At 48.0% G+C, this 57,671-nt stretch carries 55 protein-coding genes, 1 tRNA gene, 1 pseudogene and 1 riboswitch; of the genes and pseudogenes, 33 read left to right on the forward strand and 24 right to left on the reverse strand.

Annotated elements, in window-relative coordinates:
* From KO512_RS11545 to KO512_RS11560, 4 genes and pseudogenes are all read left to right on the forward strand, one after another.
* Nucleotides 1-457: pseudogene (locus tag KO512_RS11545) on the forward strand (polyphosphate kinase 2); the annotation flags it as partial.
* A gap of 161 nt (nt 458-618) precedes the next feature.
* Nucleotides 619-844: riboswitch (cobalamin riboswitch) on the forward strand.
* Between the two features lie 36 nt (nt 845-880).
* On the forward strand, nt 881-2,725 hold the full coding sequence (locus KO512_RS11550) for a TonB-dependent receptor domain-containing protein (protein ID WP_215952510.1): 1,845 nt from the start codon (nt 881-883) through the stop codon (nt 2,723-2,725).
* A 69-nt stretch (nt 2,726-2,794) separates the two neighbouring features.
* Nucleotides 2,795-3,358, forward strand: a complete 564-nt coding sequence (locus KO512_RS11555) for a cob(I)yrinic acid a,c-diamide adenosyltransferase (protein WP_215952511.1) — start codon at nt 2,795-2,797, stop codon at nt 3,356-3,358.
* Nucleotides 3,359-3,427: 69 nt separating this feature from the next.
* The gene (locus KO512_RS11560) at nt 3,428-3,700 is read left to right on the forward strand and encodes a hypothetical protein (protein WP_215952512.1); all 273 of its coding nucleotides are present in this window, start codon (nt 3,428-3,430) and stop codon (nt 3,698-3,700) included.
* Nucleotides 3,701-3,815: 115 nt separating this feature from the next.
* Here the strand turns inward: KO512_RS11560 and KO512_RS11565 are convergent, their stop codons facing one another.
* Entirely contained in the window at nt 3,816-4,625 is an 810-nt protein-coding gene (locus tag KO512_RS11565; protein ID WP_215952513.1) for a cobalamin-binding protein, read from the reverse strand.
* 222 nt (nt 4,626-4,847) lie between these two features.
* Between KO512_RS11565 and KO512_RS11570 the strand changes: the two genes are divergently transcribed.
* Nucleotides 4,848-6,035: an NnrS family protein gene (locus KO512_RS11570; RefSeq protein WP_215952514.1), complete on the forward strand. Its 1,188-nt coding sequence runs from the start codon at nt 4,848-4,850 to the stop codon at nt 6,033-6,035.
* Nucleotides 6,036-6,310: 275 nt separating this feature from the next.
* Nucleotides 6,311-8,167: a methyl-accepting chemotaxis protein gene (locus tag KO512_RS11575; RefSeq protein ID WP_215952515.1), complete on the forward strand. Its 1,857-nt coding sequence runs from the start codon at nt 6,311-6,313 to the stop codon at nt 8,165-8,167.
* Nucleotides 8,168-8,377: 210 nt separating this feature from the next.
* On the opposite strand, the gene acuI is transcribed toward KO512_RS11575, so the two are convergent.
* Entirely contained in the window at nt 8,378-9,361 is a 984-nt protein-coding gene (gene acuI, locus KO512_RS11580; RefSeq protein ID WP_215952516.1) for an acrylyl-CoA reductase (NADPH), read from the reverse strand.
* Nucleotides 9,362-9,740: 379 nt separating this feature from the next.
* Between acuI and KO512_RS11585 the strand changes: the two genes are divergently transcribed.
* The 4 genes from KO512_RS11585 to KO512_RS11600 all read left to right on the forward strand — a co-directional run bounded on the left by KO512_RS11585 (nt 9,741) and on the right by KO512_RS11600 (nt 13,113).
* A complete protein-coding gene (locus tag KO512_RS11585; RefSeq protein WP_215952517.1) occupies nt 9,741-10,385 on the forward strand; it encodes a c-type cytochrome in 645 nt (214 codons plus the stop codon).
* An 18-nt stretch (nt 10,386-10,403) separates the two neighbouring features.
* The gene (locus tag KO512_RS11590; protein WP_215952518.1) at nt 10,404-11,357 is read left to right on the forward strand and encodes a c-type cytochrome; all 954 of its coding nucleotides are present in this window, start codon (nt 10,404-10,406) and stop codon (nt 11,355-11,357) included.
* Nucleotides 11,358-11,703: 346 nt separating this feature from the next.
* Nucleotides 11,704-12,432, forward strand: coding sequence for a FadR/GntR family transcriptional regulator (locus KO512_RS20490; RefSeq protein WP_215952519.1), 729 nt, complete (start codon nt 11,704-11,706; stop codon nt 12,430-12,432).
* Nucleotides 12,433-12,522: 90 nt separating this feature from the next.
* Nucleotides 12,523-13,113 carry a YhcB family protein gene (locus KO512_RS11600; RefSeq protein ID WP_215952520.1) on the forward strand — a complete coding sequence of 197 codons (591 nt, stop codon included), beginning with the start codon at nt 12,523-12,525 and terminating at the stop codon, nt 13,111-13,113.
* A 173-nt stretch (nt 13,114-13,286) separates the two neighbouring features.
* Here KO512_RS11600 and KO512_RS11605 read toward each other — a convergent pair whose 3' ends face one another.
* Nucleotides 13,287-14,048: a Nif3-like dinuclear metal center hexameric protein gene (locus KO512_RS11605; RefSeq protein ID WP_215952521.1), complete on the reverse strand. Its 762-nt coding sequence runs from the start codon at nt 14,046-14,048 to the stop codon at nt 13,287-13,289.
* Between the two features lie 96 nt (nt 14,049-14,144).
* Between KO512_RS11605 and KO512_RS11610 the strand changes: the two genes are divergently transcribed.
* Nucleotides 14,145-15,347: a S1C family serine protease gene (locus KO512_RS11610; RefSeq protein ID WP_215952589.1), complete on the forward strand. Its 1,203-nt coding sequence runs from the start codon at nt 14,145-14,147 to the stop codon at nt 15,345-15,347.
* A 66-nt stretch (nt 15,348-15,413) separates the two neighbouring features.
* On the opposite strand, the gene hisD is transcribed toward KO512_RS11610, so the two are convergent.
* From hisD to KO512_RS11655, 9 genes are all read right to left on the reverse strand, one after another.
* Nucleotides 15,414-16,721: a histidinol dehydrogenase gene (gene hisD / locus KO512_RS11615; protein WP_215952590.1), complete on the reverse strand. Its 1,308-nt coding sequence runs from the start codon at nt 16,719-16,721 to the stop codon at nt 15,414-15,416.
* A 2-nt stretch (nt 16,722-16,723) separates the two neighbouring features.
* Nucleotides 16,724-17,374, reverse strand: a complete 651-nt coding sequence (hisG, locus tag KO512_RS11620; RefSeq protein WP_215952522.1) for an ATP phosphoribosyltransferase — start codon at nt 17,372-17,374, stop codon at nt 16,724-16,726.
* Between the two features lie 76 nt (nt 17,375-17,450).
* On the reverse strand, nt 17,451-18,740 hold the full coding sequence (murA, locus tag KO512_RS11625; RefSeq protein ID WP_215952523.1) for a UDP-N-acetylglucosamine 1-carboxyvinyltransferase: 1,290 nt from the start codon (nt 18,738-18,740) through the stop codon (nt 17,451-17,453).
* Between the two features lie 22 nt (nt 18,741-18,762).
* Entirely contained in the window at nt 18,763-19,002 is a 240-nt protein-coding gene (locus tag KO512_RS11630) for a BolA family protein (RefSeq protein WP_215952524.1), read from the reverse strand.
* Nucleotides 19,003-19,123: 121 nt separating this feature from the next.
* A complete protein-coding gene (locus tag KO512_RS11635; RefSeq protein WP_215952525.1) occupies nt 19,124-19,420 on the reverse strand; it encodes an STAS domain-containing protein in 297 nt (98 codons plus the stop codon).
* Nucleotides 19,420-20,049, reverse strand: a complete 630-nt coding sequence (locus KO512_RS11640; RefSeq protein WP_252734990.1) for an MlaC/ttg2D family ABC transporter substrate-binding protein — start codon at nt 20,047-20,049, stop codon at nt 19,420-19,422. The genes KO512_RS11635 and KO512_RS11640 overlap by 1 nt, the downstream gene beginning before the upstream one ends.
* Nucleotides 20,050-20,090: 41 nt before the next feature.
* On the reverse strand, nt 20,091-20,552 hold the full coding sequence (gene mlaD, locus KO512_RS11645; protein WP_215952527.1) for an outer membrane lipid asymmetry maintenance protein MlaD: 462 nt from the start codon (nt 20,550-20,552) through the stop codon (nt 20,091-20,093).
* A gap of 3 nt (nt 20,553-20,555) precedes the next feature.
* On the reverse strand, nt 20,556-21,347 hold the full coding sequence (mlaE, locus tag KO512_RS11650; RefSeq protein WP_215952528.1) for a lipid asymmetry maintenance ABC transporter permease subunit MlaE: 792 nt from the start codon (nt 21,345-21,347) through the stop codon (nt 20,556-20,558).
* Nucleotides 21,347-22,156: an ATP-binding cassette domain-containing protein gene (locus KO512_RS11655; RefSeq protein ID WP_215952529.1), complete on the reverse strand. Its 810-nt coding sequence runs from the start codon at nt 22,154-22,156 to the stop codon at nt 21,347-21,349. Before KO512_RS11655 ends, mlaE begins: the two co-directional genes overlap by 1 nt.
* A 267-nt stretch (nt 22,157-22,423) precedes the next feature.
* On the opposite strand from KO512_RS11655, the gene KO512_RS11660 reads away from it, so the two are divergent.
* The 13 genes from KO512_RS11660 to yjgA all read left to right on the forward strand — a co-directional run bounded on the left by KO512_RS11660 (nt 22,424) and on the right by yjgA (nt 32,357).
* A complete protein-coding gene (locus tag KO512_RS11660; RefSeq protein WP_215952530.1) occupies nt 22,424-23,377 on the forward strand; it encodes a calcium/sodium antiporter in 954 nt (317 codons plus the stop codon).
* A 54-nt stretch (nt 23,378-23,431) separates the two neighbouring features.
* The gene (locus KO512_RS11665; RefSeq protein ID WP_215952531.1) at nt 23,432-24,409 is read left to right on the forward strand and encodes a KpsF/GutQ family sugar-phosphate isomerase; all 978 of its coding nucleotides are present in this window, start codon (nt 23,432-23,434) and stop codon (nt 24,407-24,409) included.
* Complete coding sequence (locus KO512_RS11670) at nt 24,409-24,969, forward strand: KdsC family phosphatase (RefSeq protein ID WP_215952532.1); 561 nt, start codon at nt 24,409-24,411, stop codon at nt 24,967-24,969. Before KO512_RS11665 ends, KO512_RS11670 begins: the two co-directional genes overlap by 1 nt.
* On the forward strand, nt 24,970-25,539 hold the full coding sequence (gene lptC, locus KO512_RS11675; RefSeq protein WP_215952533.1) for an LPS export ABC transporter periplasmic protein LptC: 570 nt from the start codon (nt 24,970-24,972) through the stop codon (nt 25,537-25,539).
* Entirely contained in the window at nt 25,529-26,104 is a 576-nt protein-coding gene (lptA, locus tag KO512_RS11680) for a lipopolysaccharide transport periplasmic protein LptA (RefSeq protein WP_215952534.1), read from the forward strand. Before lptC ends, lptA begins: the two co-directional genes overlap by 11 nt.
* Nucleotides 26,101-26,826, forward strand: coding sequence for an LPS export ABC transporter ATP-binding protein (gene lptB / locus KO512_RS11685; protein ID WP_215952535.1), 726 nt, complete (start codon nt 26,101-26,103; stop codon nt 26,824-26,826). Before lptA ends, lptB begins: the two co-directional genes overlap by 4 nt.
* A 21-nt stretch (nt 26,827-26,847) precedes the next feature.
* A complete protein-coding gene (locus KO512_RS11690) occupies nt 26,848-28,359 on the forward strand; it encodes an RNA polymerase factor sigma-54 (protein WP_215952536.1) in 1,512 nt (503 codons plus the stop codon).
* A gap of 60 nt (nt 28,360-28,419) precedes the next feature.
* Nucleotides 28,420-28,710: a ribosome hibernation-promoting factor, HPF/YfiA family gene (gene hpf / locus KO512_RS11695; RefSeq protein ID WP_215952537.1), complete on the forward strand. Its 291-nt coding sequence runs from the start codon at nt 28,420-28,422 to the stop codon at nt 28,708-28,710.
* 10 nt (nt 28,711-28,720) lie between these two features.
* A complete protein-coding gene (gene ptsN / locus KO512_RS11700; protein WP_215952538.1) occupies nt 28,721-29,179 on the forward strand; it encodes a PTS IIA-like nitrogen regulatory protein PtsN in 459 nt (152 codons plus the stop codon).
* Between the two features lie 4 nt (nt 29,180-29,183).
* Nucleotides 29,184-30,041: an RNase adapter RapZ gene (rapZ, locus tag KO512_RS11705; protein ID WP_215952539.1), complete on the forward strand. Its 858-nt coding sequence runs from the start codon at nt 29,184-29,186 to the stop codon at nt 30,039-30,041.
* 15 nt (nt 30,042-30,056) lie between these two features.
* A complete protein-coding gene (locus KO512_RS11710; RefSeq protein ID WP_215952540.1) occupies nt 30,057-30,326 on the forward strand; it encodes an HPr family phosphocarrier protein in 270 nt (89 codons plus the stop codon).
* A gap of 127 nt (nt 30,327-30,453) precedes the next feature.
* The gene (gene mgtE, locus KO512_RS11715) at nt 30,454-31,803 is read left to right on the forward strand and encodes a magnesium transporter (RefSeq protein WP_215952541.1); all 1,350 of its coding nucleotides are present in this window, start codon (nt 30,454-30,456) and stop codon (nt 31,801-31,803) included.
* Nucleotides 31,804-31,826: 23 nt separating this feature from the next.
* Complete coding sequence (yjgA, locus tag KO512_RS11720; protein ID WP_215952542.1) at nt 31,827-32,357, forward strand: ribosome biogenesis factor YjgA; 531 nt, start codon at nt 31,827-31,829, stop codon at nt 32,355-32,357.
* A 53-nt stretch (nt 32,358-32,410) separates the two neighbouring features.
* On the opposite strand, the gene KO512_RS20495 is transcribed toward yjgA, so the two are convergent.
* The 6 genes from KO512_RS20495 to KO512_RS11750 all read right to left on the reverse strand — a co-directional run bounded on the left by KO512_RS20495 (nt 32,411) and on the right by KO512_RS11750 (nt 41,417).
* Nucleotides 32,411-36,562 carry a YhdP family phospholipid transporter gene (locus tag KO512_RS20495; RefSeq protein ID WP_215952543.1) on the reverse strand — a complete coding sequence of 1,384 codons (4,152 nt, stop codon included), beginning with the start codon at nt 36,560-36,562 and terminating at the stop codon, nt 32,411-32,413.
* A gap of 2 nt (nt 36,563-36,564) precedes the next feature.
* Complete coding sequence (rng, locus tag KO512_RS11730; protein WP_215952544.1) at nt 36,565-38,043, reverse strand: ribonuclease G; 1,479 nt, start codon at nt 38,041-38,043, stop codon at nt 36,565-36,567.
* A gap of 189 nt (nt 38,044-38,232) precedes the next feature.
* Nucleotides 38,233-38,856 (reverse strand): Maf family protein, encoded by a 624-nt coding sequence (locus tag KO512_RS11735; RefSeq protein ID WP_215952545.1) that lies wholly within the window; start codon nt 38,854-38,856, stop codon nt 38,233-38,235.
* Nucleotides 38,857-38,916: 60 nt separating this feature from the next.
* On the reverse strand, nt 38,917-39,402 hold the full coding sequence (gene mreD / locus KO512_RS11740; protein WP_215952546.1) for a rod shape-determining protein MreD: 486 nt from the start codon (nt 39,400-39,402) through the stop codon (nt 38,917-38,919).
* Nucleotides 39,395-40,309: a rod shape-determining protein MreC gene (gene mreC, locus KO512_RS11745; RefSeq protein ID WP_354667744.1), complete on the reverse strand. Its 915-nt coding sequence runs from the start codon at nt 40,307-40,309 to the stop codon at nt 39,395-39,397. The genes mreD and mreC overlap by 8 nt, the downstream gene beginning before the upstream one ends.
* 64 nt (nt 40,310-40,373) lie before the next feature.
* On the reverse strand, nt 40,374-41,417 hold the full coding sequence (locus KO512_RS11750; protein WP_126158414.1) for a rod shape-determining protein: 1,044 nt from the start codon (nt 41,415-41,417) through the stop codon (nt 40,374-40,376).
* Nucleotides 41,418-41,573: 156 nt separating this feature from the next.
* Here KO512_RS11750 and gatC point away from each other — a divergent pair, with 156 nt between their 5' ends.
* The 3 genes from gatC (at nt 41,574) to gatB (ending at nt 44,891) form a co-directional block, all read left to right on the forward strand.
* Nucleotides 41,574-41,861, forward strand: a complete 288-nt coding sequence (gene gatC / locus KO512_RS11755; RefSeq protein ID WP_215952548.1) for an Asp-tRNA(Asn)/Glu-tRNA(Gln) amidotransferase subunit GatC — start codon at nt 41,574-41,576, stop codon at nt 41,859-41,861.
* Between the two features lie 39 nt (nt 41,862-41,900).
* A complete protein-coding gene (gene gatA / locus KO512_RS11760) occupies nt 41,901-43,349 on the forward strand; it encodes an Asp-tRNA(Asn)/Glu-tRNA(Gln) amidotransferase subunit GatA (protein WP_215952549.1) in 1,449 nt (482 codons plus the stop codon).
* A gap of 84 nt (nt 43,350-43,433) precedes the next feature.
* Complete coding sequence (gatB, locus tag KO512_RS11765) at nt 43,434-44,891, forward strand: Asp-tRNA(Asn)/Glu-tRNA(Gln) amidotransferase subunit GatB (protein WP_215952550.1); 1,458 nt, start codon at nt 43,434-43,436, stop codon at nt 44,889-44,891.
* Nucleotides 44,892-44,974: 83 nt separating this feature from the next.
* On the opposite strand, the gene KO512_RS11770 is transcribed toward gatB, so the two are convergent.
* Nucleotides 44,975-45,889, reverse strand: coding sequence for a LysR family transcriptional regulator (locus KO512_RS11770; RefSeq protein ID WP_215952551.1), 915 nt, complete (start codon nt 45,887-45,889; stop codon nt 44,975-44,977).
* A gap of 113 nt (nt 45,890-46,002) precedes the next feature.
* On the opposite strand from KO512_RS11770, the gene KO512_RS11775 reads away from it, so the two are divergent.
* On the forward strand, nt 46,003-46,728 hold the full coding sequence (locus KO512_RS11775) for an SDR family oxidoreductase (RefSeq protein ID WP_215952552.1): 726 nt from the start codon (nt 46,003-46,005) through the stop codon (nt 46,726-46,728).
* Between the two features lie 133 nt (nt 46,729-46,861).
* Here KO512_RS11775 and KO512_RS11780 read toward each other — a convergent pair whose 3' ends face one another.
* Nucleotides 46,862-47,512 carry a TorF family putative porin gene (locus tag KO512_RS11780; RefSeq protein ID WP_215952553.1) on the reverse strand — a complete coding sequence of 217 codons (651 nt, stop codon included), beginning with the start codon at nt 47,510-47,512 and terminating at the stop codon, nt 46,862-46,864.
* A gap of 305 nt (nt 47,513-47,817) precedes the next feature.
* Between KO512_RS11780 and msrA the strand changes: the two genes are divergently transcribed.
* Nucleotides 47,818-48,288, forward strand: coding sequence for a peptide-methionine (S)-S-oxide reductase MsrA (msrA, locus tag KO512_RS11785; RefSeq protein ID WP_215952554.1), 471 nt, complete (start codon nt 47,818-47,820; stop codon nt 48,286-48,288).
* Between the two features lie 136 nt (nt 48,289-48,424).
* Here msrA and KO512_RS11790 read toward each other — a convergent pair whose 3' ends face one another.
* A complete protein-coding gene (locus KO512_RS11790) occupies nt 48,425-50,452 on the reverse strand; it encodes an NADPH-dependent 2,4-dienoyl-CoA reductase (protein WP_215952555.1) in 2,028 nt (675 codons plus the stop codon).
* 150 nt (nt 50,453-50,602) lie between these two features.
* On the opposite strand from KO512_RS11790, the gene KO512_RS11795 reads away from it, so the two are divergent.
* Complete coding sequence (locus KO512_RS11795) at nt 50,603-51,223, forward strand: TetR/AcrR family transcriptional regulator (protein WP_215952556.1); 621 nt, start codon at nt 50,603-50,605, stop codon at nt 51,221-51,223.
* 74 nt (nt 51,224-51,297) lie between these two features.
* Here KO512_RS11795 and KO512_RS11800 read toward each other — a convergent pair whose 3' ends face one another.
* Nucleotides 51,298-52,254, reverse strand: a complete 957-nt coding sequence (locus tag KO512_RS11800; protein WP_215952557.1) for a LysR family transcriptional regulator — start codon at nt 52,252-52,254, stop codon at nt 51,298-51,300.
* Between the two features lie 119 nt (nt 52,255-52,373).
* Between KO512_RS11800 and KO512_RS11805 the strand changes: the two genes are divergently transcribed.
* Nucleotides 52,374-53,144, forward strand: a complete 771-nt coding sequence (locus KO512_RS11805) for a class II aldolase/adducin family protein (RefSeq protein ID WP_215952558.1) — start codon at nt 52,374-52,376, stop codon at nt 53,142-53,144.
* A gap of 18 nt (nt 53,145-53,162) precedes the next feature.
* Nucleotides 53,163-54,140 (forward strand): 2-dehydropantoate 2-reductase, encoded by a 978-nt coding sequence (locus KO512_RS11810; protein ID WP_215952559.1) that lies wholly within the window; start codon nt 53,163-53,165, stop codon nt 54,138-54,140.
* Between the two features lie 318 nt (nt 54,141-54,458).
* Here the strand turns inward: KO512_RS11810 and KO512_RS11815 are convergent, their stop codons facing one another.
* Nucleotides 54,459-55,472, reverse strand: coding sequence for a TRAP transporter substrate-binding protein (locus KO512_RS11815; RefSeq protein ID WP_215952560.1), 1,014 nt, complete (start codon nt 55,470-55,472; stop codon nt 54,459-54,461).
* Between the two features lie 550 nt (nt 55,473-56,022).
* Nucleotides 56,023-56,949 carry a 3,4-dihydroxyphenylacetate 2,3-dioxygenase gene (hpaD, locus tag KO512_RS11820; RefSeq protein ID WP_215952561.1) on the reverse strand — a complete coding sequence of 309 codons (927 nt, stop codon included), beginning with the start codon at nt 56,947-56,949 and terminating at the stop codon, nt 56,023-56,025.
* Between the two features lie 453 nt (nt 56,950-57,402).
* On the opposite strand from hpaD, the gene KO512_RS11825 reads away from it, so the two are divergent.
* Nucleotides 57,403-57,479, forward strand: a tRNA-Met gene (locus KO512_RS11825).
* Nucleotides 57,480-57,671: the final 192 nt, after the last annotated feature.

Consider the following 57,671-nt stretch of genomic DNA (forward strand, 5'->3'; position numbering starts at 1 on the left):
CATGGAGTTCTGTACAGAAGAGGAATATAAGTTATTTCTCAAACACACTCCGATGCTAGAACAGATGTTGGTTGAAAGTGGCGTATGGCTATTTAAATTTTGGTTTTCAGTGAACCAACGGGAACAGTTTCGTCGTTTTGAAGAACGCCGAGAAGACCCTTTGAAGCAGTGGAAACTCAGCCCGATGGATATCGCCTCCGTTGAGCGCTGGGCTGATTACACCAAAGCCAAAGAGGCAATGTATCACTATACCCATACGGAATACGCCCCTTGGACCACCATCATGTCTGATGATAAAAAACGGGCCCGCTTAAGCGTCATGAAGATTGTCCTTAACGCCCTACCCTATAAAGACAATAAAGATAAAAAAGACCTCAAACCCGACAGCAACATCGTCGCGGATGCGATGGATCGCACGCCCCAGTTTAGTCATAAACATATCCCAGAGATTGATTAAAAAACCATCAAACCTGAGCTAAACCCAGCCGACCCATAAAATAATCACAGGGTCGGCTGACGCCCCGAGACAAGATAAATCGCCAAAAGTTCAACCAAATGACCCGAATTCACCAATACCTGATTGATTTTCATTTGACCAGAGCGCAACTGCAACATAGAGTAGCGCCTCGTTCTACTGGTGCCCAATGCTGATTCTACAGCTAGGGTTAATCGGGAAGTTTGGTGCGCTCCTCAATAGAGCAAGTCCAGCGCTGCCCCCGCAACGGTAAGTAACTGCAAAACTGATATAGCCACTGTAATGGGAAGGTGTCAGTTGTTGTTCGATGATCGGCTCATCACCGATCAGGTTACAAGCCCGGAGACCGGCCAGTAGTCAGTCCACTATTTAAGTGCACGGTGGGTGCGCTAAACAGGAAATACAATGAACAGACTCCCCCTTTATCAGGCCGTACTGCTGGGTACTTCACTGATTTCTGCTGCCACTGTAGCACAGGAAAACAACTCCTCAGATCCCCAGACACTGGAAACTATTGTGGTGTCTGCCAACCGGGTTGAGCAACCGATCACAGAAACCATTGCTTCTGTATCAGTCATTACCGAGGAAGATCTTCGCCGCTCACAGGTAACCTCAGTCAAAGCAGCCATCAACCTTCTGCCCGGCGTTAACTTCACCAGTAGTGGCGGCCGTGGACAGGCAGCATCTCTGTTTACCCGAGGCACAGAGTCCGATCATACGTTGATCCTTCTAAACGGTCTTCGCATCGGTAATCCATCAACCACAGGCACTCAGCTAGAACTCATTCCAATCGATCAGATCGATAGAATTGAGTTTGTTCGAGGACCACGCTCTGCGCTTTATGGTTCTGATGCCATTGGCGGTATCATCCAGATCTTTACCAAACAAGCTGCCGGCGAAACCAGCGGATCTGTTGCCGTCACCGTTGGCGGTCAGGGGACTCAAAAGATAGACGCAAACATCGCGAAACAATACAGTGATACGGGTAATATATTGGTATCACTATCCAGCGATCGCGATGATGGTTTTGATGTTCTAGATGACACCGAGACAGATAACGATGGTTATCGTAACCTATCCGCCAATATCACATTAAATCAGCAATTAAATGATCAATTTGACCTGACTCTGCAAGCCTTTAAGTGGCAAGGCAACACAGAGTTCGACACGTCTTATGGCGGCAATGAATCCGATTTTGAAAACGAACTCTACTCAGGAAAAATTAGTTACGCGGAGGAGAGCTTTGAAAGTTCTCTCACAACGGCATTCCTGAGAAATGACAGTCTTACTTATGGTAACGGTATCAGTCGTCAAGATGGCACACGCTATGTAACCGAGCGTGTTCAGCTAAACTGGCTGAATAGCTTCTTTATTGATAACAACACCATCACCGCCGGTATCGATTACCTTGATGATGACCTTAGCGACAGCACAGTCGATTACAGCGTCACCAGTCGTGAAACGAAAGCCGCTTTCGTCGGTTTATTACATCAAGGCGAGCGCTATCAAGCTGAGGCCAGCGGTCGTTATACCGACGATGATCAATTTGGCGATAACTCAACCTATAGCCTCGGTTATGCTTACCAGTTTGAACCGATGAAAGTAGCGCTAAGCTATGGCACAGGCTATAAAGCCCCGACCTTTGATGACCTATACGCCCCATTTGTAAGTTATGGCCCTTGGGGAACTTATCAGGGAAATGCTGATTTACAACCTGAAGAGTCTGAAACGACTGAACTAACCTTTTCAAATAACGGCCCTACTATCTGGGAAATCAGTTTCTATAAAACCAATATTACTAACCTGATCACCTATAGCACAGACCCTGTTACTTACGACTCTACGATGATGAATGTCGATAAAGCTAAGATCGAAGGCGCCGATGCAAGCTATCAGATTAGCTACGGCAACTGGAATCACATACTGTCATATCAGTACGTAGATGCGAGAAATAGAAAGACAGGCGATAGACTACTTAATCGGCCACAAGATACGGTCAAGTGGCAAATTAATTATGCGGCTAATCAATGGGCTGCTGGCAGCGCTATCATCTGGGAAGGTAAACGGGATGTATATAATGGCACCCTACCTGGTTTTGCCGTTGCTGATCTATTCACAACCTATCAAATCACCCCCGAATGGCAGTTAGGCGCTCGAGTTGAAAACCTATTTGACAAGGTATATCAAACTAATCCTGGGTATTATACTCAAGATCGCTTAGTAACCGCGTCAGCCCGTTACAGTTTCTAATAACTGAACATTTATCGCTGAACACAAGAGGCCGGGCTATTAAACCCGGCCTTTTTATTGGGAGTTAACATGGCAAACCGTCTGACTAAAATCTACACACGTACCGGTGACAAGGGCACTACGTCACTGGCCAATGGCCATAAAGTGGATAAGTGCCACCCTCGCATCGAAACCCTCGGCGATACCGACGAGCTAAACTGTCTATTGGGCGTATTGATTACCGAACTACCCGCTCAGGAACCGTTAAGGAAACGTTTGTTACAGTGCCAAAATGATCTGTTTGACCTCGGTGGCGAGCTAGCCGTTGCCGATCCGGATTACACCGTGATCAATGATGCGGTGATCACCGAGATGGAACAACAGATCGATGCGATGAACAGCACTCTGCCACCGCTAAAGGAGTTTATCCTCCCCGGCGGCAACCGCGCAGCCGCACTGTGTCATCAAGCACGTAGCGTATGCCGACGGGCCGAAAGACGTATGGTGGAACTGGCACAGCAGGAAACGGTCAATCAGATAAGCGCGAAATATCTGAACCGGCTTTCTGACTTGCTATTCGTCGCCGCTCGTCTACTAGCCCGCCAGCATGGCGGAGAAGAGGTTTTATGGCAGCCACGCAAACCCGTGAAATAACAGCCGTAGACGCTTATCTGTTATAGACTAAACCTAAATGAAACCTGACAACTGTTGAGAGAGACCTATATGTTGCGTTCAATCGCCCCACTGACCCTTGCCCTTTCAGCCATAATGTTAGCCCCGCTGGCACAAGCGGACTGCGCCGATGATCAAGCTTGGTGTGAAACAAAGTGCGAAGTTAAACATATGACCGATGATGCCGCTATTGCCGGCTGTAAATCTAAGTGTGTCGCCGAACGAGCAGCTTGCAGCACTCAAGCCGGTGCAGAAACTGCGTGGGATGCCACCAAAGAAGCGGCCAAAGACACTAAATCGTTCTTTAAAGGGTTAACCGAGTAAACCGCCAACCTAAAACGACGAAGCTCTATGACAGTGCTGTATTAATAAGCGCTACCAATAAGCCTGACTAAAGAGCGCGATGTAAGGAATCTATTCAACAACCGTTGGCAATTGGCTATGGCTGATCAACGATCATCCGTGCTTGTTGAATGGCATCACACATCTGTTGGGTACCGTCCAATAAACGCATCGTTGGCCGGTATAACAGATCCTCATTCAAGCGATAAAACTGCTGGTAACGACTCGCCGCTAATTCAGGCCAAGCTAACCATTGCTGCTCCCAGCCGTCGGGTACATTTTCACCGGTTAAGATGACCTGTGGATCGGTTTGCAGGACCGATTCAATGCCCAGATGGGGAACCGCTTCTCGATGATCGGCAAACAGGTTTTCACCGCCACACAGATCGATAGCCTGACTGATCATCTGGCTCTTATTCAGCGTCATCAGTGGCTGATGCCAGAGTTGATAGAAAACCCGTATCTTTGTCCGCGAGGCATAGCTGTGCTGCAATTGTTGTAAGCGCCGTTCAAACTCGGTAGCCAGCGGTTCCGCCTCTGGTCGTTGTAGCAATCGCCCAAGCGCTCGCAGGTTATGGGCAATATCACTAAACACTTTAGGATCTGAGTAATACACCGGAATACCTAGCCGCTCTAACCGCCGCAGCGGCAAAAACGGATTCCCTCCCGCCCAAGCCACCACCAGATCCGGCTGCAAAGCAATGATCGCTTCTAAATTAAACCCTTGCGCATCCCCCACGATGGGGATGTCCAACGCCTGAGCCGGATAGTCACTGTGACTCACAACCCCAACAACATTATCACCTGCGCCTATGGCAAATAAGTTTTCGGTGATATGCGGAGCTAACGCGATAACTCGTTTAGCCGGTTGAGCAATATCAATCACCCGACCATGATTATCTGTCACACTAATGCCCGCTTGCGCTATCAAAGTGAATAAACACTGGCTGCATACAAATAAGATAAAAACGGGTAACTTTAGCCGCATAGCGAATCGCCGGAAGTAGAGTGAGTCAAACAGGACCTCGATTCTACCTTAGCCGACGGTGAAAAATATCATCGCAGCCATTGAAATTTAACAATATTTTATGATTCTGTTCTTTGAACAGCTCGTCAGGGTGTAAATTTTATGCAAATTCAAGAACCACGTCAGGGTAACGGGTTGGCGCTGTTCAACCTAGGCTTTCGCCCCTTCTTTTTATTCGCAGCACTCTCCAGCATGCTGCTAATGATCCACTGGCTGATGCTATTGGGAAAAGGTCAAACGACCTACGGCTACTATCTGCTCAGTCAGATATGGCATGGGCACGAAATGCTCTTTGGTTATGCCGTGGCCGTGATCGCCGGCTTTTTATTAACCGCCGTTCGCAACTGGACCTCAATACAAACACCTTTCGGCGCGAAACTCGCGGGGTTATTTTTGCTCTGGCTCGCCGGCCGCTTACTGCCCATCATATCGGAATTTGTCACACCGCTACCGGATCTGTTGATCGCACTGACCGATCTGTTGTTTTTACCCATGGTCGCATTATCGATTGGCATCCCCATTATCCGCTCAGGTAATTATCGCAACCTTGTCTTTACCGTGATTCTGTTGGCCATGACCATTGCTAACCTGTTGATCCATCTGCAATTACTCGGCATCACCGAAACGACCCTAGCGAGTGGCTTACAATTAGAACTTGGCCTGATCATCATGGTTATCGTGGTACTAGGTGGACGGGTTATTCCTTTCTTTACCGAGCGCGCCCTCGCATTTGAAGCGAAACGCTATGCTTGGCTTGAGCATGCGGTTATCCCCTTAGCCGCGGCTTGGCTACTGGCCGATGCCTTTCAACTTATCCTGGTTACATCTATTTTAGCGGCCCTTAACGCAGCCCTACATCTAGTACGACTGATTGGTTGGTTCAAGTTACGCATGATACGTAACCCATTGATCTGGGTTCTGCACCTAGCTTATCTGTTTATACCCTTAGGATTTGCATTAGATGCGCTCACGGGATTCATCTCACTATCCCCTTATCTAGCAATCCACGCATTTGCCGCCGGTGCCATCGGCTCGATGACGATTGGCATGATGGCCCGCGTGTCACTCGGACATACTGCCCGGCCACTAAAGCTGGCGAAGATAACGGTCGTCGCTTTTATCTTGATGATTATCGCCGGTGTTATGCGGGTCTTTATGCCCATGATTCCAGAGTTGCATATGATGGGTGTGCATATCTCTGGCGGTCTGTGGGTGCTATCTTGGCTGCTCTTCCTGATTCCTTATACCTCGATACTATTGAAACCAAGGCTCGATGGTCAGTTTGGCTAAACACCATATAACCAGCCTCATAATCAGCATTCAACGAAAAAACTAACTCCGCCGCCCGCTGCACGTTTATGTGCCAGCGGGCTCAAAGATGGTGCAAGATCACTTACAACATCGTATCTTCGATGACTTATCACGACGGCATACTCTTCAATAGCGCCAGAACCACTCAGTCACAGTATAAAACCACGGTAATAGATAAGAATTATTCCTAATATGAATTTTATATTCATATGGAACAAGAATTGCTTGTAGATAGTGCTTATTAGGTACTCCTGATGGAATTAGCAATGACACTATTGAATAAACTCTTTGGCACATCAAACAGTACCGCTTCGGATCTCCATGCGCCTATTATCGATCCCCCAACTCAGACTATCGATGTTCCATACTTCTCTGACGATGAAAAACGCTTCTATCGTGCATTGCAGCTAATTAGCAGCCAAACAGCACAGCTCTCTCGTCAAGTTTTCAGAGCGTTAGAGGCTCAGGAAAACTTTCTTTCAGAGATTAATCAACGTGCCGCAAAATTAGATACCGAGTTAAACGTTGCTAACGACTATTTAAACAGCTCTAACGCCACCGTTAGCTCACTGCAGCAGCAGATCGAAACAGAAGTACAGGAGGTAAACAGCTCGATTAACCAATCATTGGATGAGATCAGCCGCTCCCTTGCGGATAAATCCAGCAATGTGAGCGAGGTACTTAACGGTATTCTTAAAATAGGTAAAGGGGTTAATCTGTTAGCACTCAACGCGTCTATCGAGGCCGCCCGGGCGGGTGAACATGGCCGAGGATTTGCCGTTGTGGCCGATGAAGTCAGACGCCTCGCTAACGTCACCACAGAGCAAGCACATCAAGCCGCCAAGCAACTCGACTTCTCCCAAGTTAACGCTGAGCTAAGTAATATCAGCTTAGCCAATACCAAAAAACTCGATAATTTCGTCAGTGTTACTCAATCAGCCACAGAGCAATTAACCGAACTATTTAACTCCATCGCCACACAACTGAGCGCCGTCATGGAGAATACCGCCGTCATCTTTGAAACCCTCGAGATGAGCAATGGTTCAATGCAACGAATCAGCAACAAAAACCAGCTGATTAATCATGTTGTCGAAGAGATGTCTCAGGGGTTAGATAAAGTTGATATACATAGTGCAGATATCCATTTAGCCTCCCAAGCAATCAATCACACACTGAATAAACTACATCTGGTCGCCGATGCTGGACACGATCAACTAGACGATGTACTGCGTCGTGGTAAATTGCGCGTTGCCATTGAACCTAACTTTGTCGGTTTGTCATTCCGCGAAAAACTGGGTGAGCCACTCAAGGGCCTCGATGTCGATTACGCGTTAGCATTTGCCCGCTATCTTGGCGTTGAGTGTGAATTTATCGAAGCCCCTTGGGATATGTGCACAGAATTGCTAACGTCAGGCAAGAAATTTGGCCAACCACCCGCCGATATCGTCATCAGCGCATTACCGCCTTCGGCCGAATATGACAATGTTGCCTACTCCGATGCTTATACCTATCTGCCTTGGGTGCTAGCCCGCCGCAAAGGGGACAAGAGAATCAATTCAATCCACGATCTACAGGATAAAGTTGTCGGCGTGATCAACGACCCTGCAGCCTTAATGATCTTAAAAGACCTTGGCATTCGCTGGAGTAGTAACGAGAAAAAGTCAGGTGGTAATATTACCCTCAATAACCTGATCGCATACTCCGACCAATCTCGCATTCACCACTGTCTGGCCGATGGCATCGTTGATGCCTTTGGGATTGATCTGCCAATTTATTACTGGGCGTGTAAAAATCCTGCCAGCCCTTGGTTCGATAAAATTGAGATCATACCCGGCAATTTAGCTCCTCGGCCTTTTTTCTACACCATGGTTGTTAATAGTAGCGCCTCAAGCTATCGCTTATTAGCCCAAGCCAACCGTTTCATCCATTGGTTTAAGCAGCAAAGCGAGCGCACAGCGATTGAACAGACATGGCAAGGCGCAGCCGTTGATGGCAGCGGTTCCTACCGTGACGAACCCGGCAATCTCTTAGGTGAGCCTGAGCTGGAAAAACGTTATGAAGCCCACTGCCACAAATTTAATCTGGAACCTAAACCGCTGAAGCAGCAATAATATAGCGACCTTTTGAAGTAACGTCAGTATCCGATAGGATCATAAGGCAACCGGAGAAGCACCCTGAAAAACAGCCAGTGTAAACAGGCAAGTAAAACGAAAAAGGAGACAGCAAGGTCTCCTTTGGTTATGCCAAGTGCGGCATAGATATCGATTTTCCACCGAAAGGTCAGGTCGTCAAAAGGACCTAACCCAACTTAGATAGCGCTTTTATTTATTCGGATCAACTAAGGTACGTCCCTGAATTTTACCCGCAACAATATCCGCCGCTGCCTGAGGCACGTCAGACAAGCCGATCACATTGGCGATCTCACCCAGCGCATTATCCGGCAGATCCGTGAGCAATCGGTTCCAAGCGGTTGTACGGATATCCACAGGGCACATCACCGAATCGACCCCCTGCAAACGCACATTCCGCAAAATAAAAGGCATCACCGTGGTCGGCAGCTTATAGCCACCAGCCAAACCACAGGCGGCAACCGTACCGCGATAATCAGTTTCAGCCAGTACTCGGGCCAACATGGTGTCACCTACCGTATCAATACCACCCGCCCAACGCTGTTTTTCTAGAGGGCGAGCAGGCTCTGCCATTTCCGTCCGTGACAGTAACTCGCTGGCACCTAAACCGCGCAGGTATTCATGGGTCGACTCACGCCCCGTAACTGCCGCAACGGTATAGCCCAACTGACTCAGAATAGCGACCGCAACACTACCCACACCACCCGCAGCACCCGTGACGACCACAGTTCCCCGATCCGGAGTAATACCGCTCTCTTCTAGTGCCATCACACAGAGCATCGCCGTCAGCCCTGCGGTACCGATCGACATCGCCTTAGCGGCATCCATCCCCTCAGGCATTTTAACCAACCATTCAGGCTTTATTCGAGCATACTGGCTATAACCGCCCCAATATCGCTCACCCACACTCCAGCCGGTCATAATCACCTGATCACCGGGCTGATAGTCAGGGCTACGAGATTCTTTAACCACGCCAGCAAGATCAATTCCCGGTACCATTGGGAACTTATGCACAATTTTGCCCGTGCCCGTTACCGCCAAACCGTCTTTATAGTTAAGTGAGGAATAGCTAACCTCCACCAGCACCTCTTCATCCGGCAGATCACTCAATTCCAATGTTTTGACCGATGAGAGCGTTTTCCCCTCTTCCTGTTCCAATACCAGAGCATTAAACATAGTACACCTCACTTTAAACGGTTTTTCGATTCGTTGTTGACTCGACAGAACACTCGCTCGTTGGCTTTCAGTTCGATGAACAGGTATTTACCGCTCTCGATGCCTTACATATCAGATAGCACAATAGGTAATTTGAATCGCGATTTATCTGACAAATCAACAGAGGACAAAATTTATACCATTTCTATTTGTCATACAAATAAGACCTTAGTATTACAATCTAACCTATTAAGGGAATGAATATTCGCTTGTCTTAATAAATGAACAGCCCCATAACGACCAATCGAAAACATCTATTTAAAAAGCAGCACCGCCCGTGCAACCGTTAAACTTAGACTATAATTAAATGAGGATAACGCAATAACTGGAGAGCAAACGGATGTTGATACAAAACAAAAGCATTGTGTTAATGATATTAGTGGCATTCTCCCCTATAACCCTTGCTAGCGAGCTAGGGAAAACCATTGTAATGCAAGGCAATAGCAGCGGCGCAATGGCATGTTCTATCTGCCACGGAGCTAATGGTGCGGGCCAAGCTCAAGCAGGATTTCCAAACTTAGCAGGGTTAGACCCCGCCTATATGCAAAAGCAGTTACAGGACTTCACCACCGCGCAACGTCACAACCCAATAATGACACCCATCGCGACAGCACTTTCAACTGACGAGATGAATGCCGTTTCTACTTATTTTGCCCAGCAGTCAACGCCAACCATGAAGCCCACGACCGCTGACGATTCGCTCTTAAAAGCCGGTCAACAACTTGCCCAAAATGGCAATTGGGCGAATGATGTGCCTGCCTGCTTTTCCTGTCATGGCGCCCAAGCTAAGGGTGTTGGCATGTACTTTCCGGCCCTGGCTGGCCAGCACGCCAGTTATATAGAGCAACAGCTTAATAGTTGGCGTTCTGGACAGCGAAGCAACGATCCAAACCAACTAATGGTAGGCATAGCGCAACGCCTCAGCGAGACTGAGATAAAAGCGGTTAGCGCCTACTTGGCTAATTTAACTGCAACTAACAACTAATAACGCTGGGGGGGTTTTATGTGGCTCACGAAGACAAACAGTAGACCACCACAAGGTCACAATGGACGGCTAGCAACCCGTTTCTTAGGTGCAGTATTACTCAGTTCACTGCTATTCAATCCGGCCTTTGCCGAAGAGAAAGACTATCAAGTTGAATTACCGGCAGCGCCAAAAGGTCCTGCGAGCTTTACCCCGCCGAACGAGGCCGATATACCCAATAATGCCTTCGGTGATGCAGTACGTTATGGTCTGTCGTTATTTACCAATACACAGCAATTGCGTGGTCAGTATGTTGGCAACGAATTAAATTGCGTTAACTGTCACTTGAATAAGGGCCGGCAGGCCAATTCAGCACCGCTTTGGGGTGCATTTCCAATGTATCCTGCGTATCGCAAGAAAAATGATCACGTCAATACCATCGATGAACGTATCCAAGGCTGCTTTACCTACAGTATGAACGGCACTCCACCACCTTTTGGCAGCAAAGAACTCACGGCACTGGTAACTTACCATTACTGGCTATCAACCGGTGCTCCCGTTGGCCAAGCGCTGCCTGGGCGCGGCTATCCTAAGCTTGATACGCCAGCAGAGGATCCCAGCGTTAGCCGCGGTGAAGTCGTCTACCAAGATAATTGCGCCATCTGTCATGGCGAAAACGGTGCGGGAACTCAGGTCGATGGTCGTTATGCTTTTCCGCCATTATGGGGTAAAGATTCTTTTAACTGGGGTGCCGGTATGCACCGTGTTAATACCGCAGCGGGCTTTATCAAAGCGAATATGCCACTTGGCAAACCCAATAGTTTAACAGACCAGCAAGCTTGGGATGTCGCCGCCTTTATGAATAGCCATGAACGCCCACAAGACCCACGTTATGAGGGTAATCTTGAGCAAACGGCAGAGACCTTCCATCAACATCAGTGTTTTTACAATAAAGAGGTTGATCAGCAACGCATAGGACAAGGAGTAAAATAACCATCACACGGCAAAGGTGACAAACCAGTCACCTTTGCTCGCTCACCTCAGCGTCCTCCCGTAATTTCTCTTAATCCATCTCAGTGTCAAAAGTGATTCAACCTTGGCGTATTAGCCTAGGTTCAGCCCCGCGCTTGTTTCACCGCTTCGTTATGCGATAAAATAATTGATCATCAAAAATAACTGATTGATTATTCAAGCTTACTTTTTGGTTTAACAGCCTAACTCGGCTTTTAAGGAGAAATTCTACACATTACTGAATTCTCCCTCACGACCAATCTGAACCGATTTTAAAACCCATTGGTCGTTCACATCTGATTCTGGCACCAACAGTAGGAGAGATTCTGTGAGTTTAGACATCACCCCCAGCTTATCCAGCCAGATTGCACAGCAGATCCGCCAAGCTATTATGGATGGCTCTTTAAAAGCCGATGATCGCTTACCTACAGAAGGCGAGCTAGCGCTACGCTATAAAGTCTCTCGTCCGACGATTCGTGAAGCATTAAAACGTTTAGCCGCCCAGAATTTGGTTCGATCCCGTCGCGGCCCTACCGGCGGCACCTTTATCAATCGTCCATCGACTACCGATCTCAGTGATGCCTTAACCAGCGCCACCACCTTATTGGTTGGCATGGATGCCTTTTCCATGGACGATATCAACCAGACCCGCTTACTCCTAGAAACAAACTGCTTACAGCTCGCAGCCATCCGTATCAACGCAGCCCAACTCGACGCGCTGGAGCGAGAACTGGCAGAACAACAAAATGATGCCCTCACACCTGAACAGTTTTGCGCTTCGGATGTCCGTTTCCACCGCCAAATAGCCGAGGCTTCGGGTAACCCGCTGCTAAGTTTTATTATGTTCAGTGTGATCGAGGCGTTACAACCGATCAGTAATATGGTCACCTTTCGTTTTCGCGAGCGGTCCGTCATTATCGATCAACATCAGCGCATTTTACAGGCTCTCAGCCAACATGATGCCGACCAAGCCTGTGCCGTGTTAGCAGAACAAGTGGCCTACCTGACAGAGAAATCCAGTCAGGCGCAACAATGGAAAGCACAAAAGCCAACCTAACAGAGGTCATAACCAGGCAAAAATAGCATAGGATTTATCCGGTAATTGCGGTATTCTTCAGCTATGAATCAGTGCATTTAAGGAGTTAATGTGGAAGAGAATAGCGTCTGGATTATTGGTATTGTCACCCTGTTAGCAGGAGCACTCATTGGCTACCTGATGGGGCGTTCCGGCGACACTTCCAGTCAGAAGAAACTGACTAGTCAGCTCAATGAGGCGCAACGCGACCTGAGTGATTATAAAGAGAAAGTTAACGGTCACTTCGAGAAAACCGCAGAACTGGTCAACAATCTGACTGAAAGCTATAAGCAGGTGCATCAACATCTTGCTCAGGGTTCAGAAACGCTCTGCATGGGTGTGCATTCGCCAGATAAACTGAGCAGTGATGGCAAGCCACAAATTGAGGAACAGCCGCTGGCCGAAGCCGTTGAAACTAAAGCCGATATCGAACCCGCGGCAACCGTAACAGAGCCGGTAGTAGATGAGCCTGAAGTCGTCGAACCGCCCCGTGACTATGCACCTAAAAAGCCCGATGAAGAAGGGATGCTATCGGATAAGTACGGCCTAAAAAAGAGATCAGACAGTGAGGAAGATGAACTGGAAGATGTTATCCCTCCCATCTTGAAAGATCAGATTCCCCATACTGGCGCAAGTAACAAAGAGACCAAACCGTTAGCCTGATACAAACTGACGCTCACTCTCTGTTCACTGAAGGTTCAACAGACTAAAAACCGGTTATCGCCGGTTTTTTTTCACCTCTAATATATCTCTAACGCTGTAAGCCCTTTAGATACTTAACTTTAGATGCTTAACTTTATAGTTACTTGGCTCAACGAAGCTTACCTTCAGCCCTGTTACACAGGGTTATGAATATCAACAAACTGATGTTCAATATCAAACTCTTCTGCCAGCCGCTCTCCCAACGCTTGCACACCATAACGCTCAGTAGCATGGTGGCCCGCAGCAAAATAATGAATTCCCAGTTCTCTAGCGCTGTGTACAGTGGGTTCGGAAATTTCGCCAGAGATAAAGGCATCTAACCCCAGTGCTGCCGCTTTTTCGATATACCCCTGTGCAGCTCCGGTACACCAACCAACCGTTTCAATCAATTCTGGACCACCATCGATATGTAATACCTCACGCCCTAGCGCCGTGGCTATCTGCTGACTAAATTCAGCAGCCGTCACAGGAGAACTCAAACGCCCTGTCAGCCCAATACTTAATGGGTTATCCGGCTCTAACCCACCACTCACCTGCAACCCTAATTGTCTCGCGAGACAGGCATTATTGCCGAGTTCAGGGTGTCCATCCAAAGGAAGGTGGTATGCCAACAGACTGATATCATGACTTAACAATGTCTGTAGGCGGCGCTTTTTCATACCGGTTATCACCTCAGGCTCACCTTTCCAAAAGTAGCCATGGTGAACCAAAATCAGATCCGCTTCCAAAGCAACAGCTCTATCAAGCAATGCCTGACTCGCGGTGACACCAGAGACAATGCGACGCACCTCTGCACGGCCTTCAATCTGCAATCCATTGGGACAGTAGTCCTTATATTTCTCAGGACTTAACAAAGAATCACAATAATTAACCAACTGTTTCAGTAATACCACCATAATCTTTTCTTTATATTCCCAAAAACCCGTTATTATCCGTATAATTCTCACTTAACTGAATAACTTTATCACTGTTTATAAAGGCCGCTCTAATTGATTCAACGTTTCGCTTTTCTGGTTTGGCCCATTCTGTCAGGGATTCTCGCCGCCGTGGCGTTACTTATCTATCTACCTGATATGTTTGCCCCTCAAACCAGTACCGTACAGATCCGTCAAGCTGAGGCACCCTCAGCGGAAGTTCGCGGCCCCTTCTCATACGCCGATGCGGTGGAACATGCGGCTTCTAGCGTCGTAAACATTTACACACGCACGGTAGTACCCAGCAGCAATAAACAGATCTATAGTGATCCAAATATCCGTAAGTATTATGATACTAAAACCGGTCACAAAGAGCGCATTCAGTCTAGCTTAGGTTCCGGCGTAATCCTTAGTTCAGAGGGTTACATTGCTACCAATAACCATGTTATTTCGGGTGCCGACAGTATTGTGGTGGCGTTAAAGGACGGTCGCGAGGCAACCGCTACCGTGGTAGGCAATGACCCTGATACTGATCTAGCGGTACTCAAAATCAATCTCCCCGATCTACCGAGCATTACGGTTAGCTCATCCGCTAATCTACGCGTCGGCGATGTTGCGTTGGCAATCGGCAATCCCTTTGGTGTCGGCCAAACTGTCACGATGGGTATCATCAGTGCCACCGGTCGCAATCAATTAGGACTTAACACTTATGAAGATTTTATTCAGACCGATGCGGCGATCAACCCAGGTAACTCTGGCGGTGCGCTGATTAATGCCGAAGGCAACCTGATCGGTATTAATACGGCAATTTTCACCCGCTCTGGAGGCTCTCAAGGGATTGGCTTTGCTATCCCATCAGATCAAGCCAGACAGGTCATGCAGGACCTTATAGATCATGGCCGAGTCATTCGTGGATGGGTGGGTGTCGAAGCCCAAGAGATTACCCCAGGCCTCGCAGAGTCGTTCGGCTTAAAAGATACTAAGGGGTTGATTATTGCGGGTATTTACCGTGATGGACCCGCACACAAAGCTGGACTATTACCCGGGGATATTCTGCTAGAAATTGGTGGCAACAAAATAATCAACAGCTATAACTCGATGTACAGTGTTGCGCGAATGCCTCCAGGCACCGTTCTCCCGGTAAAAATATGGCGTAACGGTGAAGTAAAAGAACTCAACATCACCGTCACTCAACGCCCTGCAGTTGAAAACCCTATAACTGAAATTCCTGCAGAAACGCCCGCCATTGAAGAAACGAATAAAGAAAAGACCAGCCCGTAATGATCAGTGACAAAAAAAAAAGCCCCGAGGGGCTTTTTTTTATCACAGCTTTCGGCAAACCATCAATCAATCTTTAATGCGATATTCCGCCGAACGCGCATGTGCCGTCAGGCTTTCACCTCGGGCTAATACCGAAGCGACCTTACCCATCTCCGATGCCCCATCTTCTGAGAACATTATCAGCGATGAACGTTTCTGGAAATCATATACACCTAGGGGTGATGAAAAACGCGCGGTACCTGAGGTTGGAAGTACATGGTTAGGCCCAGCACAGTAGTCGCCCAGCGCCTCAGCGGTGTAACGCCCCATGAAGATCGCACCCGCATGCTTAATCAAAGGTAACAGCGCCTTAGGGTCTGCAACAGATAACTCTAGGTGTTCAGGTGCGATCCGATTGTTTACCTTAGCGGCTTCTTCGAGATCAGCCACTTTGATCAACGCTGCACGATCAGCTAGAGAACGGCCGATAATCGCTTTGCGCTCCATCGTTGGTAGCAGCTTCTCGATACTGGCACTCACTTTATCAAGGAAATTAGCATCTGGGCTGATCAGAATAGGCTGCGCATCTTCATCGTGCTCAGCCTGTGAGAACAGATCCATCGCGATCCAATCAGGATCGGTACCGCCATCGCAAATCACTAAGATTTCAGACGGTCCCGCGATCATATCGATCCCTACGGTGCCATAAACTGCACGTTTTGCCGTAGCCACAAATATATTGCCCGGACCGACGATCTTATCCACTTTAGGAATCGTCTCAGTACCATAGGCCAGCGCCGCAATCGCTTGCGCACCACCTATAGCAAAGGCGCGACTAACACCGGCCAATGCCGCTGCCGCCAATACCAGTTGGTTCACTTCACCATCCGGCGTTGGCACTACCATAATCAGTTCTTCAACACCGGCAACATGGGCCGGAATCGCATTCATCAACACCGATGATGGGTAAGATGCTTTACCACCGGGGACATACAAGCCCGCCTTATCCATCGGCGTGATTTTCTGACCGAGCAATGTGCCATCAGCTTCCTGATATTCCCATGACTCACCTTTCTGGCGTTCATGATAGTCACGTACCCGCTGAGCAGCCACGCGAAGCGCGTGATTCTGATCGGCAGGCAAGGCTGCCAATGCTTGATTCAAATCATCCTGAGTAAACTCAAGTTCGGCCATGGTGCTAACACTGAGACGGTCAAAACGGTTAGTGTATTCAACAACCGCACTATCGCCTTCGGCTTTTACACGCTCAAGAATATCTTCAACAGTCCGGTTAACATCTTTATTAGAAACCGACTCCCAAGCCAACAATTTATCCAACTGCTCGCTGAAATCAGCCTGTTGACTGTCTAATCTTAATACCACTGGGTTGGCCATCATTATTTCGACCTATCTTTACGCGCTTCTACTGCCGCGGCTAATTGTTCAATAATAGGCTGGATCTGCCGATGTTTCATTTTCAACGCAGCCTTGCCTACCACCAAGCGAGAGCTGATATAGCAGATATCATCCATCGGCACCAAACCATTAGCCCGTAACGTATTACCGGTATCGACAATATCAACAATGCGATCAGCTAAGCCCATGATCGGTGCCAGCTCCATCGCGCCGTACAGTTTGATAATATCAACCTGCCGACCCTGACGGGCAAAATACTCTTTGGTGATATTGACAAATTTGGTGGCAACTTTCATTCGCCCTTCAACTTCGCCAGCATCCTTCATGCCTGCCACCATCAGCCGACATTTAGCAATATCTAGATCAAGAGGTTCATAAAGATCTTTAGAGCCATATTCCAACAGCACATCTTTACCCGCAACGCCCATATCAGCACCACCATTTTCCACATAGGTAGGAACATCCGTCGCCCGAATAACAACCAGTTTGATATTGTCATGGTTGGTATCGAAAATCAGCTTACGGCTACTGAAAATATCTTCAGCTGGGATGATATTCGCCGCTTCTAAGAGAGGCAGCGTATCTTTAAGAATACGCCCTTTAGATAGCGCAATGGTCAGGTTCTGTTTCATATTTGCTATTTTGTTACCACTTAAAATTCAGTACAGGCACACAGGCTATGCTGTAAATGCTCATTTTCTGTCGCTATTAACTGTCGCTCTGAGTCACGCTTCTGCCACCCGGAACCCGTTTAATCTTAGCGCCCAATAATTGAAGCTTTTCTTCGATGCACTCATATCCACGGTCTATATGATAGATACGGTCGATGATGGTATCACCTGTTGCCACCATGGCAGCAATTACCAGACTAGCAGAGGCTCGAAGATCCGTCGCCATCACCGGCGCACCGGTTAGCACTTCACGTCCTTCGGTAATCGCCGTATTACCATCGATAGTGATCTTAGCCCCCATGCGTTGCATCTCTTGCATATGCATAAAGCGGTTTTCGAACACGGTTTCCTTAATGATACCCACGCCTTCAGCTATAACATTTAGCGCAGCAAACTGAGCTTGCATATCGGTTGGGAACGCAGGGTAAGGCGCGGTGGTTACATTGACCGCTTTAGGCCGCTTACCTTTCATATCCAGACTGATCCAATCCGAACCACATTCAATCTCTGCGCCCGCTTCAATAAGCTTTTGCAACACAACATCAAGAATATCTGGCCGAGTGCTTTTAACTTTAACTTTACCGCGGGTTGCTGCGGCAGCGACGAGATAAGTCCCTGTTTCAATCCGATCCGCAATCACTGAATAGGTACAGCTCTTTAACGAAGCGACACCATTGACAACAATGGTATCCGTTCCATGACCGGTAATATCAGCACCCATGGCGATCAGAAATTCAGCCAGATCAACAATCTCGGGCTCTCGCGCGGCATTTTCAATAATAGACTGTCCTTCTGCCAGTGCAGCAGCCATCAGGATATTCTCGGTACCGGTCACGGTCACAATATCAAAAAATACCCGTCCGCCTTTCAAGCGGCCATCACAGGTCGCTCGAATAAAACCTTCCTCAACGGTGATCTCGGCCCCAAGAGCCTCAAGACCTTTAAGGTGAAGATCCACTGGCCGACTACCGATAGCGCAACCACCCGGTAGTGACACCTCAGCATGGCCAAAATGTGCCAGCAGTGGTCCTAGAACCAAAATCGAAGCGCGCATGGTTTTCACCAGGTCATAGGGCGCGATCGTCGAGGTTAATGTCCTAGCATCGATTTCAACATTGAGCTTTTCATCGACGGTCAGATCAACACCCATCTGCCGGAGTAGCTCAAGCATGGTGGTAATATCGTGCAGATGAGGCAGATTACTGACAGTAACCGGTTCGTCCGCTAACAGTGTGGCGGCCAGAATAGGCAAAGCGGAGTTCTTAGCTCCGGAAATGCGTACTTCACCTTCCAGCCGGTTTCCACCGGTAATGAGCAGTTTATCCATGAAAATAGGGTCTCTATGCGCTTCAGTTCTGTTCTGCCCACTGGGCTCGGGTAAAGGTCTTAATGGTCAGAGCATGAATACTACCGTCAGCAATCTGGTCGGAAAGACAACCATAAACCATCTGCTGTTTTTTGACCGGCCGCAGACCTTCAAAGATATCCCCGACAACAGTGACTTGAAAGTTACAACCTTCACCTTCAGGAAAGACTTCACAGCCTTCTAGTTTTTCTTCCAGAATACGTTTTACATCTTCGATTTGCATGCATAATACCAATGAGTATTGGGGGAAAATAATAGGTTGGCAATGATAGCGGAAAGCGCAACAAAAGGCGATGACTGTAACGAAACAGCCATCGGTGACCAGCAGGCTCTAAGCAGCCGCTTTATGGCTTAAGGCTGGTATTATCTAGACCAACTAAACGAACAATCGCACTCAATTCAGCAGGAATATTAAGCGCCTTAAGTGGCCGTTTAAGTGCTCTACTTTTCCGTTCAAGACAGAGCCATAAAGATACCGCAGAACTATCCACTCGCCGCACACCAGAAAAATCGATGACCACGGCCTGCTCAGTTTGGTCGAATGCTTTTTCAAGCGCCTCTCGTACTGAGATGATCGTACTAAACAACAGATCACCTTTCAGCAGTATCCCATCAGCGGTCATCTCAACTTGAGAAGCCATCAACTCTCCTTACTACCGTTGCTAGCAATGGCATCTTTCCAGTCAGCAATCACTTGTTTCACATTGCCATTGGTACGCGACGCCATATCCGCGAATTGATTCTTAAAGTTCAGCCGCAGATTAATGCCGTCGACCAATACATTCACCAGCTTCCAACCATCATCTTGCTTCAGCATGTAATACACTAATGTGTATTGTTTGCCATCGGCAGAATAGACATACACACTGACGACCTGCTTATCTGCGGCAGGGCTTGGATGCCCCTCCTCTGCAACCTCATATCTAACAATATCAAAGCCCGTCAATGATTTCGCAAAGGTACGCACCATTGTGTCTTTAAATACCGTCGAAAACAGTGACTGTTGCTTCTCATCAACACGATTATAATATTTACCCATTACCCGCTTAGATACATAACTAAAATCAACCACGGGGTTGAGAATCGCTTCAATATCAGCGATCAACTCTTCACTCTTCTCTGGTGCTTTTAGTGATGGCTTTTCCAACACGGCCATCATCTGCGAAGAAGCCTGCTCAATCGTATCTCGCGCCTCCTCCCACGATGCCTGGGCTGACACAGACGCAAACAGTATCGTTAGCAACACTAACCACCGATTAATATATTTCATATTCACCCTTCCCATATTTATGTAGCAATATCTAGCGTAGGTTACTCAGATGCTTGATTGAACAGGAACTTGCCAATCAACTCTTCTAACACCAACGAAGACTGGGTGTCTTCAATAAAATCACCCTCTTTCAATATTTCATCATCCGCCGCGCCGGTTGTGATACCGACATACTTTTCGCCTAATAGACCCGCGGTAAGTATGGAGGCAGAACTATCTGATGTCAGATAATCCACATCTGCATTGATCTCCATCTCGACTAGCGCCATCAATTTTTGGCGATCGATACTAATATTAGTAACTTTACCAATGGCGACACCTGACATGGTCACTTTTGAACGTGCAGTCAACCCACCGGCATTTTCGAAACGGGCATAGATTTTATATGAACCCTCCTGTTTCGCTAGCGTCAGGCCGCTGACACTGATCGCCAGCATAGCCAGCGATAACATGCCGACCAACATAAAGACCCCTACACCCAGCTCAATTCCACGATTACGCATGTCTTACAAATCTCCAAACATCAAAGCTGTCAAAATAAAATCAAGCCCTAGAACAGCCAAAGATGAATACACAACTGTTTTGGTTGTCGCCTGACTAATGCCTTCAGAAGTGGGTACTGAATCATACCCCTGAAACACGGCAACCCAGGTTACAACCACGCCGAATACTAAGGATTTAATGAGTCCATTTAGCACATCATCAAAAAAGTCGACCGAGTTCTGCATGTTAGCCCAGAAAGAGCCTTCATATATGCCTAACCAATCGACCCCCACCAACATGCCACCCCAAATACCGACAGCACTAAAAATCATGGTCAGAATAGGTAAACAGATAAGACCAGCCCAGAAGCGAGGCGCGATAATCCGTCGTAATGGATCAACACCAATCATCTCCATACTGGATAACTGTTCAGTGGTCTTCATCAAACCGATCTCTGCGGTTAATGCAGAGCCCGCCCGACCGGCAAACAAAAGGGCCGTCACTACCGGCGCCAGCTCCCGCACAAGACTTAGCGCGACCATCTGCCCAACCGCTTGTTCCGTGCCATAATCCACCAGAATGGTATAACCCTGCAACGCCAGCACCATACCAATAAACAGACCCGATACAATGATAATTACCATTGATAGCACGCCCACTGAATAGAGTTGACGAACTAACAATGGAAACGAAGTCAGTGGGTCTGGGCGAGCAATAACTGCCTGCATCAACACCATTCCCGCTCGGCCAATAGCCGCGACTCGATCCAGTACAGACCGACCCAGCAACGCAAGATTAGCAGTAACCGATTGCATCAGCGCCCCTCCATCAAGTCTGTTTCATAATTATTGGCCGGAAAATGAAACGGTACGGGACCATCCGGCAAACCTTTCATAAATTGTTGTACTTGCGCAGAATCATTCTGTTCTAACTGCGCGGGTGTTCCATGGGCAATCACCCCAGCATCTGCAATGATATAGATGTAATCCGCAATGCTAAGGGTTTCCTTGATGTCATGGGACACAATAATACTGCTGTGCCCTAGCGCTTGATTGAGCATTTTAATCAAATTAACCAGCACTCCCATGGCGATAGGATCCTGCCCGGTAAAAGGCTCGTCATACATCACTAATGCTGGATCCAACGAGATAGCTCTGGCCAACGCCACACGACGTCCCATGCCGCCAGACAACTCGCTGGGCATCAACTCAGATGCACCGCGTAAACCAACCGCTTGCAGCTTCATCAAAACAATATCGCGAATCATGTCTTCGGGCAGTTTAGTATGTACACGCAGCGGGAAAGCGACATTTTCAAAGACACTCATATCGGTAAAGAGTGCGCCGCTTTGAAATAACATACCCATCTTTTCACGCACATTGAAAAGCTCTTTACGCCCCAAGTGAGGTATATCATCGCCATCAAGCAAAACAGAACCAGAATCAGGCTTCAACTGCCCACCGATCACCCGCAGCAGAGTCGTTTTACCGGTACCACTAGGCCCCATAATGCCCGTCACTTTACCGCGAGGAATGCGTATATCCATATTTTTAAAGATATATCGATCACCCCGGCTAAAGGTAAGTTGTTTAATATCAATGATGATATCGTCAAAAAAATCCATAGTAACGGTGACTCAATCAGGACAATAAAGGGTTTCAGTAGCGATGTGATGCTTATTGCACCCGATAGTTCCTGAAACCACTATAAATAAGCAGATAATATGCGGTACAGAACACCACTATATAGCCATTAAAAAAGCGCGACGATTGTATCACTCTTGCCTATAAACGTGAATAAAATCGACCGTAAGGGCAGCAACCTCTTGCACATAGATCCGATTACTCATTAAATAGGCCTCCGTTTTAACCACAGCTGAACAAATAACCCGATGCTATACCCCATTATTGCACTATTATTAGGTTTCATTATTTTGGTCTGGAGTGCCGACCGTTTCGTTATCGGTGCCGCCGGAACTGCCAAAAACATGGGCATGTCACCAATGTTAATCGGCCTGACGGTGGTTTCTTTTGGCACCTCCGCGCCCGAAATTTTGGTTTCAATCATGGCCGCCACTACCGGTGCCGGAGATCTTGCCGTCGGCAACGCACTGGGCTCCAACATTGCCAACATTGGCCTAGTACTGGGGATGACCGCCCTGATCGCCCCGCTACCTGTACGCTCTAAGGTTCTCAAACAAGAGATTCCGCTATTATTAGCCATCACCTTGTTGGCGGGCGCCGTACTCTACGACCTCTATCTAGGCCATATCGATTCGATCATCCTGTGCTTATCACTGGTCGTCTGCCTGTACTTATTCACCCGTTTCCAGCGCAACGCCAGTGATGACGAAATTAATGATGAAGAGGATGAGTTACCAGAACTCTCTACCCCCTGGGCTATCTTTTGGCTGATTGCTGGGTTATTGCTGCTCGCGGGCAGTTCTCGATTACTTGTCTGGGGAGCGACCGAAATCGCCACAACCTTGGGTGTGAGCGACCTCATCATCGGACTAACGATTGTCGCTATCGGTACCAGTCTGCCCGAACTCGCCGCCTCGGTGGCCAGTGCCTTGAAAGGCCATACCGATATTGCACTGGGAAATATTGTTGGCTCAAATATATTTAATATTGCAGCAGTCATGGCCGTACCGGGCTTACTTGCGCCAATTGAGTTAGATCCAGCGGTACTCTGGCGTGATTATGGCTCTATGTTAGGCTTAACGCTGTTACTCGTCGCATTAGCCGTCTATCAGCGCCCGCCAAAAATCTCGCGCGTCGAAGGTGGAATACTACTGGCAGCCTATGCAGGTTATCTTGCACTACTATACAATATGAGCGTTTAATCCCTATATCGGATTGCAGCCTTCACGACTGCAAACAGAGCTGTGAATAAAAGTATGATTAATAATGAATTGGATTTTTTAGCCTCCGCTAAGCGCACCATCGAACTAGAACGGGATGCCGTCAACGACCTGTTGGGCTATCTAAATGACGACTTTGGCAAGGCTTGCCAACTAGCGCTGGCATGCAAAGGCCGGGTTATTGTCACGGGCATGGGCAAAAGCGGTCATATCGGTAATAAAATTGCCGCAACACTGGCATCCACCGGCACACCGTCCTTTTTTGTTCATCCGGGCGAAGCCAGCCATGGTGACCTAGGTATGATCACCCGCGCCGATGTTGTTATCGCACTATCCAATTCAGGTGAAACCAACGAAGTACTTTCGATACTGCCACTGATCAAGCGGATGAAAGCACCACTGATCAGCATAACCGGCAACCCAGAATCAACTTTATCTCGCAGTGCCGATGCCAATCTGAATGTCACTATACGTCAAGAAGCGTGTCCTCTAGGGCTCGCACCCACCTCTAGCACAACGGCATCACTGGTTATCGGCGATGCTCTAGCGATTGCGTTGCTGGAAGCGAGAGGCTTCAGCGCTGAAGATTTTGCATTTTCTCATCCAGGAGGCAGCTTAGGCCGACGCCTACTGTTAAAAGTGTCCGATATTATGCATAGCGGCGATGACATCCCTAAAGTCAGCGATTCAACCATGCTCAAAGACGCACTCATGGAAGTCACCCATAAACATCTGGGAATGACCACAGTAGTGAATAGTGACGGCGTCCTGCAAGGCGTGTTTACCGATGGTGACCTACGACGCACCCTCGACCATGACGTTGACATGAAAAGTACGCCTATCATCGATGTTATGACCACCGATTGTACGACGATCACCAGTGACATACTGGCAGCTGAAGCCTTACAGATTATGCAAGACAAACAGATTAACGCCTTGATCGTTCTAGATGCCGCGCAACGCCCCGTTGGCGCATTGAATATGCACGATATGCTAAAAGCAGGTGTCATCTAATGCCTGCTCACTTTGCTAGAAAGCTCCGCAACGAGCTCAATGAATCGCTAATCGCTAAACTCCAAAACGTTAAACTGGCCGTGTTTGATGTTGACGGTGTCCTGACGGATGGCAAATTAAATTTTCTCGCCGACGGCAGTGAAGTCAAAAACTTCAACACTCTAGACGGACTTGGCATTAAGTTACTGGCCCAAGGTGGCATCAAAACTGCGATTATTACCGGCCGCCGTTCTCCTCAAGTTGAGCGCCGAGCTGAAGCGCTAGGTATCGATTACCTCTATCAGGGCCGAGAAGATAAACTCACCGCTCTGCAAGAACTCTGGCAAGATACCGGTTTTAACGCACAACAAACGGCCTACATCGGTGATGATCTACCCGATCTCGCAGCAATCCGCGCTGTTTGCTTTGGCGCCACCGTTAATGGAGGCCATCAGTTGGTCGCTGCTCATGCTGATTGGTGTAGCCAACGGACAGCAGGCAATGGCGCAGGCAGAGAGTTTTGTGAAACTATTCTGGCCGGCCAGGGATCACTTCAAGCTCTGCTCAACGAGTACCTCTAAATGCTAACCGGACGCGCCCGCCTAGTCGCTGCTGCGGCTATTCTAATCCCTGCTGTGGTATATCTCGGAATGGATTCTGAACGCCATCCGGTGCGTCTAAAACAAGCACCCAATCCCGCTTACCAGCAGTCAGACTATTATATTGTGAATGGCCGAATCCGGGATTTCGCGCCTAACGGCGCATTACAGCAGCAATTAAGCTCAACCCAATTGGAACATCAGCCAGCCCTGCAACAAATATTAGTCACCAACCCTGAGATGCTGATATACAACGCGCAACAACCGACCCGTAAAGTCAGTAGCTTGCGCGGGATCATTAGCGACAACGATGACAAAGTTGTATTAGAGGGGGGAGTATTATTTCAGGACAGCCCTGATCCCGCTGAAGCCAATACACTACGGACCGAGTCATTAGTCCTATTACCACAAGAAAATATCGCCAAAACCGATAAACCAGTGACGATCTCAAGCCCCTCAGGCACAACCAGCAGCGTAGGCATGACAATAGACACCGACAGTGGCATTCTTAACCTCCTGTCAGACGTTAACGGAGTATACAATGTTAATTAACCGTATAAGCAAAGCCTTATGCGTGTTGCTACTTAGCTGGCAACCAGTGGCTATGGCCCTACCGAGTGACGCCAACAAAGCGATCCATATCAGCGCGGATAGTGCGACTCGCAATGATCAGACAGGCATCACACTTTATACCGGTGATGTTTTATTAACACAGGGCAGCATGAAAGTTAGCGGCGACAGTATTGAGCTAAGACAGGCAAACAACAGCATCACTAAAATTATCGCCAAAGGACGTCCAGCTGAATTTCAACAGCGCCCCGCCGCTGATGAAGAGATCACCCACGCATACGGCAAGGTACTCAATTACAATGTTCGTACCAAAGAACTAGAGATTATTGGCCAAGCAAAAGTATCACAGGGTGCCGATGTATTTAGCGGTAACCGAATTGTTTACAATATGAATAAAAGCACGGTAAATGCATTCAGGGATGAAAGTGCTGACGGCGAGCGAGTACAAATTGTTATTCAGCCAAAACCAGCCCCCATAAAAACCACCGAGGTACCCGTGGATTCAACAACGTCTAATACAGCGACTGGAGAACTCAACAACCAATGAGTCGACTAGAAGCACTCCATTTAGCAAAGAGCTATAAAAGGCGCGACGTTGTATGCGATGTCTCCATTAGCGTCGATAGCGGTCAGATTGTCGGTTTACTAGGGCCTAATGGTGCGGGTAAAACAACTTGTTTTTATATGATCGTCGGGCTGGTAGACGCCGATAAGGGTCAAATCAAAATTGATCAGTTGGATCTAACGAAACAACCGATGCATATCCGTGCCCGCAATGGTATCGGCTATTTACCGCAGGAAGCATCAATTTTCCGTAAACTCAGCGTCCATGATAACCTGATGGCCATTCTGGAAACCCGTAAAGAGCTGAGCCGCCATGAACGACAACAGAAACTGGACGAACTACTCGAAGAGTTTCATATCTCTCATTTGACTAAAAGCTTGGGAATGAGCCTCTCCGGTGGTGAACGACGTCGCGTTGAAATTGCTAGAGCATTGGCAACCGAGCCCACATTTATTCTGCTCGATGAGCCATTTGCCGGTGTTGACCCAATTTCAGTTAGTGATATAAAGCAAACAGTAAAACACCTGCAAAGTAAGGGTATCGGCGTTTTAATTACCGACCATAATGTTCGCGAAACACTGGATATCTGCGAACAGGCTTACATTGTTAGTGAAGGTTATATTCTTGCAGAAGGATCGCCAGAGGATATTCTTGCCAACCAGCAGGTCAGGGAAGCCTATCTTGGTGAGCAATTCAAGCTGTAACAGGTATATAAGCGACTTTCTATGAAACAAGCGTTACAACTAAAAATGGGTCAGCATCTGACCATGACCCCACAATTACAGCAGGCGATTCGCTTGCTGCAATTATCGACGCTTGATCTGCAACAGGAGATTCAGGAAGCTCTGGAATCGAATCCGATGCTGGAGGTAACTGAAGAGGATAGCGCCTCAGACAATGCTGCGGATCAGGCGAGCTCTGAGGCACAAGTGAGCAATCATGAATCCGTTTCCGCATCCGCCCAAACGGCTGAATCAGAAGAGATTCAAGCGGCCGATAGCGATTGGAATGAGGACATCCCTAGTGAGCTGTCCACTGATAGCAATTGGGAAGACACCTATCAGACTGTTTCCAGCTCATCATCTTCGTCCCACGATTTCTCTGACATGGAGATGGAGTCGAACGACACTGCGGATGAAACATTACAGGACCATCTTAGCTGGCAGCTAAACCTAACACCGATGAGCCGCGTTGATGAACTCATCGCCACCAGTCTTATCGATGGCATTAATGTTGACGGCTATCTCAACGTCGAACTCGATTCAATTCTTGAATATTTTCATCAGCAAGATGATGAGCAGCTCAATAATATTGAACTGGATGAAATCGAGGCCGTATTACGCCGCATTCAACAGTTTGACCCACCGGGTGTTGCCGCCCGAAATTTAAGTGAGTGCCTTGCCATTCAGCTACAGCAACTGCCGGAAGATACCGAATATCGTCCAGAAGCGATTAAAGTTGTCACTCAATATATTCACTTATTAGGCAATCATGATTATAAGCAGCTGATGCGTAAAGCTCGGATACGGGAACCTCAACTGCTGCAAGCAATCAACTTGATTCGCACACTCAACCCCAAGCCCGGCTCGATGATCACCAGTTCACAATCAGAATACGTTATCCCTGATGTACTGGTCTATAAAGAGAAAGGTGTCTGGCAGGTTAGCCTAAACCCTGAAGTCGCGCCCAAACTGCGAATTAACGATGGTTATGCCGACCTGATCAGACGAGCTGATACCAGCCCCGATAACACCTATCTGAAAAACCATCTGCAAGAAGCCCGGTGGTTTATCAAAAGCCTGCTCAGTCGTAATGACACCCTAATGAAGGTCACCCGTGAGATTGTCCGGCGTCAAGAAGCCTTTCTCGAAAACGGTGATGAAGCGATGCGACCGATGGTGCTACACGATATCGCCGAAGCGGTAGAGATGCATGAGTCGACTATCTCCCGTGTGACCACACAAAAATACATGCACACCCCTCGGGGTATTTTTGAGCTGAAGTATTTTTTCTCCAGCCATGTAACCACAGTGAATGGTGGAACCTGCTCGTCAACCGCCATTCGAGCGTTAATTAAGAAGCTGGTCATCGCTGAAAACCCAGTAAAACCGCTGAGTGATAATAAAATTGCCTTGCTTCTTGAAGAGCAAGGTATCAATGTTGCAAGAAGAACCATTGCAAAATACAGAGAATCCCTTAGCATTCCACCTTCTAATGAACGAAAACGTTTAGTTTAATGACTTTTTATATCATGGGAACCGGGCGTCAACCCGGTACAATAACACTAGGAGATTACCATGCAGATCAATATTACCGGTCACCACGTTGAATTGACTGATTCCCTGAATGAATATGTTCAGAATAAATTTGAGAAGCTGGAGCGGCATTTCGACAACATCACCAATGCACAGGTAACCTTAAGCGTCGAAAAAACCCGTCAGAAAGCGGATGGTGAACTTCATGTAGCCGGCGCCACGCTCTTTGCTTCCGATGAACAAGACGATATGTACGCCGCTATTGATGGACTGATCGACAAGCTTGACCGTCAGATCATTAAACATAAAGAAAAGATGAAAACTCACAAGTAACTATTATACGATGCTAATTTCAGAATTATTAGCGCCCTCTGGAGTACTCTGTGCTCTAGAGGGGGGTAGTAAAAAACGTATCCTCGAGATTGCCAGCCAGCAGATTTCCAATCTGCACCCTGAGCTTGAAGCTGAAACCATCTTTACAGGCCTACTCGGCCGAGAAAGACTGGGCAGTACAGGTATCGGTGAAGGTGTGGCCATTCCCCATTGTCGCTTAGATGAGTGCAAGCAGGCGACTGCCTTGCTGATTCAGTTAAACGAACCGATCGACTTCGATGCGATTGATAGTAAACCCGTCGACCTGTTGTTCGTACTCGTTGTGCCCTCAGAAGCCTGTGACGAGCACCTACAAACACTGGGTCATCTAGCTGAATTATTTAGTCAAGCCTCGTTCCGCCAACAACTTCGCGATGCGAAGTCAGCTGAAGAACTTTTCGTGGTGGCTACCGGACCTAGGCAGGCTTAACCAGATGAAACTGGTGATCATCAGTGGCCGCTCAGGATCCGGTAAATCAACCGCCCTGCAAGCCCTGGAAGATGTTAACTTTTACTGCATCGACAACCTTCCTGCTCCGCTGCTACCCGATCTGGTGAATCAGATTTTGTCAGACCCAGACCATCCGAATCAGCTTGCCGTCAGCATCGACGCCCGTAATCAACACAGCAACTTGAAGCAGTTTCCCGACATTTTTACACGGCTACGAAAAATAGAATCGCTAGACTGCGAAATACTCTACCTAGATAGTTCAGAAACAACCCTGCTAAAACGCTATAGCGCAACTCGACGTAAGCACCCACTATCCAATGATACCCAGGGCCTACAACAAGCGATCAGCTATGAAAAGAAGCTACTCGAGCCGGTATCTGATTTAGCCAACATCCGTATTGATACCACCCGTCTGTCACTCTATGAACTTAGAGACAGCATCAAACTCCGCATCGCCCAACGACAAGAGCAAGAACTGTCGTTGCAGTTCGAGTCGTTCGGTTATAAACACGGCATCCCTCTGGATGCGGATTTCACCTTCGATGTACGCTGCCTGCCCAATCCATACTGGCTGCCTCACCTGCGAGGTTATAGCGGCCAAGACAAGCCGGTCATAGAATTCCTTGAGCAACAGACCGAAGTGCAAGAAATGCTCACGGATATCACCACGTTCTTAGAAAAATGGTTGCCACTGTTTGAAAAGAATAACCGTAGTTATATCAGTGTCGGTATCGGTTGCACCGGCGGCCAACACCGCTCCGTCTTTATCAGTGAATGTCTCGCTGGTCATTTCCGAACAACTATGGATAATGTCCAGATACGCCATCGCGAACTGAACTGATAAAGGTATTAAGCCATGCTGGAAAAAAAGATAACCATTATCAATAAGCTGGGGTTACACGCCCGTGCGGCGGCTAAACTCATTAATGTCACCAGTTCATTCTCTGCCGATATACAACTCACTAAAGACGGACGTCAAGTGGATGGCAAAAGCATTATGTCCGTGATGATGTTAGCGGCCAGCAAAGGCACCGAACTGAGCATCTCCACCAACGGTGAAGACGAACAACAAGCGATGGACGCCATTATTACGCTTATCAACAACCGGTTTGATGAAGAAGAATAACCTCTCTCCCCCTATTCGTTTAAAAACAATACGCTATAATGCCCACAACGATTGATGCTGCAGTGATCGGTGATCACTGACTAGCTGCAAGGCAATCTGTCTCTATCTGTCTGACCGGGGTCCGGCCATGAACGCCAATGTAAACGAAAGTGAACTGGATAAGCTGAACACAGCCCTTGAAGAAGGTGCGTTCAGACAGATACGTTACACCCTAAACAAGACATTACGCCCTTCCGAAGTCGCCCACCTGATCGAAAAGTCGCCACCGAAAGAACGGCGCTTGCTTTGGAGCATGATCCATAAAGACATCGAAGCGGATGTTTTGCAGGAACTCGGCGATGATGTAAAAGCCGAGATCCTCAGCAAGATGAACACCTCAGAGGTGCTCGCCATCTCTGAATCGCTCGAGCCCGACGACCTCGCCGATATGATGCAGCAGCTACCGGAAACGGTCATGCACGAGCTGTTGCGTTCGATGGATCATCAAAACCGCGAACGGCTGGAAAAAGTACTTTCCTATCAGGAAGATACCGCCGGCGGCTTAATGAACACCGATACCATCACCATACGGCCCGATATTACCATCGAAGCGGCACTACGTTACCTGCGACGTCACGCGGAACTACCGGATATGACCGACTGCCTGTTTGTCGTTAGCCGTAAAGATACCTATATCGGCAGCCTGCCACTGACTCGCATGCTGGTAAGTGATCCATCAAGCACGGTGCGGGAGATGATGGTCACTGACAAACCCCCTATCCAAGCAGATATGGAAGACACCCTAGTAGCCAAACTGTTTGAGCAGGAAGACTTGGTATCAGCACCGGTGGTTGATGAAAATAATCAACTACTCGGACGTATCACCATCGATGACGTCGTCGATGTTATTCGTGAAGATGCCGACCACTCTCTGATGAGCATGGCGGGTATGGACGAAGATGAGGATACCTTCGCCCCAATCATGAAAACCACCCGCCGCCGTGCGGTATGGTTAGGCATTAACTTGATCACCGCCTTTATGGCTTCAGCAGTCATCGGCCTGTTTGAAGAAACCATCGGTAAAGTGGTGGCCTTAGCAGTATTAATGCCGATCGTCGCCAGTATGGGCGGCATTGCTGGTAGTCAGGTCCTAACACTGATGATTCGCGGTCAAGCACTAGGTCATGTGGAACGCTCTAACGCTCGCTGGCTACTTAACCGTGAAATGATAGTGGGGTTACTTAACGGCCTACTCTGGGCGGCTGTGGTAGCGATCATTGCTGTCCTCTGGTTCCAAGATCTAACCATCGGTATCATTATCGCTTGTGCTATTATGATTAATCTATTTGCCGCCGCACTGGCTGGCACACTATTGCCGATCCTCCTGAAAACTTGGGGTATTGATCCGGCACTGGCTGGCAGTGTGTTATTAACCACGATTACCGATGTAGTCGGATTTTTTGCATTCCTCGGTCTAGCTACCTTTTTTTATAGCTAGAACGGCCTACACAAGAGAGCTTTATGAGTCAAAATGACGATTTTCGCCCCGACGACGAACACGAATTCGATGAAGAGTGGGTGTCAAAATCCCAGCGTAAACGGGAGATGGAGCACCTACAAGAATTAGGCGCTAAACTACCTGAGCTAAATAAAGAGCAGCTCGCTAAAGTCCCCATGGGTGATACATTGCGGGTGGCGATAGAAGAAGCACAACGACTTCAGCCACGTTCAGAGGCGACCCGACGTCAGCTACAATATATCGGCCGGCTAATGCGCGGAGAAGATGCTGAAGAGATACAAGCAGCAGTTGATCAGTTCGAAGCAGGCAAACAGGCTCACCTACAGATATTCCACAAGCTTGAGCGCTGGAGAGAGCGACTAATTGTAGGTGACAATACAGACCTGCAAGCTTACCTGACCGAAGACCCTGAAGCTGATATTCAGCATTTGCGGCAGTTATTACGCAACGCTAAAAAAGAAGCGAGCCAAGGTAAACCACCAGGAGCCTCGAAAAAGCTCTTTAAGTACCTACGTGAACGGGCTGATGTGTAAAGCTTAGCCACCCATAATGAATAAAGAGGTAGATCATTTAAGGTCAGCCTCTTTTACTTTTCTGTTTCAGGCTGCTGCAGCAACTCAACTTTCGGATCGCTCCAATCGCCGTCCATGCTGTAGGTGACCGTGGCAAACTGCTTTTTAACCTTATCCCCTACCAGTTTATCCAGCAAAAAGGCTAAACCAGCAATCTGCGGTGCACCTAATAACACGGCAGCCAACGGAATATTATCCGTTACCGGCAAAGTAACCGCCATCTGCTGCTTAACGGTTTCATTGACCAGATCAATATCGCCACTTGCCGCCATATCTAGCGAGGGCCCACGCATAACAAAGGGGCTGTTTGTGCTTGCAACACCCTTCACTATCCGATAATCCCCCTTCATACGATCAAAACTTATCCCTTTAGCAAACAGGTCGGTAAAGTCCAATTTAAGTCGTCGTCCCAACGTATTCATATTAAAAATACCAAAGACCCTTAATAAACCCGTACCACTCCCAGCTTCAATGAGTCGTCCATCACGGGCATCGAAGGTTAGCGTGCCGTCTGCACGAGCCAGATCATACTCCCATGGCGCGCCGAGCCATTGCAGTTGGATATTAGCGGTCGCCTTTTTCGTTTGCAGCACTTTCTCATAGCCCACGTTTTCCAGTGTGCGACCTAAGTCCTTCGCATCCACCTTAAGCTGTAACTCACTCTGACTCAGCACCCCGGGGCGCCAAACAATCTCACCACTGGCATTAAGGTCAGGCAGTTGAGCGCTAATCCCTTCAATATGCATATTCTGTTCGTGGTTACGTATATTAAAACGCCACTGCCCCCAATGTTTTTCTTTCACAATCAGGTCTCGAATATCGATATCCAAATCAGGCACATTCCCCGGTTGCAAAGTGCCTAGCGCTTTCTCAGACGTGGCTACTTGCTTAGTGTCCTTCAGCGACTGATCTTCATCTCTAGCCGGTATCAGGCCATCAAGATTAAGCGTTGCAAATAACAGTTGCGGCGCTATCGCAGCACTATCTGGAAGATTCACCTGTAGATTAAGATCGGCACCGGATACCCCAATATCCCAGCCATCATTGCGGCGCTCGAGTAGAATTCGGCCATTGTTCATCCGCAGATAATCATAGCCTAGTGTTGTAACTTTAATATCAGCCTGTACCGGAATAACCGCCGAGCTATTGCTGGACCCTGACACTTTTTGTGTCGATGAATCAGCCATAATACCCGTTCGTTCTAACATGCCGATCAACGACTCATAATTTAACTCTTGAAGCTGACCATTCACTTGCAGACCAGAAAAATCAGTCGGCCGCGCGTCACCGCCCCCCAGCATAAGGTGACCTCGACTTAACTGATCATTATCAAGCTGCAACCAAGCACTCAAGTGGTCGCCGAGTCGGATATTCAATGTTTGTGGTGATGCAAAATCGGTATGCAGCAACAAAGGCATCACCTGACCTGCAGGTTTACTATATGGTGGGATAAGATCTAAGGCGGTCTGCTGCAGATCCGATTTCACCGTTAAGCCTGAACAGTCGGCCCTTAAACAGAGATCCAGGTCGGCTTCGTAAGTTTGCACCCCCTTAGCCAGCGCTAACATCTCAATCCCCGTCCAGTCTTTTAACTGGGACATACTGATCGCGGATTTTAAGTGAGCGGTAATTTTCTCAGATGACCCCTGACCGCTGGAGATAATATCAGCCTTTAAAGGCTGACCAAATAACACTCCAGTGAGTGACTCAGCATATAAGCCTTTATCATGACGATAACTTACCTTGCCAGACAGCTTACTGAGATCCAACTTACGTGCCTTTGACGCGAGTTGCAGGTTCGTAAATGCAGAGCTGACATCAACATTAGGATCCCCTCCGCCCAGCGGGATCATCAAATTTAAACGGGTTTGCGCAGCCCCGTTAAGCGCCCAATTTTTGAGCTCAGTATTACCCCCTTCAAGTACCGGACTATTCAGTAGGGTCGAAGCGATATCCGCACTATCCCCGTTGATGCTAGAAATGATATGCAGGTTTTGAGAATGAGGTGGTAGATAAACCCAACCATGTTCTATCGTGCTGTCATACATTTTTCCACGGCTGACGCTGATCGCTAACCCCTGATCACGCAACAGCAACGAGGCATCCGCCGCTTTTACTGCTGGCCAACCGGGTTGATAATCCACCTCGGCATTAGAGATATCCATAAACATCTGCACAGTGGGCGACTGTCGAGAAGGAATGCTACGGGTACCCGTGTGGAGCATAAAGCCCCCCTGATTCAGAACTCCCTGCTTGATCGATTGAGATACCCAAGCCTTAATACTAGAATCGATAAAATGATCTGGTATCAATTCAGGTGCCAAGCACCCATCAGAGTCTTGCACCCCGATTAATAATGCCAGCTCACTCTGTATCTCACGGTCTAGCGGCAGGTACAGGCTCCATCGCCCACTGGCATTAATACCGGCTTTGTGTAACTCAACATACTCGCTACTGAGATGCAGTATATTCTGCGCCAAACTAAAATGAGTAGTGCCCTGAGCTTCATCAAAAACCCACCCCTGATCAAACACTTCAGGAAAATGTAGACCTAACTGGTCACTCTCTAGATCAATGCGCCCCAGCAGCCCTTCTACGCCATATTCCAGCTGAACTAACCCCGATATACCCGACATCGCCGGTGCGCCATAGGCGGCTTTAAAAGCCACGCCATCTAAATCACCTGTTAAGGTTAACTGGCTCCAATCCTGAGTCTGATCACTCGACCGCTTCAAACTAACGGCTGCATCCTCGGCAGCGCTATTGAACGGTCCCAAAGGCTGCTCTGTTGAGCTAGCCAAGGCTGAACTGACTACTGAGGAATCAGCCACACTTAGCGCGGTTTCACTGGCTAATTTATCATCCACTAAACCAGTAGCATCTAGGCCTTGTGACGGTAATGCTGACACCGGTGACGATGTTTTTTTGGCTTGTACCGCGACATCGTCGCGTTGTTCTTCAGTCCCTGCTGGCACAGGCCACTGCAACACAAGATTATGAACCATACCGCTCGGTGCAACCCGAGCAAGCACATGACGGATACCCTCGGGTACAAACGGTTGTTTATCGACAAAATCAGCGATCTTAGTGATATTAAATTCAGTGAGAGCAATCGAATCAATCCAATCTTGCTGGCGATTAATTACTAGCTGAGGAAAAGCCAGTGACTGTTCATTAATCAGTGCCGAAAAATCATTGATCTGTAACTGAAATTGACGTGGCTCCGGTTGTAGCAACGCAAACCCCGTGGCCAAGTTCTGAATAGACAACTCAGGCAACCTTGGCAGCTGCGTTGTTAGTTGTAACTTTCCACCATCAATGCCGCCGAATACTCGGGTCAATCGTCCTTCAGACCAATTACCCCAGATTTCCGTATTCAATTCCAACTGCTCAAGTGAAATAGGCACGGCAAATAACTCGCGGGCAGCCTCTACTAACGGAGTATCAACACCTGCGAGCTTAAGATAAAAATCGAAATTCGTGGTTTTGGGGTTAAACAGATGGCTATCAGACTCAATTCGCAGGGTTGCCGCAGCTTCTCGCTGCTCATACGTCACCAATAACTCGCCGGCAAAGTGATGTTGCTGAGGGCTATTTTCAAGATTAAATCGATCACTCTTTAACAGCATCTGCTTACCGGACGGTAGCGTTAGATCGATCTGTGTATCGTAGAAGAAGATATGCGGCTGCAACCATAAACTGGCCAGCGGATCGGTCGCAGAAGCGGAATCATCCGTTTTCTCTGCACTATCAACTGTGGTCTTAAGCGGCCAGCTTACTAGATCGGCCTGCGTATGTAGTGACCAGAGCTCCACTTTACTTAACACCGGCTGCCATTTCAGCAGACTACTGACCGGATTAAGACCCAACACCAACTGTTCAAGTTCTATCCGACCAATATTCTGCGAACGATGATCCGCAATAACGACACCCTGCAGCAGTAACTGGGGAAACTTACCCTCCCAACTGGCATTAATATCTCGAATCGTTACTTCGGTACGTAAACGTTCGCTCAGATATTGTTCAATATCCGTTCGATAATCCCACACCGCGGGCAGCAGCAAGCGCACCACCACGGTAAGTAACGCTATCACCAGTATTGAGATAACAACAACCCAACCTAACCAGCGATTCAGCGCCTTTAATAGCCAAACAATGGATGACACTATTATCTTAACACCACATCATACTGTTCAGGACCGTACATTGGCTCAACCTGAAAGCGAATTGTTTTTGCGATGAAGGCTTCCAGTTCAGCCACATGGTCGGATGCTTCATCTAGCAACATTGCCACGACTCGATCGGATGCCAACACCAGATAGGAATCGGTATCATAGGCGCGATGTTGTCGCAGGATCTCCCGAAAAATCTCATAACAGACAGTTTCAGGGGTTTTTACTGACCCCCTGCCCTGACAATGCTCACAAGGTTCACAGAGAATATGCTCTAAACTTTCGCGGGTGCGCTTGCGGGTCATCTCAACTAGGCCCAGCTCAGAAACCCCCGTCAATTTGCACTTAACATGGTCTTTCTCAAGCACCCGTTCTAAAGTACGCAACACTTGACGTTGATGGTCTTCATCCAACATATCGATAAAATCGATAATGATGATGCCACCTAAGTTTCGTAACCGCAGCTGACGACCAATCGCGGTCGCGGCTTCAAGGTTGGTTTTAAAGATAGTCTCTTCTAGATTTCGATGACCGACATAAGCACCAGTATTGATATCCACCGTAGTCATCGCTTCGGTTTGATCAAAAATCAGATAACCACCGGATTTTAGTTCAACCTTTCGGCCCAGCGCTTTCTGAATCTCCTCTTCAATATTATAGAGGTCAAAAATCGGGCGTTCACCTGGATAATATTCAAGAATACTACTAATTTCAGGTACTAATGCTTCAGCAAACTGTTGTGAGCGCTGAAAAGTTTCCTTTGAGTCAACCCGAATACGCTCAATCCCAGCATGGGCCATATCCCGTAGCGCCCGCATATTTAACGGTAGGTCTTCGTAGATACAGGAAGGGGCGCTAAACTCTTCAATTTTTCGGGCGATAGACTCCCATAGACGACAAAGAAACAGAATATCCTGCTTCAACTCGGGTTCGGATACACCTTCAGAGACGGTTCGCAGGATAAAGCCTCCCATCTTTGTGTTTTGATCCTCCATCCCCGCGACCACTTCTTCGACAGCGGTACGTAGTCGTTCCCGCTCATCATTGTCATCAATCCGTTGAGAGATACCAATATGCTCATTACCTGGCATGTACACTAGATAACGTGAGGGGATGGAAAGATTGGTGGTCAGACGCGCCCCTTTGGTGCCAAGGGGATCCTTTGTCACTTGAACCGTCAATGACTGGCCTTCACGCAATAGGCGATTGATCGTCAGGTTGGCTTTTCCAACACCAGCATCCTCATCTGGATGCTGTAACTCATCAACATGAATAAATGCAGCCCGCTCGAGGCCGATATCCACAAATGCAGCCTGCATACCGGGCAAAACACGAACAACTTTGCCTTTATAAATATTGCCAACAATGCCACGTCGCTCAGCTCTTTCGACGTAAATTTCCTGCGGCATACCATTCTCGATAACCGCAACACGGGTCTCAATCGGGGTAAAGTTAATCAGAATCTCTTCACTCATAATCCATCCCTAGGAGACCATAAATAAGGCTCCATCAGTATTCTCTGGTGCTGCTCTTTAAATAACAGAGAGCCTTTTATCGCAATAAGTACCGTACAATCTATGCAACTATAATATAAACACTAAAAACGATAATTAACAAAATTAATCAATCACTTAGGTAACTATTACTGATAACACTATAAACGCTTAATCAATTTTTCCAGCCAAACACTCGACTTGCCATACCGGAATATCAAATGCCGCCAATAACGATGCCGTTTCCATCAACGGCAACCCTACAACAGCAGAATAACTGCCTTTAATCTCCGTCACAAACACCGCCCCTAACCCTTGGATACCGTAGGCTCCGGCTTTATCACGAGGCTCGCCCGTTTGCCAATACTGCTCACACTGCGCAGCCGTCAAGGTTTGAAAGCGTACCTTTGTAGTGACTACCTGACAGAGAATTCGTTCCCCATTTGTGACAGCAACCGCCGTCATCACCTGATGTTCTGTGCCAGAAAGCTGCAACAGCATCTTTAACGCATCATTGCGATCGGTAGGCTTGCCTAAAATCTGTCCATCACAGACCACAACGGTATCAGCCCCAAGCACCACTGCAGCCTCATCGGCAACTGCCAAACCAGCACAGGCTTTTTCTCGCGCCATTCGTTCAACGAATGCTGCAGGTGATTCGTTTGATTGAGGTATTTCAGAAATATGAACGGGTTTGACATGACAAGCGACGCCAATCTGCTGAAGCAGCTCTCGTCGACGGGGGGAGGCCGAAGCCAGAATCAGCTTAGGACCGTTATTTTTTATCTCGGACATCTTGGGTACCCGGTATTATAGTGCGGCTTAGGTAAGCTATCGGCCTCCACAATACAAGTATCAGGACACTCTGAAGGCTCTACGCAAACCTCTTAGAACAATAAACAGCCAAGGCCATAAAATAGCACTCATGACGGCCGGCAAAAGAAAAATCAGACTATCACTTCGGGTGCCCATCAAGCTGTGAACCCAATTGAAAATCAACTGATTAATACCCACCAGAATCATCACCATGATCGCCTGCTGAATCAGCGGGAACATTCGCAAACGCTTGTATAGCAGCAACGTCAAATAGGCAATGATCAACAGTGATAAAACATTTAACCCCATCGGACTGCCTTTAATCAGATCAAGCCCTAGCCCGACCACGGCGGCCGTACCTAAGCCGACCCGCTCTGGTAATGCCATCACCCAATAAATGAGAATCATGGCGACCCACTCGGGCCGGAACCATTCCGCAAACTGCGGCAAAGGCATCTGACTAAGGACATACCCCAGTAGAAATGTTCCTAAAATAATGGAACCGCCACCACCCTGATTATTCACCCACACTCTCCGGTGACTCAAGCTCTTCTGGCTTCGGTTTGATCTTCTCACCATGGACTGGCTCAGGAATAACCGGCAACACATCGGCTTGCGGAGGCATATCGACTAACAAAATATGTCGACTTTTATTTAGCATGGCGGAAGGCTCTGCCTTTACTAAAGCAAAAGGCTCACCAGGGTCCCGCTGTACACTCACCACTTTCGCCACCGGGTACCCTCGAGGGAAACGTCCACCCAAGCCGGACGACACCAGTAAGTCGCCTTCACGAATATCAGCGGTATCAGGTATATGCACCAGTTCAAGCTGATTCACCGAACCGTTTCCTAATGCGATAGAACGAAAACCGTTACGGTTCACCTCAACAGGAATCGCATGGCGTGAATCGGTAATCAACATCGCCCGACTGGTATAGTGACTCACTTCGACGACCTGCCCCATAATACCGCCGGAATCCAATACCGCCTGACCAACATAGGCGTGATCTTCCGACCCTCGATTGAGAATAATCTGGTGCTGAAAAGGATCGGGATTCACCCCGATCAATTCGGTCAAAAAGACATCCTGCTCAAGCCGTTGCCGACCATTCAGCAACTCTCTCAAACGCACATTTTCTGCGGTCAAAGCCGAGACCTGCAGCACCCGCTGCTTCAACAGCAACGCTTCTTGACGTAAACGACGGTTTTCATCGGTCAGTTGACTACGATCCACCAGCACATCACTGAGTTCATCAGCAACCTGAGCGGGCGTATCCACTAGCCACTGTAACGGCGTAATGAGCAAGGAAAGGTAGGAGCGGGTCTGATTCATACTGGACCATTTCAGGTCTAATACAATCAGCAGCAGCGATAACACAACAAGAACGACAAAGCGGGTCCGTAAGGACCCGCTAATAAAGATACTAGCGATGGAACACCCCCCGTTGGAACTGTTCCGTTACATTGGGTAAATCAAGCATTGAAATCAGTCAAACTTATTCAAAGGTAAGCAGTTCAAATGCATGCTTGTCCAGCAACTCCAAAGCACGACCGCCACCACGGGCAACACATGTCAACGGATCATCAGCAACGATTACCGGCAAACCGGTCTCTTCACTGATCAGCTTATCAAGGTTGCGTAGCAATGCACCGCCACCGGTCAGCACAATACCGCGTTCAGCAATATCGGAGGCCAATTCAGGTGGACACTGTTCCAGAGCACTTTTCACGGACTGCACAATGGCAGACAAAGGCTCCTGTAACGCTTCCATGATCTCGTTGCTATTCAGCGTAAAACTACGAGGAATACCTTCAGCCAGGTTACGACCACGCACATCGATCTCAAGCGTTTCAGCGGTTGGGTAGGCCGTACCTATCTCCTGCTTAATCCGCTCAGCGGTGGCATCACCGATCAGGCTACCGTAGTTACGTCGAATATAGGTAACAATACCCTCATCGAAACGATCACCACCCACCCGTACAGATTCAGCGTAGACAATACCGTTCAAAGAGATAATCGCAATCTCGGTAGTACCACCACCGATATCCACAACCATCGAACCATTGGCTTCATCAACCGGCAGGCCCGCACCAATCGCGGCGGCCATCGGTTCTTCAATAAGATACACTTCACGGGCACCCGCGCCCATGGCCGATTCTTTTATAGCTCGGCGCTCAACCTGAGTAGACTGACAGGGAACGCACACCAGCACGCGTGGGCTGGGCGTCAAAAAACTATTGCCATGCACTTTACTAATAAAGTGCTGCAACATTTTTTCAGTAACATGGAAATCTGCGATAACACCATCTTTCATTGGCCGGATAGCGGTAATATTACCCGGAGTACGGCCCAACATCCGTTTAGCATCTGTACCGACTGCCGCCACGGTTTTCTGCGCTCCATTGCTGCTTTGACGAATAGCAACAACGGATGGCTCATTCAGTACAATGTCTTTATCGCGAACATAAATAAGGGTGTTGGCAGTGCCCAAATCAATAGAAAGGTCACTGGAAAAAAGCCCTCGAATCTTCTTAAACATCGGTTGTCCGCCTTAGATTGTGCGACTGCACATTCACTTGATCAAAAAAACAGGCCCACTGTAGCAATGGCGGGGATTTTGGGCAAGCTGCAAATGTGTTAACGTAGCGCTTTATTTAGTTATTAGACCAAATTACACAGCAATGAGAATCCAATAATGTCGTTAGACCGCACAGACGTCGAAAAGATCGCTCATCTGGCAAGATTAAATATCGCCGAGCAAGATATTCAAGAATATGCCGAAAATCTCAGCAATATTCTTGACCTAGTCGACCAGATGCAAGCCGTCGATACCCAAGATATTACGCCTATGGCACATCCAATGGATGCGATTCAGCGTTTACGTCTGGATGAGGTAACCGAAGGTAATCAACGCGATCTGCTTCAAACCGTCGCTCCCGCCGTTGAAGCAGGCCTGTTTCAGGTACCTAAAGTAATCGAGTAATGCCGGACCAGACATCCGCTTGAAGGATTTAAAAACGTTATGTTAGACAAAACACTCGCCGAACTGGCGCAGGGGTTAGCAACGGGTGAATTCAGTAGTGTAGAACTGACCCAAAACTACCTTGACCGGATCAGTGCCGAAGATGGCACACTAAACAGTTTTATTACCGTCACGCCTGAGCAAGCATTGGCGCAAGCGGAAGCCGCCGACCAACGTCGCGCGGCCGGCAATGTCGATGTCTTTACTGGGCTGCCCATTGCCCATAAAGATATTTTCTGCACCCAAGGCGTTCGCACCAGTTGCGGCTCAAAGATGCTGGATAATTTTATCTCGCCTTACAACGCCACCGTGGTTGAGCATTTCAATCAAGCAGGCGCGGTTAGCTTAGGTAAAACCAACATGGATGAGTTCGCGATGGGCTCCTCCAATGAATCCAGCTTCTACGGCCCTGCCCGTAACCCTTGGAACACCGATTGCGTTCCCGGCGGATCATCCGGCGGCTCAGCGGCAGCGATTGCCGGTGGCCTAACCCCAGCCGCGACCGGCTCAGACACCGGCGGCTCGATTCGTCAGCCAGCAGCACTGTGCGGCATTACCGGACTAAAACCGACTTATGGCCGCGTATCCCGCTACGGCATGATCGCCTACGCCTCATCTCTCGATCAGGGCGGCCCGATGGCCCGTACTGCCGAAGATACCGCCATGATGCTGAATGTTATGGCCGGTTTCGATCCAAAAGACTCCACCAGCTTGGATCAGCCGGTACCGGATTACACTCTTAAATTGAACGATTCCCTGAAGGGTTTGAAGATCGGTCTGCCTAAAGAGTTTTTCTCCGGCGAGATCGATCCGCAGATCACCGCTCAGGTACAAAACGCGATCCGTGAATTTGAAGCCCTCGGCGCGACGGTCAAAGAAGTCAGCTTGCCCAATACTCATCTGGCGATTCCGGCGTACTATATTATTGCTCCGGCTGAAGCCTCCTCTAACCTGTCACGTTTTGATGGCGTGCGTTACGGTTACCGCTGCGAAGACCCCGTCGATCTCGAAGATATGTACAAGCGTAGCCGCGGCGAAGGCTTTGGCGAAGAAGTTAAGCGTCGCATCATGGTCGGCACCTATGCGCTGTCAGAAGGTTTCTATGATGCCTACTACAAGAAAGCATTACAGATCCGCCGCTTAATTCAGCAGGATTACGTTAATGCGCTGTCTGAAGTCGACGTTATTATGGGGCCTACCACTCCGCATCCAGCGTTTAAACTGGGTGAAAAAAACTCAGATCCTATCTCCATGTATATGGAGGATATCTTCACCATATCACTCAACTTGGCCGGTATGCCGGGTATTTCGGTCCCCTGTGGTTTTGCGAACGGCTTACCTGTCGGCTTGCAACTGATCGGCAACTACTTTGCTGAAGAACGATTACTGAATGCCGCGCATCAGTTCCAGCAAGCCACCGACTGGCACAAACAAACGCCTGGTCAATAAGCTGCTGACCTAATGCGCAACAGAATTTAACGCAGCACCATTACACTCAGTAACGTAAGTTTGCTGCAAGAAGAGGTTTACATAATGGAATGGGAAGCAGTCATCGGGCTTGAGATTCACGCCCAACTGGCGACTAAGTCCAAAATATTTTCGGGTGCCAGCACCGCCTTTGGTGCCGAGCCGAATACCCAAGCCTGCGCCGTTGATTTAGCGTTGCCAGGCACCTTACCGGTATTTAACGGTGAAGCACTGCGGATGGCGGTATTATTTGGCTTAGCTATCGACGCAGAGATCGGTTACACCTCGGTGTTCGACCGTAAAAACTACTTTTATCCCGATCTACCGAAAGGTTATCAAACCAGCCAACTGTTCCACCCGATCGTTGGCACCGGCTATGTGGATATCACCCTCGACGACGGCACCATTAAACGTGTCGGTGTGACCCGTGCCCACCTAGAAGAGGATGCGGGTAAGTCTCTGCATGAAGAGTTCCCTAACATGACCGGTATCGATCTTAACCGAGCAGGTACGCCACTGCTGGAGATCGTCTCCGAACCGGATATGCGCAGTGCCGAAGAAGCGGTTGCCTACGTGAAGAAAATTCATGCCATCGTAACCAATCTCGGCATCTGTGACGGCAACATGGCAGAAGGTTCTTTCCGTTGTGACTGCAACGTATCGGTACGTTATAAGGGTGAAGAAGAGTTCGGTAACCGTACCGAAAGCAAGAACATCAACTCTTTCCGCTTTATCGAAAAAGCGATCAAAGGCGAGATTATCCGCCAGATCGATATTCTCGAAGACGGTGGCCATATCACTCAGGAAACCCGCCTGTATGATGCCAACAAAGATGAAACTCGCCCAATGCGAAGCAAGGAAGAAGCCAACGATTACCGTTACTTCCCCTGCCCCGACCTGCTGCCGATCGTCATCGATGATGATTATGTTAATCAGGTACGTGCAACACTGCCTGAACTACCCGATGCCCGTAAAGCCCGGTTTATTGAGCAATATAAACTGAGTGAATATGACGCAATGGTGCTGTCCGCCTATCGTGATCTAAGCCACTACTTTGAAACCGTCGCTAACACCGCAGACGATGCCAAACTAGCCGCTAACTGGGTGATGGGCGAACTGTCCAAGCTTCTTAATCAGAATGATACCGACATTAAAGATTCACCGGTCTCTGCTGAACAGCTCGGCGGTCTGCTATTACGCATTAAAGACAACACCATTACCGGCAAAATAGCCAAACAGGTGTTCGAAGCGATGTGGGCAGGTGAAGGCTCTGCGGATGAGGTGATCGAATCCAAAGGCCTGAAACAGGTAACCGATAGTGGTGCGATCGAATCGATGGTCGATGATGTCATCGCCGCTAATCAGCCACAGGTTGATCAGTATGTGAATGCTGAGCCCGATAAACGCGGCAAGATGATCGGCTTCTTTATGGGTAAAGTGATGCAAGCGTCTCAGGGCAAAGCGAACCCTGGTCAAGTGCAAGGCCTGCTAAAACAGAAACTGGATGCATTAGCCAACGGCTAACACGACTTCGCCGTGACGCATCTAAACCGGTCGATATTATCGTATCGATCGGTTTTTTACCTTTAAAGCCGCTTCACTCCCCGTTAGTGATCAACGCCTCGCTGCAAAGCTTGTTGATAACGATCCTCGAATCGCCCCTTGAGCCACTCGCTCAACGCTCTCACCCGCTTCAACTGATGTCGCAACGGCGGACATAACAGTGTTAGCTGTGTATTTTCCGACCACTCTGGCAACACCTCGACTAATCGACCCCGCTGGAGATCCGCTTGCACATACACATCGGCAAGCCGCGTAACGCCTAACCCAGCCAGTGCAGCTTGCCGCATCACTCGACCGCTACTCACCTTAATCCCCTGCTCAACATGCACGGTCCTGCGCTCATCTCCCCGACTCAATGTCCAATGATCCACACTGCCACAAATTAATGACAATGCTTTCAGGTCTTCTGGATTTTCAATAAGGTGATTACCCTGCAAAAAATCGGGACTGGCCACATAACGCGTCGTCACCCGGTGCAGTTTGCGAGCAATCAAGCTTGAGTTCGGTAACTCACCCATACGCATCACCAGATCATAATGATTAGCGATCAGATCAACCTGTACACTGGAAAAATCCAGATCCACACAGATCCCCGGATGCTGTCGTTGAAAATCTATCACCAATGGCGCTAACAGCTCTTCGCCGATCAAACCGCCCACCGCATTCATGCGAATCACACCTTTCAGCTCGTCTGTCGATTGGCTAGCCCATTCCGCCGCCGCATCCAACTGCTGCATCGCTAATTTACAGCGTTCATAGTAGCCCTGACCGATCTCAGTCAATCGCAACTGCCGAGTTGTGCGATACAACAGCTGCACACTCAATACCGCTTCCAGCTCTGAGACTAACTGGCTCAGATGTGCCTTAGAAAAACCAGAAACCTCAGCCGCCGCCGTAAAACCGCCCGACTCTGCCACATAGATAAAGGCACGAATACCGCGCCACGAGACATTGTTCATATATACCAAACAATTATTTCAGATTAAGGATATTTATCACCCTAATATAGCGGCCTATCATCTGCAACATCGATTCACTTCAATGCCTTTTGGCATTTAACACCCGAGATAAAATGACGACTCAACCACTTATTGTTATCACCGGCGCTAGCGCTGGCATTGGCGCGGCCATGGCACAACAGTTTTCAGCCGCAGGACACCCTTTATTACTCCTCGCCCGCCGCGTGGACAAACTAGAGGCTCTAGCCCTCCCGAACACATTATGTCGTCAAGTCGATGTAACCGACGCTGCAGCTTTACGGGTAGCGATCAAAGAAGCAGAAGCGGTTCATGGCCCGGTAGACTGTCTAATTAACAATGCTGGTTTAATGCTATTAGGACAGATCGACACTCAAGACCCTATGGAGTGGCAGCGTATGTATGATCTTAACGTACTCGCACTGCTAAACAGCATGCAGGCGGTACTGGGTGACATGAAAGCTCGCAAGGGCGGCACTATTATCAATATCAGTTCAATTGCCGGTAAAAAATCATTCCCAAATCATGCCGCTTATGTAGGCAGCAAGTTCGCTGTTTCCGCCATCAGCGAGAATGTCCGTGAAGAGGTCGCCGATGATAATGTCCGTATCATGACGATCTGTCCGGGCGCGGTAGAGACTGAATTATTGAGTCACACCACCTCGCAGGAGATTATTGATAACTATGAGGATTGGAAAGAATCGATGGGAGGGATATTAGCCCCTGATGATATTGCTCGCACCGCTGTGTTTATGTATTCACAACCGCAAAACATCAATATTCGCGATGTGTTGATCACCGCAACTCGTCAACAAGCGTAATACCTATCGACTCTATTTAAACCAAGCAAAAGCCATTTTTGAAGCGAAAAAAAGCCCCCGCGATAAGCGGGGGCCAGATGAGCGTATTAAATAGTAGAGGCGTTATAAAGCTCGCTCTCAAACCTCATCCCATTTAAAACAGATCGAAGCTTTTGCTGATAGTAAATGTCAGTTGGTCGCTATCACTCACCCAATTATTAGTAGCAGAGCTATCATCGTCCGGGAAGATCGCCGCAACAGACATATCCAACCCTTCATAAGTCATGCCATAGCCTGCCTCAAAATAAGAGCCATCAACCTCATCACCATAAACACCGTACGTCAGGTAAGCGCCTTCATACTCACCAGTAATACTGGCGAAGGTATAATCAACATCTGCAGCGCCCGGCGATTCATAAGTCCCGATATTATAACCAACAGAGATCGGGCCATAACCCGCACTTAGGTTATACTCAAAATATTCTCCCGTGGCAGATTCATCATAGTAATAGCCAATAATGCCTACACCATAGCTAAAGTCTTCAATCGAACCGTTATAACCCGCATATAGATCATATTCCAAATCGCTTGGCAAAGAAGCGAGCCAAGTACCGGCATAAAAGCCCATCTCGCTTTCATAATCCAACCCACCCATCATACTCGCGTTACCGCCATCACCAGATTGGTCAAGACCACGATACCAATAATCACTCATAGCACCAACGTTAGCCGACACACCGGCAAAGCTTGCAGCAGAAGCTGTCAACAGAGCAGAAGCGATCAGTGTTTTCGTAAACTTTTTCATAACGGTTTTCCTTACAGGTTTATATTTTTGCAAAGCAAAAAAACATCAAAACTGTAAGAGCTAGAGCAATTGGCACGCCAATAGCGTACCAATACATTACTAATCAACAGGTTAAATCATAATAACGATAAGCAACCGTCCTCGATGAGAACCATAAGCGCGCAAGATATACCTCACCGCACCAAAACGTCACAAAAGTGTCACCTATTAGACACACCGATAAATATATATAAAAAAGTGATCCAAAACAGTCAAAAAACGTCTAATATCCACTTAGATATCGGTTTTTTCACAGGAGTCACAGTATGCCAACCGCAACATTTGCAGCAGGATGCTTTTGGGGAGTTGAAGCACGTTTCGCCAACACTCCCGGAGTCACCTCAACCGCTGTAGGCTACATGGGTGGACATACACAAAATCCCACCTATAAAGAGATCTGCAACAAAACCACCGGCCATGCCGAAGTGGTACAGTTGGAGTTTGATGATCAAATCATCAGTTATGACACCCTGTTAGATATATTCTGGCAGATGCATGATCCAACCACCCTTAACCGCCAGGGCCCTGATGTCGGCGATCAGTATCGTTCAGAAATTTTTTACCATAATGATCAGCAACGCATTATGGCGGAACAAAGCAAGGTCGTGCTAGATAAGAGCGGTATCTTCGGTAATCCCATTGTGACAGAGATCACACCGGCCGCTGAGTTTTGGCGGGCTGAGGAATATCATCAACAATATAATGCCAAGAACGGCCACGGCGGTTGCGCTATCTGAGTATTAACGCTTTTGCTGGGAAAACCCCATGCAAACATGAAAACCAATAAAAAAGCCGTCGATAGTAATATCGACGGCTTTTTAGTTGAGCGGCTAACAACGTAACCCTATAATTTAAAACACAACTCGCCTAGTCTTACAACTGCACCGCTAGACGTGTACCTTGATCAATGGCCCGTTTAGCATCCAACTCGGTCGCCAAGTCAGCCCCACCAATCAGATGATACGGCTTAGTAAGCCCTTCCGTTAATGCTCGCAACGGCTCCTGCCCAGCACAGAGGATAATATTATCCACCGCTAGCAACCGCTCTTCACCATTAATACTCAGATGTAGACCTTCATCATCGATGCGCTGATATTCGCAGCCAGCGAGCATCTCTACGTGGCGCTTCTGCAAACCTAAACGGTGCGCCCAACCGGTTGTTTTACCCAAACCACCACCGACTTTCGAGGCTTTACGTTGCAACAGATAGACCTGCCTAGCCGCCGGCTCTGGTGCAGGCGTAACGCCTTCAACACCGCCACGGGAGGACATGGTCATATCGATACCCCAATCACGCATAAAGGCAGGAATATCCTGACTGGTTGAAGGCCCCTGATGGGTCAGATATTCGCTGATATCAAAACCGATACCTCCGGCACCAATCACCGCGACAGATTGGCCTACCTTCGCACCGCGAATAAGATCCAGATAACCCATCACTTTCGGATGATCGATTCCTTCAATCGCAGGCACTCGAGGGATGATACCGGTGGCGATAATCACCTCATCGAAATCGCTCTGTTGCAGCTCTTCAACACTCACCCGGTGAGATAGTTTTAAATTAACCCCATCCAGCTCTATGCGGCGGCGATAGTAACGCAGCGTCTCATTAAACTCCTCTTTACCCGGAATTTTTCGGGCAATATTAAACTGCCCACCGATCTCATCGGCCGCATCAAACAGAGTAACCTTATGGCCTCGCTGAGCCGCCGTTGTCGCAAATGCCAAGCCTGCAGGACCTGCACCAATCACCGCTAATTTTTTCACCTGTTCGGCCGGCATGATAACCAGCTCCGTTTCATGACAGGCGCGGGGATTAACAAGACAACTGGTCAACTTGCCAACAAAGATATGATCCAAACACGCCTGATTGCAGCCAATACAGGTGTTGATCTCATCACTGCGCCCTTCCTCCGCTTTACGTACAAACTCCGGATCCGCCAAAAAGGGCCGCGCCATCGACACCATGTCGGCATCTCCCCGCGCCAATACCTGCTCCGCGACTTCCGGCATATTGATTCGGTTGGAAGCGATTACCGGCACCGACAATGCCTGCCGCACTTTTGCGGTCGCCCAGGTAAAGGCTGCCCGAGGCACCTTCGTGGCGATCGTTGGGATGCGCGCTTCATGCCAGCCGATGCCGGAGTTAATAATGGTGGCCCCCGCTTGCTCGATCGCCTTACCGAGGGTAACGACCTCATCAAAGCTACTACCCCCTTCCACCAAATCCAACATGGATAGACGGTAGATAATAATAAAATTCGTACCAACCCGTTGCCGTACGCGCTTAACAACCTCCACGGCAAAGCGGATGCGGTTATCATATTCACCGCCCCAGTCATCCTCTCGCTGGTTGGTCCGCAGTGCGATAAACTGATTAATGAAATAGCCTTCTGAGCCCATCACCTCAACGCCATCGTAGCCCGCCTGTTGAGCCAACCCTGCACAGCGAACAAAATCCTCTATCTGTTGCTCAATCTCATCCACTGTTACCTCATGGGGCGGAAATGGATTAATCGGCGCTTTTATCGCCGAGGGTGCGATCAATTTCGGATTATAGGCATAACGTCCCGTATGCAAAATCTGCATACAGATTTTGCCGCCATCGGCATGTACCGCATCGGTCACAACACGATGATTCTCAACATCCTGCTCAGTCGCCATCACAGCGCCACCAGCCACCACACCACCTTCCTGATTAGGCGCGATACCGCCCGTCACAATCAGGCCCACACCGCCTCGGACGCGCTCGGCATAAAATGCAGCCATCCGCTCAAATCCACCGGGCTTCTCTTCTAGGCCAATATGCATTGAGCCCATTAACACCCGATTTTTCAGAGTGGTAAAGCCTAAGTCTAACGGGGCTAACAGATGTGGAAAATTCTGGCGGGTATGGCTCATGTTATAGGTTCCTCAATATTCTTATTTTCTGATCACACAACCAACACAGGCTGTTAAAGACACAGCAAAAAAGTCGCTTACAATGAACTGGACAGTGTCAAGATAAAGCGATATTTTGACACTGTCAAGATTGGTTGATAAATTGCCTTGATGAAAACGACCAACACCTCAGCAACCACACGCAATTATCATCATGGTGATTTGTACCAAACACTGTTGCAAGCCGCGACCGATATGATCGCCGAGGGCGGTAGTGAAAGCCTATCAATGCGTAAACTAGCCGACCGCGTCGGTGTTTCCCGCACCGCGCCCTATCATCACTTCAAAGATAAAAACGCCCTATTGTGTGCCATTGCCGAACAGGGGTTTAAGAATGTCGAAAAACTGCTAGAAGAGGTCAGAATCCGAGAGAAAGACGAGCCATTAAAACTCATTTTTACCGAATATTTTCACCACTATATCAAACGCGCCTATCAGCACCGAGAGCAATACGATCTGATGTTTGGCCGTGAGATCTGGCGGTATGGCTCACCCACAGAGTCCTTGCAAATCATATCCCGCCAGCACTTCAAGAGTTGGTTAAACTGGATTGAGCGCTTATGTGAACAAGACGTTATCCGCACCGATGACTCCCCCCTCAGAACCGCACAGGTCTGCTGGGCCACACTGCATGGACTTTGTCGCCTATTAAATGATGGCATCTATACAGAACAGAGCCAGTTAGATGAGATAGCGAATGCCGCCGTTGAGATGATGCTTAAAAAGCCATAGAATATGAGCAGCTAAATATCTTAATTAATACTCTGCCCGCTGAAAATCCGTCCTTTTATAATAAAACAATTAACCTATATCTCCGGCGCAAAAAACTCCCCTCGCCAATGCCCCGCCTGCTGCTCTTGTTGCACGACCTCATAAATCAATGGAATAACGGCCCGCATTAAAGAGGTGCGCGGTCGATTCGCTGCTCGAGTGATGTAGACATCACGTTTCATACAAGGATCAACAATCTCAAGCGCATGCACCTGACCGGTTTCCTCTAAGTGATAAAAAGAGGACGATGGGCTCAACAGCATGCCATAACCATCGGATACATAACGCAGGGTTGTCATCAACTGGCCAAAGCCAGGCTTGTGCCGCACGTTAATACCGTGCCGTTGTTCATACTGTCGCAATACATAGCCCAACGAATCTTGTCGGCCGGTCACAATGACTTCATGTTTGGCTAATTCAGCAAAAGAAATACTCTCTCGCTGGCGCAAAGGTTTTTGTGAGCTCACTTGCGGAGTATCTCCCATCGCTAAATAGAGGTTCTCTCTGAACAAGTGTTCCTGCGTCAACTGCTTCATATCACTACCGTCTGGTGATGAGATAGCAAGATCAATCTCTCCATTCAGTAACTGCGCCGATAAGCTATAGGATAGACCGGCAAACAGATCCAATTCTATTTTCGGATAGCGCTGTTCGACCAGTTTCAATAGAGGCACCGACACCACGTTACCTATCGGTTGCGTCATCCCCAATACCAAGCGCCCTGCTGGCTCTTGTTCCGACTGTCTGATATCTAGCTTGGCCTGATCAACCTGACGCATAATAGATTCAGCATGCGCCTTAAATAGCTGACCACTTTCCGTCAACCTGACGCCCCGATAATCACGATCAAACAGCGAGGTGCCCAGTTCATGCTCAAGGTTCTCTAATTGCAGACTGATGCTTGGCTGAGCAATCTCAAGCTCTCGCGCTGCTGCAGCGATACTGCATAATTCAGCGGTTTTAAGAAAATAGAGGAGTTGTTTACTATTCATCAATGCAGCATATAAGAAAAATATTGAGCATACCAATACTTATTATTCTTTTTATTGCGCCAATTTTGATTAATATATTCATCAAAATCCGCACTATCATCAACCCCGAGGAAAAACGCATGTCTTTATCTAATCGCTATTACGAACGCCCATCAAGATTCAGCGAAGCCGAATGGAATGCCCGTATTGACTTAGCGGCGATGTACCGAATTTTTGCCTATATGAAATGGGATGAAGCGATCTATAACCACATCTCTTTGCGCGTTCCCGGTGAGGATAATCATTTCCTCATCAACCCATTTGGCCTGCACTATAGCGAAGTTACGGCATCCAACTTAGTTAAAGTCGATATAGACGGCACCATCGTTGATCATTCCGACTGGCCGATCAACCCCGCAGGCTTTACATTTCATAGCCAAATACATGATAAAGTTGAAAACGGGCACTGTGTTATGCACGTTCACACAACCCCAACGCTAGCCGTTTGTTGTTTAGAAGAAGGCTTGTCATACAGCAATTTTTATTCGGCACAGCTATATAACAAAGTGGCTTACCATGAGTTTGAAGGCATCACGGTACACCCAGATGAAGGTGAGCGTATCTTGGCTAGCGCAGGTGATAAGCCCGTATTAATGCTACGCAACCATGGCCCCGTTATTATCGGTGCCAACCTAGCTCAAGCATTCGCACTCATGTGGTTAGTCAACCGTGCGTGTGAAGTACAATGTGCCTCGATGGCGATGGGTAAGGTGCGAGAAATCCCCGAAGCTATCGTTAAAAAATGTACCGCCGATTCGCTCAACTTTAATCCTAAATACGGTGCGGGTGCTGATGTTTTCGCTGCTATGAAACGACTCGTTGAAAAACAAGACCCATCATACAAACGTTAATCGACTATAGGCTTCTTTATGAAGGTATGTGTATACGGTGCAGGTGCAATCGGGGGATTAATTGCAGCCCGCCTCAGCGCCGCTGGCGCAACAGTTTCGGTCATTGCCAGAGGGCAAACACTGTTGGCTTTACAGCAAAGCGGAGTCGGCCTTACTGAAGAGGGTGAAACCCGTTTTTATCCTGTGTCAGCGGTATCTCAAGCGAATGAACTCGATGTTCAAGACCTAATCATCATTGCCGTCAAACAACCCGCTGTCAGCCCTATCATCAAAGACATAAAACCCTTGATCGGTGAGCAAACCCGCGTTCTGCTAGCCATGAATGGCGTGCCATGGTGGTTTTTTGATGGCTTACCAAAGGTAACCTCTGACCCTATACTCAAAACAGTTGACCCTCAAGGAGACCTACGAGATCACCTTCCTAGTCATCAGGTGATCGGCTGTGTTGTTCACTTAGCCGCCGCCTCGACCTCTCCCGGTGTGATTAAGCTCAGCACAGGCAATCACCTCATTATTGGTGAGCCTAATGGCGAGCCCTCAGCGCCAACACTGCAGGTCGGAGAACTTCTTAAAAAAAGCGGCTTTAGTGTCGACATATCCGCGACTATTCAGCGAAATATTTGGTTCAAACTACTCGGCAATATGACCATCAATCCGATTTCGGCACTCACTCGCGCAACCGCTGATCGCATACTCGATGACCCACTGCTTAACCAGTTCTGCTGCAAAGCAATGACTGAAGCACTGGCCATCGGTCACGAGATTGGCTGTCCTATCGATCAAACACCCGAGGAAAGAAACGCACAAACCCAAACGCTGGGGGCCTTTAAAACCTCTATGTTGCAAGATGTCGAAGCAGGCAAGCCCCTCGAATATATAGCACTTGTTGGTGTGGTATATGAAATAGCAGAAAAGCTAGGAATAGAGGTTCCTTATACTGCCGCGATCTATGGCTTAATTAGACAGTTGGACAAAAGCCTGCAAGCCAATCAATAATAAATCAGCCCATTACTGCCGCCTTGAAAACCAAGCAGCCTCAATATAAGCCATCATTTCGTTTATATTGAGGTCAGTCGTACGACTAATGCTAAGACATCAGTTACCGCTATCCCTCACAATCGAAGCTTTAAGAACAAAGCCGCAGGTGATAACTGAACCCGCCTTCTTCGACATGAAAAATAGATAAACTTGACAAAAATCGGCCATTTTCAGTGAATGTTCTCATCAGCCCAAAAGAAGAAGGGCTTGTAGCCAGCCTCATCAAAGAAACTAACTCTCAAGCCCTTTAAAGACCCTAAATGTCTTTATATCATCTTACTTAGCCAGTGAACGGAACATATCCAGTGCAGCCTGACCGTCAACATTTTTCGCATCCGCCTGCTCAATCCACTCAGCAGACATACTCGCGGTTTCCGCTTTAAATTCAGTTACCATTGGGTCTGTCGCACTCAGCTTATTGATCTTAATGCCGTTTTCTTCAGCTGCAGCATAACCGTCAAGGTCAGCATCCCCCCAGCTTTTACCGGCCAAACGGGAAAGTTTTTCACCTGAAACACTCATGAGTGCTTGCTGATCTTTTTCGCTCAACGCGTCAAAGGAATCCGGATTCATAAAGATACTAAAGGTCGTGGTATACATTCCTTCAGGAAAAACGGTCAGATATTTTGAAACTTCCGCCACGCGCAGGTATTTCAAATCAAGCACTGGCAGAAAAACACCTTCAACGACGCCCTGCTGCATCATTTCATATATTTTTGGTGCAGGTGCGCCAACCGGCGTAACACCTAAAATCTGCCCCATTTCGTTGACGACACCGCCGCCGATACGTATTTTCTTATCCTTCAAGTCTGCCAGTGAACTAACAGGGAAGGTTGTATGTAACTGACCCGGCCCATGCACAAACAAACCCAGCAGCTTCAACCCTTCATACTCATTAGCCGTATTAAAATATTTTTCCTGAACATTCCATAGCGCAACAGAGGCTTTCTCAGCATCAGGGCTCTCTCCTGGAAGTTCAGCAATTTTTCCCAGAGAAAAGCGACCCCGCACATACCCATTAACGGTAAAGCTCGCATCAATCACCTGATCTTCAACCAGATCAAACATCGATTTAGGGTGTCCTAAGCCATATTCCAACTCAACTTTGACACGGCCTTCAGTCGCTTCCTCAACCCACTTTGCCCAAGTAGGCCAAACAATAGCGTTTTGAGGTGCGGTTGGGGGCAACCAAGTGCCGACTTTAAGCGTCGTAACAGCCGATGCATTGAAAGACATAAACATGCCGGCACAAACACCGGCAGTCGCTAGTAATTTTGTTATTTTTTTCATTTTCAGTTTCCTGATAAGTTACAAATTAAGCTAAATCCTCCAATAACAACCTTCACATTAGAAGTCGTTATGGAATTGATTTTATACAAATGGAGACGCGGCCATGGCTAATGAGTAACCATCGCTCTTTTCTTTGAACCACAGCATCGCCTGTATGGCGACGAATGGAGCACAGTTTATGAATTATTAACAGACTAAACAAGACATACTAATTAATATATTAACAAAGAGATTATGCATAAGAACACAAGCTAATGTAGGCCCCCTCAATATTTTTCTTATGGCCAAGTAACATATTACGCTGCCCTTCATCAGCCTCTATCAATCACTCAATGAGGCAGGGTCATGCTGAAAATACATCCTAGGCGACAGAACCATACAATTGATTAAACGGGTCCACCCTTTTAACGGATGCTACCGGTATTGCGACTCGCAAACCTAATCTCGTCGAGATAGACGTCGATGAAGAATAATCTATAAGACATAAAAAAGGCTCGCAATGCGAACCTTTTAAATTATCGATAGCAGAGATAACCTGCTAATCTGCGGATTACAACCGGCTTGCACCCGGTTCAAAGCTTGACGTTACCGATGCCTGAGGGCCGGGAACCGCTGAACCATCCTGCTCCGTTACAGGGAAGACACAGTTAATCTGACCAGTACCCGAGCTACCAAAATATGGTGTCAGAACTTCGGCTTTGCCTTCGTAGTCAGACCAGCCCAACGCCCCCAACATCATCGCAGTATCATGCATAAAGCCTTCTCCGTGACCTTTAGCCGCATACTCAGGAAGCATTGCACAGAAGGTTTCCCAGTCGCCCTGTTGCCACATATCAACGACTTTATGATCGAGGGTTTCTAAGAAGGGGCTCCACACTTTATTAGAAAATTGTGGTGCTTGACCGTTCTGAGCAAAGCGATGTGAAAGAGAACCACTGGCGAAAATAGCCACCGTACCATCATAATGTTTTTCAATCGCTTCACGCATCGCCCAACCGAGGCGAGCTGAGTCATTAAGATAGTGAACGGTACACAGCGCCGACACCGAAATCACTTTAAAGTGACGGTCTTCGTTCATATAACGCATCGGTACCAATGTGCCATATTCAGGCGCTAAGGTCGTTGCATCATGAGCCAGCGTTTCGACGCCCTGTAGATTGCACTCCTCTGCCAATATTTTGCCTAGCTCGGGGTTACCATCGTACTCATACTCCATATTAGAGATAAAGTGCGGCAGCTCACCACTGGTATAATTACCCTTAAAGTGAGGCCCACAGTTGATGTGGTAGTTAGCATTCACCAACCAATGGGTATCGAATACAACAATGGTATCAACACCTAGCTCTCGACAGCGTTTACCAATTTCAATATGACCATCAATTGCGGCCTGACGAGTACCTTTCTGTGGACCGTCTAGCTCAGACAGATACATACTTGGAACATGTGTAATCTTAGCTACGAGCGCCAGTTTGCCCATCTCACTATCCTCTTATTTTATTGCTGCAGGCGATTCCTGAACCCATCAAACCGTTATCGATTCGACCTACCAGTATAGGCTGCTTTCATTTGAGCGATTCCATCGTCTAATAGCGGCGACTGGATACCTAGCTCAGGTATAATTAACATCTTAACTAATATTACCACCCGATCACAAGCATAAATACACCTATCGCTTATTTTTCACCCATCAAGCAAGAGCCTTTGATCTTGGCAACACTACCGCCAAATAATAACAATGGCTCCGATCAACTCCTCCTAATGAAACACCAGCTACCGGAAGGCAACCGATAACGTCAAAATAGGGCCGGTTAACATACCCCCCTTCTCTAGCATTTTAAGCCATAACATCAATTTTGCAGATTATTACGAATATTTATCAAAAAGCATTTGCCAAGAGGGTAGGTCGTCTGTAGTATACGCCCCACGTTGATGCGGGGTGGAGCAGCCTGGTAGCTCGTCGGGCTCATAACCCGAAGGTCGTCAGTTCAAATCTGGCCCCCGCTACCAACGTAATAATTAAAGGTGTATCGAAAGATATGCCTTTTTTTGTGCCTGAAATTTGGCATTGAGATATGCGGTGTAGCTAGGAGAGCGTGCGTCGGGCTCGACTCTTCATAAAAGCTCGGGAAGGCCGTCAGTTCCAACCTGTCCCCCGCTACCACAACGGAAAGATAAGCTAATCGAAAGATTGGCTTTTTT

This window comes from Amphritea atlantica, assembly GCF_018860855.1.
Lineage (GTDB): Bacteria > Pseudomonadota > Gammaproteobacteria > Pseudomonadales > Balneatricaceae > Amphritea > Amphritea atlantica_A.

Excerpts from the sequence above, each read along its gene's own strand:
- KO512_RS11550 (WP_215952510.1), top strand. The coding sequence starts at position 881 with ATGAACAGACTCCCCCTTTATCAGGCCGTACTGCTGGGTACTTCACTG.
- KO512_RS11555 (WP_215952511.1), top strand. The coding sequence starts at position 2,795 with ATGGCAAACCGTCTGACTAAAATCTACACACGTACCGGTGACAAGGGC.
- KO512_RS11560 (WP_215952512.1), top strand. The coding sequence starts at position 3,428 with ATGTTGCGTTCAATCGCCCCACTGACCCTTGCCCTTTCAGCCATAATG.
- KO512_RS11570 (WP_215952514.1), top strand. The coding sequence starts at position 4,848 with ATGCAAATTCAAGAACCACGTCAGGGTAACGGGTTGGCGCTGTTCAAC.
- KO512_RS11575 (WP_215952515.1), top strand. The coding sequence starts at position 6,311 with ATGGAATTAGCAATGACACTATTGAATAAACTCTTTGGCACATCAAAC.
- acuI (WP_215952516.1), bottom strand. The coding sequence starts at position 9,361 with ATGTTTAATGCTCTGGTATTGGAACAGGAAGAGGGGAAAACGCTCTCA.
- KO512_RS11585 (WP_215952517.1), top strand. The coding sequence starts at position 9,741 with ATGTTGATACAAAACAAAAGCATTGTGTTAATGATATTAGTGGCATTC.
- KO512_RS11590 (WP_215952518.1), top strand. The coding sequence starts at position 10,404 with ATGTGGCTCACGAAGACAAACAGTAGACCACCACAAGGTCACAATGGA.
- KO512_RS11605 (WP_215952521.1), bottom strand. The coding sequence starts at position 14,048 with ATGGTGGTATTACTGAAACAGTTGGTTAATTATTGTGATTCTTTGTTA.
- hisD (WP_215952590.1), bottom strand. The coding sequence starts at position 16,721 with ATGGCCAACCCAGTGGTATTAAGATTAGACAGTCAACAGGCTGATTTC.
- hisG (WP_215952522.1), bottom strand. The coding sequence starts at position 17,374 with ATGAAACAGAACCTGACCATTGCGCTATCTAAAGGGCGTATTCTTAAA.
- murA (WP_215952523.1), bottom strand. The coding sequence starts at position 18,740 with ATGGATAAACTGCTCATTACCGGTGGAAACCGGCTGGAAGGTGAAGTA.
- KO512_RS11630 (WP_215952524.1), bottom strand. The coding sequence starts at position 19,002 with ATGCAAATCGAAGATGTAAAACGTATTCTGGAAGAAAAACTAGAAGGC.
- KO512_RS11635 (WP_215952525.1), bottom strand. The coding sequence starts at position 19,420 with ATGGCTTCTCAAGTTGAGATGACCGCTGATGGGATACTGCTGAAAGGT.
- KO512_RS11640 (WP_252734990.1), bottom strand. The coding sequence starts at position 20,049 with ATGAAATATATTAATCGGTGGTTAGTGTTGCTAACGATACTGTTTGCG.
- mlaD (WP_215952527.1), bottom strand. The coding sequence starts at position 20,552 with ATGCGTAATCGTGGAATTGAGCTGGGTGTAGGGGTCTTTATGTTGGTC.
- mlaE (WP_215952528.1), bottom strand. The coding sequence starts at position 21,347 with ATGCAATCGGTTACTGCTAATCTTGCGTTGCTGGGTCGGTCTGTACTG.
- KO512_RS11655 (WP_215952529.1), bottom strand. The coding sequence starts at position 22,156 with ATGGATTTTTTTGACGATATCATCATTGATATTAAACAACTTACCTTT.
- KO512_RS11660 (WP_215952530.1), top strand. The coding sequence starts at position 22,424 with ATGCTATACCCCATTATTGCACTATTATTAGGTTTCATTATTTTGGTC.
- KO512_RS11665 (WP_215952531.1), top strand. The coding sequence starts at position 23,432 with ATGATTAATAATGAATTGGATTTTTTAGCCTCCGCTAAGCGCACCATC.
- KO512_RS11670 (WP_215952532.1), top strand. The coding sequence starts at position 24,409 with ATGCCTGCTCACTTTGCTAGAAAGCTCCGCAACGAGCTCAATGAATCG.
- lptC (WP_215952533.1), top strand. The coding sequence starts at position 24,970 with ATGCTAACCGGACGCGCCCGCCTAGTCGCTGCTGCGGCTATTCTAATC.
- lptA (WP_215952534.1), top strand. The coding sequence starts at position 25,529 with ATGTTAATTAACCGTATAAGCAAAGCCTTATGCGTGTTGCTACTTAGC.
- lptB (WP_215952535.1), top strand. The coding sequence starts at position 26,101 with ATGAGTCGACTAGAAGCACTCCATTTAGCAAAGAGCTATAAAAGGCGC.
- KO512_RS11690 (WP_215952536.1), top strand. The coding sequence starts at position 26,848 with ATGAAACAAGCGTTACAACTAAAAATGGGTCAGCATCTGACCATGACC.
- hpf (WP_215952537.1), top strand. The coding sequence starts at position 28,420 with ATGCAGATCAATATTACCGGTCACCACGTTGAATTGACTGATTCCCTG.
- ptsN (WP_215952538.1), top strand. The coding sequence starts at position 28,721 with ATGCTAATTTCAGAATTATTAGCGCCCTCTGGAGTACTCTGTGCTCTA.
- rapZ (WP_215952539.1), top strand. The coding sequence starts at position 29,184 with ATGAAACTGGTGATCATCAGTGGCCGCTCAGGATCCGGTAAATCAACC.
- KO512_RS11710 (WP_215952540.1), top strand. The coding sequence starts at position 30,057 with ATGCTGGAAAAAAAGATAACCATTATCAATAAGCTGGGGTTACACGCC.
- mgtE (WP_215952541.1), top strand. The coding sequence starts at position 30,454 with ATGAACGCCAATGTAAACGAAAGTGAACTGGATAAGCTGAACACAGCC.
- yjgA (WP_215952542.1), top strand. The coding sequence starts at position 31,827 with ATGAGTCAAAATGACGATTTTCGCCCCGACGACGAACACGAATTCGAT.
- rng (WP_215952544.1), bottom strand. The coding sequence starts at position 38,043 with ATGAGTGAAGAGATTCTGATTAACTTTACCCCGATTGAGACCCGTGTT.
- KO512_RS11735 (WP_215952545.1), bottom strand. The coding sequence starts at position 38,856 with ATGTCCGAGATAAAAAATAACGGTCCTAAGCTGATTCTGGCTTCGGCC.
- KO512_RS11750 (WP_126158414.1), bottom strand. The coding sequence starts at position 41,417 with ATGTTTAAGAAGATTCGAGGGCTTTTTTCCAGTGACCTTTCTATTGAT.
- gatC (WP_215952548.1), top strand. The coding sequence starts at position 41,574 with ATGTCGTTAGACCGCACAGACGTCGAAAAGATCGCTCATCTGGCAAGA.
- gatA (WP_215952549.1), top strand. The coding sequence starts at position 41,901 with ATGTTAGACAAAACACTCGCCGAACTGGCGCAGGGGTTAGCAACGGGT.
- gatB (WP_215952550.1), top strand. The coding sequence starts at position 43,434 with ATGGAATGGGAAGCAGTCATCGGGCTTGAGATTCACGCCCAACTGGCG.
- KO512_RS11770 (WP_215952551.1), bottom strand. The coding sequence starts at position 45,889 with ATGAACAATGTCTCGTGGCGCGGTATTCGTGCCTTTATCTATGTGGCA.
- KO512_RS11775 (WP_215952552.1), top strand. The coding sequence starts at position 46,003 with ATGACGACTCAACCACTTATTGTTATCACCGGCGCTAGCGCTGGCATT.
- KO512_RS11780 (WP_215952553.1), bottom strand. The coding sequence starts at position 47,512 with ATGAAAAAGTTTACGAAAACACTGATCGCTTCTGCTCTGTTGACAGCT.
- msrA (WP_215952554.1), top strand. The coding sequence starts at position 47,818 with ATGCCAACCGCAACATTTGCAGCAGGATGCTTTTGGGGAGTTGAAGCA.
- KO512_RS11790 (WP_215952555.1), bottom strand. The coding sequence starts at position 50,452 with ATGAGCCATACCCGCCAGAATTTTCCACATCTGTTAGCCCCGTTAGAC.
- KO512_RS11795 (WP_215952556.1), top strand. The coding sequence starts at position 50,603 with ATGAAAACGACCAACACCTCAGCAACCACACGCAATTATCATCATGGT.
- KO512_RS11800 (WP_215952557.1), bottom strand. The coding sequence starts at position 52,254 with ATGAATAGTAAACAACTCCTCTATTTTCTTAAAACCGCTGAATTATGC.
- KO512_RS11805 (WP_215952558.1), top strand. The coding sequence starts at position 52,374 with ATGTCTTTATCTAATCGCTATTACGAACGCCCATCAAGATTCAGCGAA.
- KO512_RS11810 (WP_215952559.1), top strand. The coding sequence starts at position 53,163 with ATGAAGGTATGTGTATACGGTGCAGGTGCAATCGGGGGATTAATTGCA.
- KO512_RS11815 (WP_215952560.1), bottom strand. The coding sequence starts at position 55,472 with ATGAAAAAAATAACAAAATTACTAGCGACTGCCGGTGTTTGTGCCGGC.
- hpaD (WP_215952561.1), bottom strand. The coding sequence starts at position 56,949 with ATGGGCAAACTGGCGCTCGTAGCTAAGATTACACATGTTCCAAGTATG.